Genomic DNA, 55838 nt, shown 5'->3' with positions numbered 1-55838 from the left:
GCGGCCGGCGGAACTGGAGTTCACCGTCGTGCTGGAGCGGGAGCCGGACAACGCGTACGCGCACTTCGCGCTCGGCCGCACCTATGAGCGACAGGGCCGCCCCGACCAGGCCAGACGGCACTTCCGGCTGGCCGCCGCGCTCGACCCCAACCCCGAGTACCTCAAGGCCGCCCACTTCGACTCCTGACCCCCGGGCTCAGGGATGGCGGTGCCGGGGCGGTCCGGGATACGGAGGGCCGCCGTCCGACGGCCGGTACGGCGGCACGTTCCGGCCCGGCTGGTAGTGCGGGCCCTGCCGGATGTGCCGGAGGATCACGGCCATGTCGGCGGTGACCAGCAGCAACAGCACGCCGCACGCGGCCGCCCAGCCGGGGCGCCCGGCGAGCGCGAACGCCGCCGTGCCGAAGACCGCCCAGGCCAGTCCCCACACGCTCAGCCAGAACCGCGCCCGCAGAGCACTGCGCGCGGTGACCGGCTCATTGCCTGTACGCATCGCGATCACCACTCCTCCTCGCACCGTACTCTTCGAACGGACATACACCAAGGGGGTCCCCACGTGCTGCCCGACGCCGACGAACTGGCCGAGGAACTGCTCGATCTCGCGGTACCGCACGAGGACATCAACGAACTCGTACGCATCGGGCGGCGCGTGTGCGACGACCCGGAACTGCTCGGGCTCCTCCAGGGGTCCGTCGCCGAGCTGGTGCGCGGGCTGGGGGAGATCAGCGGCGGGGCCGACCTGCCCCAGCTCGACTGGCCCTCCGGCGCCCTGCAGCGGTGCTTCCCCCTGTACGTACTCGTCGCGGCCCTGCCCCACGTCCGCGCCCACCACCGAGAGCGCGGGATCCCGGCCGACGTCTCCCGGCGCACCCTCGCCGACCTCGGGCGCAACATGGCCGCCCACCGCAGGTGCCACGGCCGGGCGGGCCTGCTGGTGCCGCGCTGGCTCACCCTCCACTTCCGGGGCGAGCTGTACCAGCTGGGGCGGCTGCAGTTCCAGCGGGCGTCCCTCGGGCCGCGCACGAGCGACGCGCTCAGGGCGGCCGGACTGGACGTGACCGCGGGCACGCCCTGCCTCAACCTCCACGTTCCCGACTTCCTCGGCCCGCTGACGCCGGCCGCATGCGACCGCTCGCTTGCCCTGGCCCGGGAGTTCTTCGCGCGCCACTACCCCGAGGAGGACCACCCGGTGGCGGTCTGCCACTCCTGGCTGCTGGACCCGCAGCTGCGGCGGTACCTGCCCGAGCGCTCCCACATCGTCGCCTTCCAGGAACGGTTCCGCGTCGCCCACGAGGACCCGGAACCGGCCGACACCGAGCCCGTCCGGTTCGTCTTCGGCGACCCGGACCTGCCGGTCGCTCGGCTGCCGCGGCGCACCTCCGTGGAGCGGGCCGTCGGCGACCATCTGCGGGCGGGGGGCCACTGGTACATCGGGCACGGGTGGTTCCCGTGGCGGACCGCGGGAGAGGTTCCCGCCGCGGGGACGGACGACTCGAAGGAGTGAACCGGGGCCGGGCGGGAACGGGCCTGCCCGGGCCGCCCGTTGTCCGGGCATGACGGTCGAGATGCGTGAGGGATACGAGGGAACGGGCCCCGGAGCGATCACCCCGGACGGCTGCGCGGTCGAGCTGTACGCACGGCTCCCGGTGGGCGACGAGCCGGACATCATCGCGGCTGCCGTGCCGGCCGGGGCGCACGTCCTGGAGCTCGGCAGTGGAGTGGGCCGGGTGACCCATGCCCTGCTGGAGCGGGGTTTCACGGTCACCGCGGTGGACGAGTCCGCCGAGATGCTGGCCCGCGTCCGCGGGGCACGCACGATATGCGCCCCGATCGAGCGCCTGGAGCTGGGCGAGCGGTTCGACGTGGTGATGCTCGCGTCGTTCCTCGTGCACGCCGGGGACGCCGAGGTGCGCCGGGGCCTGCTGCGTACCTGTGCCCGGCACGTGGCGGACGGCGGCTGCGTGCTCATCCAGCGCGAGGGCGCGGACTACCACGTGAACGTGCCGAGGGAGCGGGTGGACCCGAGCGGCTTCACGGTACGGATCGCATCGGCCGAGCCGGTCGGTGACGGAGTCGACGCGGTCCGCGCGGAGTACGTGTTCCCGGACGCCGTCTGGACCCAGACGTTCCTGAGCCGGCCCCTGACGAAGGAGCAGTTCGAGTCGGCCCTGGCGGAGGCGGGACTGAAGGTGGACGCGTATCTCACGGACGACGGGATGTGGGTGAGGGCGGTACGGGACTGAGGAAACCCGGGGGCGGCGATCCAGGCGGCGGCGATGAGTTCTCGCCGTGGGGCCGGTCTAACCAAGTGACAGCAGCCGGGACCGCTTCACCCAGGAGACCTCATGTCCGAGAGCACTGCCCCCGTCACCACTGCACCCTCCGCCGCCTCGGCCGCGCCGGCGGCCGGCGGCCGGCGTCTCGGCCGGATCGCGCTGCGTACCGTGCAGGTGCTGCTCGCCCTGTTCTACGCGATCGCGAGCGCGCTGCCCAAGCTGATCGCGCACCCGTCGGCCGTCGAGTCCTTCGACCGGATCGGCTGGGGCAGCGCAGGCATGTACACGATCGGCGCGCTGGAACTGGCCGGGGCGGTGGCGCTCGTGGTGCCGGTGCTGCAGTCCGTGGCGGCGATGGCGCTGAGCGCGCTGATGGTGGGCGCCTTCATCGTCCAGCTCACCGTCTTCGACGGCCAGTACGCCGCGACCCCGCTGATCCTCATCGTGCCGCTCGCCCTGATCGCCTGGGCCCTCCGCGCCCACAACGCGGAGCTGCTGCGACTGCTCTCGCCGGCAGGCCGACGGGCGTGAGCGTCCGGGACCGCACCGCGGTGGCGCCGGCCGGGGCGCGGGGGCCCGGTCGGCGTCAGCGGTGTGCGCCCGAGCGGCTCACCGGCCGCGCGGACCCTTGCCGGGTGCTCCGAACCCGCCGAGCCCACCGGGCCCCTGGGGCGCGCCCAGTCCGCCGAGGCTGCGAAGGCGCTCCATCTCGCGGCGGTCCCGCTTGGTGGGGCGGCCGGCGCCGCGGTCACGGAGGCCGGCCGGGGCGACGGCCTCGCGGGGCGGGGGAGGGGGAGAGTTGTCGATGTAGCACTGGGCGGCCACCGGGGCGCCGACGCGCTTGCGGATCAGGCGCTTGACGATCACGATCCGCTCCCGGCCCTCGTGCCGGAGGCGCACCTCGTCGCCGACGCGCACGGAGTAGGCGGGCTTCACACGCTCGCCGTTGACGTGGACGTGCCCGCCACGGCAGGCGGCGGCGCCCAGGGAACGGGTCTTGATCAGACGGACGGCCCAGATCCAGCTGTCGATCCGCACGGTCTCCCCGGCCCCGGGCCCCGCGGCCTCGGCGGCGGCCACCGCGGCGGCGATCCTGGGATCGAGGGGCTGGGCGCCCGACGAGGCGCCGGCGCCCGCGGACTCCTCGGCGACGCCGCCGGCCCCGGCGTCGCCGGAGTCCTCGGCACCCCGGGCGCGGTTCACTCCGCCCCGTTCGCCGGAGTCACGGGTCACCTTCTCGTCCGCATCCTCGGAAGCCATGTCCCGACCCTAACGCGCCGGCCCGGGTGAGCCGGAGGCGTTTTCGAGGGGCGGAGGGCGACACCCGCGTCCTGGCCGGCCGGTGCCCGGTCCCGGGCCGGGGCGGCGTCCGGGCAGGCGGGGCGTACGGCGCCGGTCCGGCCGGGCATACGGTGACGGTATGGACCACAGCAGCGCCCTCGCCCGGCTCGACCGGCGGGTCTCGGAGTGCCGGGCCTGTCCCCGGCTGGTCGAGTGGCGTGAGGAGGTGGCCCGGACCAAGCGGGCCGCGTTCGCCGACTGGACGTACTGGGGGCGCCCGGTGCCCGGCTTCGGACCGGCCGACGCCCGGCTGGCGATCATCGGGCTCGCCCCCGCGGCACACGGCGGCAACCGCACCGGCCGCATGTTCACCGGCGACCGCTCCGGAGACGTGCTGTACCAGGCGCTGTACGACGTGGGGCTCGCCTCGCAGCCCACGGCGGTCAGCGCCGCCGACGGTCTGGAGCTGTACGGCGTCCGCGTCACCGCGCCCGTGCACTGCGCGCCGCCCGCCAACAAGCCCACCCCCACGGAGCGGGACACCTGCCGTCCCTGGCTGGTCCAGGAGCTGCGGCTGCTGCGGCCGACGCTCAGGGCGGCCGTCGTGCTCGGCGCCTTCGGCTGGCAGGCGGCCCTGCCCGCGTTGGACGAGGCCGGCTGGCCCGTGCCCAGGCCGCGCCCCGCCTTCGGCCACGGCACCCGGGTCGCCCTCGACGGCCTGGACCTGTTCGGCTGCTTCCACGTCAGCCAGCGCAACACCTTCACCGGCCGGCTGACCCCCGCCATGCTGCGCGAGGTGCTGCGCACGGCGGCGGACGCGGCGGGGCTGCGGTAGCGGGGGCCGGTCAGGCGACGGTCACGGCCGCCACACGTACCGGACGTCCGGCTCCCGCTCCTCGTTGCCGCTGCCGTCCGTGTGCTCGACGGCGACGAACCCGTGGCGCTCGTAGAACCGGTGGGCGGGCTCGTTGACCCGGAAGGTCCACAGGGTGAGCCCGCCCGGGCTGCGTTCCTTGGCCAGCTCGACGAACCGGTCGCCCAGGCCCCGCCCCCGCCACCCGGGGTCCAGGTACAGCTGGGACAGCAGTTCGCCGTCCAGGACCATCACGCCGACGATCCCGCCGCGCCCGTCTCCGCCCCCGTGCCCGGCCGCCTCGGCGACCCAGGTCTCCCGCAGCGGCACCACCACGTCACGGAAGTAGCCGCGCACATCGTCGTCGGTGCGGGGCCTGACGACCGTCGGCAGGGCCGCGGCGAAGGACCGCAGCCAGACGTCGGCGGCGGCACCCGCGTCCGCCGCGTCCGCCCGCCGTAGGACCACGCCGGCCGTCATCGGGCCGCCTCCTCGGGCACCACGGCGGTCGCCGTGATCTCCACCAGCTGCCCGGTGTAGCCCAGGCAGGCCACTCCGAGCAGCGTGGAGGAGTGCGGCCCGGCGCTGAGCCCGGAGTCCTCGACCACCTCCCACACGGCCGAGAGCACCGACGGCTCACCGCTCACCACGTACACGTCCGTCGCCACGACATGGGCCAGGTCGCTTCCCACCGCCCGCAGCTGCTCGCCCAGGTTCGCGATGACCTGCCGGGCCTGCCGTACGGGATCGTCCGGGCCGACGACCTCCCCCTTCTCGTCCAGCGGCACGGCCCCGGCGAGGAACACCAGTCGGGCACCCGCCTCGACGACGGTGGCGTGCGAGTAGGTGGGCGGCGGGAAGAGACCGGGGGCGGTGACGCGCCGGATCATGGGCGGGACTCCTCGGATGGGATGCCGGGCAACCACCCGATCATCCGGACCACCGCCCCGCACCGCATCCCCTTTTCGCCCGCCCCCGCATCGAGCCCCCGAGCGCAGGGCCCGGCGGGTCAGTGCCGGGCGAACTGGACGCGGGTGGGCTGCACGGTGTCCGGGCGGATCGCGATGCCGTCGACGGTCAGCCGCTCGCCGTAGATGTCGGTGAGCCTGAGGGGGCCGCCGCAGCCGGTGCCGTCCTCGGAGAGGAAGTAGTCGTAGTCGGTGCGGGTGAGCGGACGCCAGCCGGTGCCGGTGCCGACCTCGAGCCGGGCCAGCGGGTTGCGGTGGCCGATCGCCTGGATGCCGCACCAGTTGCGGCTGGAGCCTGTCTTGTAGCGGATCGAGACCGTGCCGGACGTGCCGGGGCTGAGCAGGCTCCAGGAGACCGGGATCCGGCCGGCCGAGAGGGCGGCGAGTTTCGCGAACGCCTGCTCGCTGAGATCGAGCTGCCCGGGGGCGCACTCGGGGCACTCGTTGGTGACCCGTACCGTCACGGAGGCGCCGCCCGCCGCGCGGACGGAGAGGTACGCCCCGCACGCCTTGGACGCCTCGTAGTCGGTGTGGTTCATCGCCGCGATCATCAGGTCGGGGCTCGGCCCGTACAGGCAGGCGCCGTCGCCGTCTCCCGCGTCGTAGTGGGTGGCCACCGAGCTGTGGGTGACCCCGGGCGCGATCCGTCCCGCCAGCGGTGCCGCCCCGGAAGCAGCCCGCGGCGCGCCGGCCGCGGAAGCGCGCGGTGACGACGGCCGGGCCGACGCGGAAGGCGCCGCGGTGCGCTTCGGCACGGGCGCCGGCGCCGCGGAGGCCGTGGCCTGCCTCCGTGCCGGCGCCGTCGGCGGGACGCTCGGCCGGGCGCTCACGGAGGGCGTGGCCGCGGCTCCCGCGGCGTGGGACCCGCCGTCGGGGACGAACGCCACCACCAGGGCCGCGAGGAGCCCCACGGCTGCCGCGGCGACGGCGGACACGAGGACGGTGCGCCGCCCGCGAGCGGGGCGGCGGTGCGAGGAGGGGACCACTGGACGAGTCCTTACGAGGTGCGGACGAACACGCGTTTCCGACTCACAGTCGTCGCGGGCGCCGGAAAGGTTGCCGGGATCTCCACGGGGTTCCGCTCCCCGGCCCGACAGCACCTCGAGCACCTTTCGTTCATAATGAAAGCGCCCACCCCGGCACCTTTCACCTGCCCGCAACGTGATCGGCCCGTGTGCCGGGGGTACGCGCCCTACCGTGGGAAGCAGATCCCGCAAGCCCGGCCACCGTCGTCCGAAGGCCCAGCCTGCCCTCGTACGCACAGGAGCCCCGTGTCACGTCCCGCAGCCCGCGGCCGCCCCGGCCGCCGGACCGCCGCCGCCCCGCCCCCCTGGCTCGCCCACGCCTTCCGCTCCCAGCGCGGGCCCGTTCCGTGGAGCGCGATGACCCGGGGCGCGCTCGCCGCCGGACCCCTGCTGCTCACCGGCGTGCTCAGCGGCCTCCTCGGCTACGGCGTCCTCGCCGCCATCGCCGCGATGCTCGCCGGCATCAACGACCGCCCCGGCAGCCGGCGCGCCTCCGTCAAGCGGCTCGGCGTCCCCGCGCTCGCCGGCGCCCTCGGCCTGCTCGTGGGCATGTACGCCGGGCAGGAGCTGTCCGCCGTACCGCTGACCCTGCTGTTCACCGCGCTCGGGCTGGCCGCCGGATGCGTCAGCGCCGTCGGGCCCGTCGCCTCCGCCGCCGGAACCCAGCTGCTCGTCACCGCCGCCGTCGGCGCCGGGATGGCGCTCACCGGTAACGGCCTGCCGGCGGCCCTCGCCTTCCTCGCCGGCGCCGCCTGGCTGCTCCTGCTGCGGCTGGCCCTGCCCACGCCCGGTTCGCTCGCCGGTGACTTCCGCTTCGACGGCGAGCGCGAGGCGGTCGCCGACGTGTACGACGCCGTCGCCGCCCTCCTCGACGCCGTCGGCACCGACAGCGCGACCGCCCGCCGGGCCGCGCTCACCGCCGCCCTCGACCACGCCCAGGACGCCCTCGCCGGGCCCCGGCTGCGCCGGTACGCCAGCTCCGCCGCCGAGCGCCGGCTGCACGCCCGGTTCACCGCCGCGCTGCCCCTCGCCGAAGCCGCCACCGCCCTGTTCTGGGCGGGCGAACCCGTCCCCGCACGGGCGGCACGGGGGCCCCGGCTGCTCGCCGCCGCCGTCCGCGGCGACACCGGTACCGCCCCGCTGCCCGCCCCCAGCCGCTCCACCCCCGCCCTGCGCGCCCTCGACGAGGCCCTGCTGCGCGCCGCCGAGGCCTTCGACCGGGCCAGGGGCGGCGAACGCCGGCTGCTGACCCGGCGGCGCGACGCCGGAAGCGCCCTGCGGGCCGCACTCGGCGCCGGCGGCCGGGAGTACGGACTGCGCGTCGCCCTGTGCTTCGGGGCCAGCTCCGCCGTCGCCCAGGCCCTGCACCACACCCGCTGGTACGGGCACCACCAGCACTGGTACTGGCTGCCCGCCACCGCCGTGTTCCTCGTCAAGCCCGACCTCGGGCCGATGGCCTCCCGCGTGCTGAGCCGGGCCGCCGGGACGGTGCTCGGCGCCCTGGTGTTCGCCGGGTTCGCCGCGCTGCTGCCACGCCCCGAGGGGCTGATCGCCCTGGTGGCGGTGTGTGGGGCGCTCGTCCCCGTCGCCACCCGGAACTTCGGTGCCCTGACCGCCGTCATCACCGTTCTCGTGCTCGCCCTGGTGATGGTCGGAGGCGAACCGCAGGCGTCCGTCAGCCGGATCGGCGAGACCCTGCTGGCCTGCGCCATCGTGCTGATCGTCGGGCATCTGCCGATGCCGGGGGAGCGCGGCGGCGGGGTGCGGGGCCGGCTCGCCACCGCCGGGGCCGCCGCGCACGCCTACCTCGTGCACGTCCTCGGCGAGTCCGGGGACCGCGGCGAACGCTGGGCGCTGCGCCGCGAGGCCTACCGCACCCTCGCCGAGGCCCGCACCGCCATCGCCGTCGCCGCCGCCGAACTGCCCGCCCTCGCCCGGCACACCGAGGGCACGGACGCCGTCGCCGCCGTCCTCGAACGCCTCGTCGACACCACCACCGCCTGCGCCGTCCACCTCGACGACGCCGGCCACCTCACCCCGGAGCACACCCGCCGACTGCAGGAGCTGCTGAACGAGGTGGTGGAGTTCGAGAAGCGGGCGGGACTGCCGGCGGCCGCCCCACCGCCTGCGCGGGCGGCGGGGACGGCGAGGACGTCCGGAACCTCTTAGGCGCGGCCCGCAAGTCCCGCCCGCAGCAGCCGATCCGAACTGGGAAACACCCCCCTGACCTCCGCGTAGGCTGCCTGCCATGGATCTCGCGGACGGCCTCCTCGACCAGCCCTACGACGTCTACCGGCGGCTGCGCGACACCGCGCCCGTGCACCGCATCACCGGCCCCGACGGCACCCCCGCCTGGCTGGTCACCCGCTACGACGACGTCCGGGCCGCCCTCGCCGACCCCCGCCTGGCCCTCGGCAAGCGGCACGCCACGGCCGGCACGTACCAGGGCCTCGCCCTGCCGCCCGCCCTCGACGCCAACCTCCTCAACATGGACCCACCGGACCACACCCGGATCCGGCGTCTGGTCGGCCGTGCCTTCACCCCGCGCCGCGTCGAGCGGCTCCGCGAGCCGATCCGGCGCACCGCCGGCCGGCTCCTCGACGCCCTCGGCCCGCACGGCGCCACCGACCTCATCGCCTCCTACGCCGCCCCACTGCCGATCACCGTCATCTGCGACCTGCTCGGCATCCCGGAGGAGCACCGGCTGGACTTCCGCGTGTGGACCGACGGCCTCACGGCCCCGGACCCGGCCCGTCCCGACGCCTCCAGGGAGGCGATGGCCGCCATGCTGGGCTTCCTCACCCGGCTCCTCGCCGCGAAACGCGCGGACCCCGCCGACGACCTGCTGTCCGACCTGATCGCGGTCCGCGACGACGGCGACCGGCTCACCGAGGACGAGCTGATGTCCCTCGCCTTCCTCATCCTCTTCGCCGGGTACGAGAACACCGTGCAGCTCATCGGCAATGCCGTCCTCGCGCTGCTGCGTCATCCCGACCAGCTCACCGCGCTGCGTGAGGACCCGGCGCGCATCCCGGACGCCGTGGAGGAGTTCGCCCGCTACGACGGCCCCGCCCTGCTCGCCCTGCGCCGCTTCCCGGTCGAGGACGTCACGATCGCCGGGGTGACCGTCCCGGCGGGGGAGACGGTCTGGGTCTCCCTGGCCGCCGCCAACCGCGACCCCGCCCGCTTCCCCTACCCCGACCGTCTCGATCCGGGCCGCGACACCTCGGGCCACCTCGCCCTCGGCCACGGCATCCACTACTGCCTGGGCGCCCCGCTCGCCCGCGCCGAGACGGAGATCGCCCTCGCGGTCCTGCTGGAGCGGTTCCCCGAACTGACCCTCGCCGCCGACGACCTGAAACGGCGCCGGTCGCTGCGCGCCCGCGGGCTGGTGGAACTGCCGGTGCGCTACCGGCGGAGGGACTCGATCGCATGACGTTCGGTGACATGTCCGTCGCCGAATGCGCGGTTCGTGTCCCAAGGTGAACGGACTCTCACGGTCCGCGCTGAACGGGTGTCAAGAAGGTCTCAGTCGGGTCACTGAGCGAGCCGTTTCCCCTTTCCAGGGCGTTAACTCCTACAGGTACGACGCTTAATGGAGGTGCGAGATGGTGAACGGGCGAACCGTGCTCGAACGCTTTCCCGCAGGCGGCCCGCGGGGCTCCTGGCCCGCGGAGGAGTTCGCGCACGCGCGACGCCTCGAAGGCCTGCCGGCCGAGGTGGTCATGGACCTCGCCACGGACACGTTCCTGGTCATCCTGCGGGGCGGCGACGCCGCCCGGTGAGGCCGGCCGGTGAGGCCACCGCGCTGCGGCCGGGTCGGGCGGCTGCCCGGCACACGGTTCCGCGAAGGCGACGCGCGGCGTCACGCCGAGACGGCTCGGGACCAGTCCGGTGTCGTGCCCGTCACCCGGCACAGGGCCAGGTAGAGCGGAATCGGCGGGGTGTACGGGACCGTGCCCGCCGGTCGGTGGATCAGGCGGGCGGCGGCTGGCACCGGCGCGCCGAGGGCGTAGTGGGCCGGAGCCGGCCAGGGCAGGGCGTAGTCGGAGTCCGAGGGGACCACCCACCACCAGCGCGACCCGTCGGCGTACACGCATCCCACCCGCGGCAGCCGCGGCAGGATCAGCCGCCCGAGGTGATCGGGCACGGCCACGGCGTCACAGCCGAGCGGGGCCGTCATGCCCTCGGGGACCGGCGGCCGGCGGCCCGCGGCCGGGGCGGGAGCAGGCTGGCGGCGGCGTCCGAGATGGACGAGGGTGTCCAGACCGAGCGGCCGGCCGCAGTCGTCGCCCCCGGTCACGGCCGCTCCCAGGCCCGGCGCCGCGCCGGGGCCGGGCCGTGCTGCGGCGCGGGGAGCGGCCTGTGCTGCTGGGCCGGTACCGGCCCGTGCGGCGGCGCGGGGGCCGCGCCGTGCCGGGCCTCCGCTTCGTCCTCCTCGCCGGGGCCGGGCGGCGGGCCGCCCGGCTTGGGGCGGGCACCCCAGCCCAGGTCGTCGCGGGGCTCGGCCGTGTCGCGCGCCGCGTCGGTCCGACGGGCCAGCTCGGCCCAGACCAGCAGCCCCGGCCCGTGCTCCTGGGCACCCCAGGACCGGCACAACGCGTCGACGAGGAGCAACCCCCTCCCGTGCTCCTCCTCGGGACGCTGCGGGGAGGGGTGCGGCTCGCCGGGCGCGCAGCCCTCGTCGTGCACGGCGATGCGCAGCATGTCGTCGTGGTCGTGCAACTCGCACACCACGCGACTGCTCGCGGTGTGCACGATGGCATTCGTGACCAGCTCGGATATGACGAGAGCCGCGGTGTCGCAGGTGTCCGCGCACACCGACCAGCCGGTCAGCCGGGCCCGCGTCAGACGCCTCGCCTGTGCGGGGGAACCCGGGTGCGCGGCCAGCTCGAAGCGGAACCGGCGCTCTGCGGCGCTCCCACCGGGGGCTGCTTCCTCCCCGGAACCCGAACCTGCTCGGGCGGCGGGAACCCCGGCTGCACCGAGACCGGCACGGTCTGCGGCAGCGTCTGTTCCTAAGGGCGCGGACGGAATCACGCTTGCCACTATCTCCCCGGCGTGAACACTTGGCAAGTGTCACTATGAAAAATGCAGAGTGCGGTGTCCACTCGGTCGAGCACCGTGGCACACTGCTGGCAACAGCACTTCTAGCGGCGCCAATTGGGACCCTCGGCGATCCGGCGGATCGCCGGACGAGTCTCCGAACGGCGCCGCAGGGCTGTCGGGATTCTTTTTGTCCGGAGCGGACTTCGTGTCGGAGGTGGGAGCGTGAGCGAGCCGCGGTCCGCGCCTACCGTGGGCCAGGTGGTCCTCGGCAGGCGCCTGCTGGACCTGCGGGAAAGCGCCGGGCTGAAGCGGGAGGAGGCCGCCCGGGTGCTCCGTGTCGCCCCCGCCACCATCCGCCGCATGGAGACGGCCGAGGTCGCCCTCAAGATCCCGTACCTGCAACTGCTGCTGAGGGCCTACGGCGTTCCCGAGGACGAGGCCGAACTCTTCGTCCAGCTGGCCGAGGAGGCCAACCGCCCCGGCTGGTGGCAGCGGTTCCACGACATCCTGCCGGGCTGGTTCTCGATGTACGTCAGCCTGGAGGGCGCCGCCGGACTCATCCGCTCCTACGAGCCGCACTTCGTCCCCGGGCTGCTGCAGACGGAGGACTACGCGCGGGGCGTGCTGAAGTCGGGTGCCATCGGCCAGACCAGCCCCGACGAGATCGAGCGTCATGTCGCGCTGCGCATGCGGCGCCAGGAACTGCTCACCCGTCCCGACGCGCCCCGCTTCTGGGCGGTCATGGACGAGACCGTCCTGCGCCGGCCGATCGGCGGCCCCGACGTGATGCGCGCGCAGGCCGACGCGCTGCTCGAGGCCGCGGAGCTGCCGAACGTGACCCTCCAGGTGGCCCCGTTCGCGAGCGGCCCCCACCCGGGAACGTACGGGCCCTTCGTACTGTTCCGTTTCGCCATGCCCGAACTGCCGGACATGGTCTACAGCGAGTACCTGACCGGCGCCGTCTACCTGGACGCGCGCACCGAGGTGGCGACCCACCTCGAGGTCATGGACCGCATGGCGGCCCAGGCCGCCACTGCACAACGCACGAAGGAGATCCTCCGGGATCTCCGCAAGGAGCTGTAATGGATCGCATCACACCGCGCAGTCACGTCTACAACGGCATGCCCGCGCGGGAGTTGGGCAGCGAGGGCTGGCACAAGCCCTGGAGCGGCGGCAACGGCGGGAACTGCCTGGAGGCGATGAAGCTCGCCGACGGCCGGATCGCCCTGCGCCAGTCGACCGACCCGGACGGGCCGGCGCTGATCTACACCGCGGCCGAGATGACGGCCTTCATCCAGGGCGCCAAAGCGGGGGAGGCCGACTTCCTCCTCTCCTGAATCACCCTTGACTACTGTTGCTCGCTCAACTTCCCGTTTGTGACACCGACTTGACTCGCAATTTGATCACCCAACGCGTCAGACGCTTACGGAGTTCCCGATGACAGGGCAGGACCCGACGGCCGTCGAGATCGACACCAGCAGGCCGCACCCCGCGCGCATGTACGACTGGTACCTCGGCGGCAAGGACAACTACCCCGTCGACGAGGAGATGGGCCGGCAGATGCTGGCCCTCGACCCCAGGGTGCCGGTGATGGCCCGGGTCAACCGCGCCTTCATGCACCGCACCACGCGCTGGCTCGCCGAGCAGGGCATCCGCCAGTTCCTGGACATCGGCACCGGCATCCCGACCGAGCCCAACCTGCACCAGATCGCCCAGCGGATCGCGCCCGACGCCCGCGTCGTCTACTGCGACAACGACCCGATCGTGCTGGCCCACGCGGCCGCCCTGCTGCGCAGCACGCCCGAGGGCACGACGGAGTACCTGCAGGCCGACGTGCGCGACCCGGACGCCATCCTCGCGGGCGCCGAGCAGATCCTCGACCTCGACCGGCCGGTGGCGCTGTCCCTCGTCGCCCTACTGCACTTCATCCCCGACGAGGACGGCGCCCACGACCTGGTCGGCCGGCTGCTCGCCGAACTGCCCTCCGGCAGCCACCTGGTGATGACGCACGCCACGGCCGACTTCACCCCCGAGGAGTCGGCGGCCGCCACCGAGAAGCTCAAGGCGGCCGGTGTCACCCTCGCCCTGCGCTCCCGCGAGGAGTTCGCCCGCTTCTTCGACGGCCTGGAACTGATCGAGCCCGGCGTCGAGATCGTCCACAGGTGGCACCCCGAACTGGGCGAGCCGGTGCCCGGCCAGGACGACGGGGTGATCCCCGGGTACGGGGCCGTCGCCCGCAAGCGGTAGACCCCCGGCGGCGGCACCGGCTGTGGCGGCTACACGACCATCGGGCGGTCGTACGCCGATATCGGCGCCGGCAGCCGGGTACTCCCCGTCAGCCGGCGGTCGACGGCCGCCGCCACCGCCCGGCCCTCCGCGATCGCCCACACGATGAGCGACTGCCCGCGGGCCGCGTCCCCGGCGGCGAACACGCCGGGGACGTTCGTCGCGAAGCCGGCGTCCCGCGCGATGGTGCCGCGGGGCTCCAGTTCCAGCCCGAGCTGCTCGATGATCCCGTCCTCCTGGTCCGGCCCGGAGAAGCCGAGGGCGAGCAGGACGAGGTCGGCGGGCAGCGTCCGCCCGGTACCCGGCAGCGGCCGGCGCCGCGCGTCGACCTCGACGAGGTGCAGCGACCGCACGTGCCCCGCTTCGTCCCCGTCGAAGCGCAGCGTGGACGCCGCGAACAGCCGCGCGTCCGCGTCCGCCGCCGGAGCCGTCCGCAGGTCCCGCGCCTCTTCGTGCGCCGCGGACAGCCGGTAGATCTTCGGGTAGGTCGGCCACGGCTCGACGTCCTCGTCGCGCTCGGCGCCCGGCTGCGCGTAGATGTCCAGCTGGGACACCGACGCGGCCCCCTCCCGCACCGTTGTGCCCAGGCAGTCGGCCCCGGTGTCCCCGCCGCCCACGATGACCACGTGCTTGCCGGCCGCGGACAGCGGCGAGACCTCCAGATCCCCCTCGCTCACCCGGTTGGCCAGCGGCAGGTACTCCATCGCCTGGTGTATCCCCCGCAACTCCCGGCCCGGCACGGAGAGTTCCCGCCACGCCGTCGCCCCGGTGGCGATCACCACCGCGTCGTAGCGCGTGCGCAGATCGGCCGCCGACACGTCCCGCCCGACCACCGTCGAGGTACGGAACCTCGTCCCCTCGGCCCGCATCTGCTCGATCCGCCGCTCCAGGTGCCGCTTCTCCATCTTGAACGCGGGGATGCCGTACCGCATCAGCCCGCCGATCCGGTCGTCCCGCTCGTACACCGCGACCGTGTGCCCGGCCCGGGTCAGCTGCTGCGCCGCCGCGAGCCCGGCCGGCCCGGAACCGATCACGGCGACCGTCTTCCCCGACAGCCGCTCCGGAGGCCGCGGCGGGGTGAAACCCTCCTCCCAGGCCCGGTCCGCGATCGCGCACTCCACGTTCTTGATGGTCACGGCCGGCTGGTTGATCGCCAGGACGCAGCCCGCCTCGCACGGCGCCGGGCACAGCCTCCCGGTGTACTCGGGGAAGTTGTTCGTCGCGTGCAGCCGGTCGCTCGCCGCCCGCCAGTCCTCGCGGGCGACCAGGTCGTTCCACTCGGGGATCAGATTGCCCAGCGGGCAGGCCTGGTGGCAGAACGGGACGCCGCAGTCCATGCAGCGGTCCGCCTGCTTGCTGATGATGGGCAGCAGCGCCCCGGGGACGTACACCTCGTCCCAGTCCCGGACCCGTTCCTCGACGGGCCGCCGCGGCCACTCCTGGCGCGGCGTGGTCATGAACCCCTTGGGATCGGCCATGGTCGTCTTCCTTGCGAACGTCGACCGGGAGCACCGGGCCCTTGACGGCCGTGCGTCGCCGGGCGGCACTCCTCCGGCCACGATACGTCGCCTCCCGCACCCGCGCAGAGCGGCCGACAGCCGCTTCCGAGGGAGCCGCGGCTCGGGGCCGGCGTGCCGCCGCGCAGTCTCGGGCCGCGCGCGACCTGCGCCCCCCGCGCCCCTCCGGTCGGCCTCAGCCGACCCCTGTCATCTCCTCCCACTCCCGCAGCACGCCCGCCACGGCCGCCGCGATCCGCCGCCGCGCCTCATACCGGGGGACCCCGCTCATCAGCAGCCGGTCGTACGGCGTGTCCTCGTGCCGTACGGCGGCCACGACCGCCGAGATCACCGCCGACTCGGACAGTGCCCGCCCGGCCGCGCTGCGGCCGACCCGCCCGCTGCCTCGCGCGGAGGCGTGCGCCGCCATCCTCCGGGCCCGCTCGGCCGGGCACCCGGGATACAGCCGCACGATCTCCGCCGCGAACGCCGCGGCGAACCTCTCGTCCTCCACCGCCCTGCGCCGCGCGTCCCGGGCCCGCCGCCGGCGCCGTGCCTCCGCGTCCGCCAGGCAGCGTGCCTCGGCCCGGCCGAGCGCCTCCTGCTCCACCAGCAGTCCCTGCCGTTCGTACCGGCCCCTGCGCCGGTTGAAGCGCACCACCACCGCCGACAGCGCGCTCTCCTCCCGCGCCCTGCGGGTCAGTGCCGTGTCACCGCGCGGCAGGAACACCAGGTGACCGAGGTCGGCGCAGTCCAGGCAGCGCGGCACCCCGTCCTCCAGCACCAGCAGTGGCAGCGGCCCGCGCCGGCACCCGGCACAGCGCTTGCGCCGCAGCGGCTGGACGACGACAAGTCCACCGGGAGTCAAGGGAGTCGCAGAACCTGCCATACCCGGTTCCTTCCCCGTCTCCACCGGCCGCTCCCACACCGGCCCGCCTCACCCCCTCCTCTCACCGGAACATCCCTTCCCCCTGTCGCCCCGTGCCGCAGGCCCCGGCACCACCCGGCATCATGGGCCTGTGCGACTCGAAGCGATCACCTGGGACCGGCTCGCCGAACTGCTCGCCGACCGGCTGCTCGGGCTGGAGACGGCCGACGGCGGTGCCTGGCCGCGGGTCGGCTTCGACGGAGCGCCGGCCGCCCGCCCGGGGGACCTCGCCGACCGTGTCGCCCAGGCGCTGCGCGTGCGCGGCCGGGCCTCCGTCGTCGTCGGCACCGAGGGCTTCCTGCGGCCCGCCTCCCTCCGCCTGGAGCACGGACGCCAGGACGTGGAGTCGTACTACAGCGGCTGGTTCGACACGAGAGCCCTGTGGCGCGAGGTCTTCGGTCCGCTGGAACCCGGCGGAAGCGGCCGCATCCTGCCCGACCTGTGGGACCCGGTCAGCGACCGGGCCACCCGCACCCCGTACGTGCGACTTCCGCCCGGCGGCGTCCTGTTGCTGCACGGACCCCTCCTGCTGCGGCACTGGTTCCCCTTCGACCTGAGCGTCCACGTCCTCCTCTCCCAGGGCGCCCTGGGCCGCCGTACCCCGGAGGCCGACCACTGGACGCTCCCGGCCTTCGAGCGCTACGAGACCGAGACCGACCCGGCCGGCACCGCGGACGTCCTGGTGCGCGCCGACGACCCGCGGCACCCCGCCTGGAACGGCTGGTCCGGCCCTTCCGCCTGAGCGGTCAGAGCCAGCCGTTGCGTCGGAAGCCCCGGTACAGGACCAGGCAGGCCACCGCCATCACCCCCATGACGAGCGGATACCCGAACCGCCAGTGCAGCTCCGGCATGTGGTCGAAGTTCATGCCGTAGACCCCGCACACCATCGTCGGCACGGCGATCACCGCGGCCCAGGCCGTGATCTTCCGCATGTCCTCGTTCTGCGCGACCGTCACCTGGGCGAGGTGCGCCTGCAGGATGGAGTTGAGCAGTTCGTCGAACGCCGCTATCTGCTCCTTGGCCCGCAGCAGATGGTCGAGGACGTCCCGGAAGTACGCCTGTATCTCCGGGTCGACCACCCGTATCGGCCGGGTGGCCAGATCCTCGACCGGTCGGCTGAGCGGCACCACCGCCCGCTTCAGCTCCAGCAGTTCACGCTTCATCTGGTAGATCCGCCCCGGATCTGTCCGTGCCCCGTTCTCCGAGAACACGTCCGTCTCGACCTGGTCGATGTCGCCCTGCACCGCGTCCGTGACGCTCAGGTAGTCGTCCACGACATGGTCGGCGATCGCGTGCAGCACCGCCGCCGGCCCCTTGGCGAGCTGCCGCGGGTGCGCCTCCAGTTCCTCGCGCAGCGGTCCCAGAGAGCCGTGCCGCCCGTGCCGTACCGTGACGACGAAGTCCTCACCCAGGAACACCATGATCTCGCCGGTGTCGACCACCTCGCTCGTCGCCGTCAGCCGTTCGTGCTCCACGTAGCACACGGTCTTGAACACGGCGAAGAGCGTGTCCCCGTACCGCTCCAGCTTGGGGCGCTGGTGGGCCTCCACCGCGTCCTCCACGGCGAGCGGATGCAGGTCGAACAGCTCGGCAATGCCGGCGAACTCACCGACCGTCGGCTCGTGCAGCCCCAGCCACACGAAGCCCTCTCCGCTCCTGCGCACCTTCCGCACGGCGTCCACGACGTCGGCGCAGCCCGGCACCCGGACACCGTCCCGGTACGTCACGCAGTTGACCACGGAGGAACCCAGCGGCGACCGTGCGGGATGGTTCAGGTCCACGCGGGGCCGGCGCCGGGCCAGCCGCGCCACCTTGCGCAGGCCGCCGACCCCGCCCAGCCCTGTGACCTTCCGCAGACTCCCAGCCATCGACATCCGGATCTCCTCGCGTGGATCTCCCCGCGCCCCTCGCGCCTTGCCCGGCAAGTGTGCCAGTCGAGCGAGTATCGCGAGCGGGGCTGTGGGAGCAGCTCGTTCCGCCTTGTTCCCGCCTGTGGACGAAGCCCTCCGCCCCTCCGGGCGAGCCGGGCGACTGGGATGATCGGTGCATGACCTCCTCCGACGGATACCTCCTGGCCAACCGGCAGCGCGAGGCAGGACAGCGCTTCGACGCCTTCGCCTCCCTCTTCGACCCCACGACGTTCCGCCGTCTCGAGGAGCTCGGGATCGGACCGGGCCTGCGGTGCTGGGAGGTCGGGGCCGGCGGCACCTCCGTGGTGTCCTGGCTGGCCGACCGGGTCGGCCCCACGGGCAAGGTGGTGGCGACCGACATCGACACCTCACGGCTCGCCGCCGTGGCCCGTCCGCCGGTCGAGGTCCGCGTCCACGACGTCGGCGCCGAGGAGCCGCCGGGGGAGGGCTTCGACCTGGTGCACGCCCGGCTGGTCCTCGTCCACGTCCCGGACCGGCAGCGGGCGCTGCACCACATGATCAAGGCTCTGCGGCCCGGCGGGCGGCTGCTGATCGAGGACGCCGACCCGGCCCTGCAGCCGCTGGCCTGCCCCGACGAGCACGGCCCCGACCAGCGGCTCGCCAACCGCCTGCGGCGGGGTTTCCGCGGGCTGCTCGCCGAGCGCGGCGCCGACCTGTCGTACGGCCGCAAGCTCCCACGCCTGCTGCGCGAGGCCGGGCTGCACGAGGTGGAGGCCGACGTCCGCTTCCCCCTCACCTCACCCGCCTGCACCGCCCTGGAGTCCGCCACCGTCCGCCAGATCCGCGACCGCCTGGTCGCGGCGGGCCTCGCCACCGACGAGGACATCGACCGCCATCTGGCCAACGTGGAGGCGGGCGGCATGGACCTGGCGACGGCTCCGATGGTCTCGGCGTGGGGGCGCAAGGGCACCTCCTGACGCCGCGGGTCAGCCGCCGAGGCGCCGCCGCGGCGGTCTGCCGCCCACCCGCTCCACCGCGCACGCGCCCGCCTCGCACCCCCGGGCAGCCGCCCCGGCCAGGTCCGCGCCCCCGAGCAGGGCGGCGAGGAACGCGCCGGTGAAGGCGTCTCCGGCGCCCGTGGTGTCCCGCGGGACGGCCGGCACGGCCGGAACCCGGGCGATCACGGTCCCGGAACGGGCCACCAGCGCCCCGGCCCCGCCCGACTTGGCCACCACCACCGGGACGAGCCGGCTCAGCTTGGCGGCCGCGTCCGCCGCCTCCGGCAGCCCCGTCAGCAGGCACGCCTCGTCCCGGCTGGGCAGCAGCACGTCCAGCCCCTGCGCGAACGTCAGGAAGCGGTCGACCCCGAACTTCACGAGGAAGCCCGCCGACGCCGGATCCAGACTCACCGGCACCCCACGCGCGCGTGCCGCCGCCAGGGCGGCCTCGGCGAGCGACCGGCTCGGCTCCGAGAACAGCAGATAGCCGGACAGGTGCAGCCGGGCGACCCCGTCGAGCAACGCGTCCGACCAGTCGGCGGGCTCCAGCCGCAGGGACGCCCCGCTGTCCGTGAGGAACGTGCGCTCGGCCGACGCGCCCTCGTCGACCAGGCAGATCACCGTGCCGGTCGGCGCCTCCCGGTCGACGACCAGCCGGGGCCGCACCCCGGCCGCCACCAGTTCCCGCTCGTGCCACCCAGCCGCTTCCGCACCCACCCGCCCCAGCAGCCGTACCTCCGCATGGCCCGCGTGGGCCGCCCAGCACGCCACATTGGCGCCGGCGCCACCCGGCACGGTCCGGACGGCGGCCGCCGTGTCGGTGCCGGACGCGAGCGGCCCCCGGTGCCGGGCGACGACATCGGTGACGACGTCCCCGACCACCAGCAGCGCCCCGCCCCGGCTACCGGTCATCCCGTGGTCCACGCCGCGGCGATGTGCGCGGCCAGCCGCACGTTGCCGCGCACCGCCGCCAGGTTGGCGCTCAGCGAGGCCCCGTCGGTGTGCCGGACCAGGTGGTCGAGCAGGAAGGGCGTGACCGCCTGCCCGGTGATCCCCTCCTCCTCGCAGGCCCGCAGGGCGTCGGCGAGCACGCGCGCGTGGAGCCCGGGATCGAGTTGCTTCTCCCGCGGCACGGGGTTGGCGACGATCAGCGCCGACTCCGGCGCGGCGAGCGCGTCCTGCGCCCGCATCACGTCCGCGACCTGCTCCGGGCTGTGCAGCGTCCAGTCGACCGGATGCCCGGAATCACACAGGTAGAAGCCCGGGAAACGGTCGGTGCGGTATCCGGCGACGGTCACGCCCAGCGTCTCCAGGCGCTGCAGGGTCGCCGGCACGTCCAGGATCGACTTCACGCCCGCGCACACCACCGTGATCCGGGTCCGGGCCAGCAGGCCGAGGTCGGCCGACTCGTCCTGGGTCACCGTCCACTCCCGGTGCACCCCGCCCAGCCCGCCCGTGGCGAACACCCGGACGCCGGCCAGCGCCGCGAGCTGGGCCGTCGCCGACACCGTAGTCGCCCCGCTCACCCCCGCCGCCACGGCCGGCGGCAGGTCGCGGTGGCCGAGTTTGCGGATGCCCTCCTCGTTCGCGACCCGCTCCAGCTGCTCCTTGTCCAGGCCGACGTGCGGGCGGCCGTCCAGGACGGCGATGGTCGCGGGGACGGCGCCTTCGCGGCGCACCACGTCCTCCAGTTCCAGCGCCACCTGCAGGTTGCGCGGACGCGGCAACCCGTGCGCGATGATCGTGGACTCCAGGGCCACCACCGGCCGCCGCGCGTCGATCGCTTCCCGGACTTCTTCCGACACCACCAGCACCACGTGCCCGCCTCCTGTCCGTCGGTCCTTCCTCATCTCTGGCGGGCGGCGCACCCGGATAAACGCTTGCGGTCCGTGCGGGACATCACCAGCCTGGACCGTATGACCGATCCCACCACGCGCCTCGACCACGTCGTCCTCTGGGTGGCCGACCCTGTCGCGGCGGCCGGCTTCTACGAGAGCGCGGTCGGCCTGGAGCCGCTCCGGGTCGCCGAGTTCACCGAGGGCGAGGTGTCGTTCCCCTCGGTCCGGGTCAACGACGAGACCATTCTCGACCTCGCCCCGCACAGCCTCGCCGAGCGCATGGACATGCTGCCCGGCTCCGCCGCCGTCGCCGGCCGTCCCGTCAACCACGTGTGTCTCGCCCTGACGTCCGCGGGCTTCGACGCCCTGCGCGCCCGCCTCGACGAGCACGGAGTCCCGATGAGCGACATCGGCCACGCCTCCTTCGGGGCCCGGGGGACGGCCACGCGCAGCTTCTACTTCCAGGACCCCGACGGCAACGTGCTCGAAGTCCGGCACTACGGCTAGCGGCGCGCGGGACCGGTCAGAACAGCGGCTCGGGCAGCACGCCCTCCAGGGCCAGCAGTCTGCGCTTGGTCTCCAGGCCGCCGCCGAAGCCGCCGATGCCGCCGTCGCTCTCCACCACCCGGTGACAGGGCACCACGACCGGCAGCGGATTGGCACCCATGGCCGCGCCCACCGCCTGCGCACCGCCCGGCTGCCCGACCCGCCCCGCCAGATCGCCGTACCCCACCACCGTCCCGTACGGAACGCCGGAGGCGAGTTCGCGCAGCACCTGCCGGTTGAAGCCGGAGATCAGCGACCAGTCCAGGGGCAGGTCGAAGGTGCGGCGCCCGCCCGCGAGATACGCCTCGACCTGGCGTACCGCCTCGGCCAGCAGGGGAGCGTCCGGGTCCTCGACGGGCTCGGTGCCCAGCCTGGCCGCCAGCCGCTCCAGAGCCCGGTCGCGTACCGGGTCCGTGGCGTGGAAGACGACGTTGACCAGGCCCTCGCGGGTCGCCGCCAGCATCAGCGGGCCGATGCCGGTGTCCACGACGGTCCACACGACCCGCTGCTCGTCCTGCCCATGGCTGTCCATGCGTCCACCGTACGATCCGCCACTGACAACGCCCGCCGGGCAGCGCTCCCGGCTCAGTCCGCGACGAGCGCGGCCCGTACCACGTCCGGCTTGTTGCTGATCAGCCCGTCGGCCCCGTACCCCGCGAGCTTGCGGGCGGTCGCCGCGTCGTTCACCGTCCAGGCGAACACCCTGAGCGGCCTGCCGTGCGGCCCGTCCAGGTCGTGGACGGAGGCGACGTAGCCGGTGGAGACCGAGCCGTACGAGGGATTGACCAGGTCGGCGAACCGCGCGTACCGCTGCAGCTGGGTCACGGGCGGCTTGCCGAGGAAGGCGGTGGTCAGGGCCGGCTTCAGCTCGTGGACGGTGCGGACGCTCGCCGCGCTGAAGCTCTGCACGATCAGCCGTTCGAGGTGCCGCCGGTCCAGCCAGCCCTCGTTGCCCAGGAGCTTCAGGATCTGCTGCTCGATGCCGGGGTACAGCTCCGGGTTCTTGATCTCCAGGAGCAGCTTCTCGTGGTTGTGCTCGACCCGGCGCATGTACTGCTCCAGGGTGGGCACGCGCACGCCCGCGTAAGCGGGGGAGAACCAGCTGCCCGCGTCCAGCCGGGCGATCTCGGCGGCGGTGAAGTCCTTCACCTTCCAGGGCGCCCGGTCCGGGAACACCTTCTCCACGTTCGTGGTCCGCCGCAGGCTGTCGTCGTGCAGGACGACCAGCCGGCCGTCCTTGGTCCGCTGGACGTCGTTCTCGACCCAGGAGAAGCCGAGCTTCGCTGCCTTGTCGATGGCGGCCAGGGTGTTCTCGGGCGCGTAGGCCGAGGCGCCGCGGTGGGCGATCACCAAGGGTTTTCCCACCTCGCCCGCCCGGGCGTCGGAGGTGGGACTGAACAGGGTGGCCGTCCCCAGTGCGGCGGCGGCCGCTGTGGCAACTACGCGCGCGTGCATACGTACTCCCTCGCGTCGAGCGAACACCGACAGCAACAGCTTGACAGCAGAGAGTCAACGGCACGCGGGCGCAGGACGGCCACACGATGAACAGAATCGTCAAACCGTGCTCACCAATGCCGCACAACTGCGGCAGGGCCGTGTTTCTTTGCCGGAAAATCGTTCGACCATTCCGGTGGGGGTCATACTCTCTGCGTCAACCCTGACCGCCGCCGCGGTCCTGGGACGGGGGCACACTTCGGGTATTCCGGGACGGCAAGAAGGCGGAAGGGCAGGCGTACATGCAGGGCACGGTCGATGGATTCAGCTATGGCGCCGTCACCCCGCTGGTGGCCTATCTGATGGCCTGCCTCGGCGGTGCCCTCGGCCTGCGCTGCACCACGCGGTCGCTGCTGGTCACCCACTCCCGGCGCCCGGCCTGGCTGGCGCTCGGATCGGCCGCGATCGGCTCCGGCATCTGGACCATGCACTTCGTCGCCATGATGGGTTTCACCATCGAGGGCACGCCGATCCACTACGACAAGGCGATCACCTTCGCGAGCCTCGGTCTCGCCATCGTCATGGTGGGAGTCGGGATCTTCATCGTCGGCTACCGGGGCGCCACCGGCACCGCCCTGTTCACCGGCGGCACGATCACCGGTCTGGGTGTCGCCTCGATGCACTACCTGGGCATGGCCGGCATGCACTTCGCCGGGCGGTTCACGTACAACACGCTCACCGTCGCCGCCTCCGTCGTCATAGCCGTCGTGGCCGCCACGGCCGCCCTGTGGGCGGCCGGACGCGTCCGCGGCCTCCTGTGGAGCGTCGGCGCGAGCCTGGTGATGGGCCTGGCCGTCAGCGGCATGCACTACACCGGCATGGCGGCCCTCGACGTCCACCTCCGGGGCGTTCCCGACCCCGCCGCCAGTGGTCCGTCGGGCTCGGTGCTCGCTCTGATGCTGATCGGTCCGCTCGCCTTCCTCCTCCTCGCCGGCGTCGTGGTGGTGCTCGACCCGCTGATGGTCATGGGCCGGCCCGCGGGGGCCACCGTCGAGGACAAGCCGGGCGTCCCCGCCGCGGCGTCCCACCAGGGCCGTCACCACCCGGCCCACCCCGGGCGCCGGCCGGTCCACCACTCCGGCCACCACCGCTCCCGGGCCCCGCAGAACCGCTGACCGGAGCCCGTTGTCAGTGGGGGGTCGTACGGTTGATGGCATGCGGCCCGTTTCCCACATCGAACGCACGGTGGCGCCCTTCGAGGTCGTCAGCCCCTACCAGCCCAGCGGCGACCAGCCGGCGGCCATCGCCGACCTGGCCAGGCGCATCGAGGCCGGTGAGAAGGACGTCGTCCTGCTCGGCGCGACCGGTACCGGCAAGTCGGCCACCACGGCGTGGATGATCGAAAAGCTCCAGCGCCCCACGCTCGTGATGGCGCCGAACAAGACGCTGGCCGCCCAGCTGGCCAACGAGTTCCGCGAGCTCCTGCCGAACAACGCGGTCGAGTACTTCGTCTCGTACTACGACTACTACCAGCCCGAGGCCTACATCCCGCAGTCGGACACCTACATCGAGAAGGACTCCTCGATCAACGAGGAGGTCGAGCGCCTGCGCCACTCGGCGACGAACTCGCTGCTCACCCGCCGCGACGTGATCGTGGTCGCCTCGGTGTCCTGCATCTACGGCCTGGGCACGCCGCAGGAGTACGTGGACCGCATGGTCCCCCTCCGGGTCGGCGACGAGATCGACCGCGACGAGCTGCTGCGCCGCTTCGTGGACATCCAGTACACGCGCAACGACCTGGCCTTCACCCGGGGCACCTTCCGGGTCCGCGGGGACACCATCGAGATCTTCCCCGTCTACGAGGAGCTGGCCGTCCGCATCGAGATGTTCGGCGACGAGATCGAGGCGCTGTCCACGCTGCACCCGCTCACCGGTGAGATCATCAGCGACGACCGGCAGCTGTACGTCTTCCCGGCCTCCCACTACGTCGCCGGCCCCGAGCGCATGGAGCGGGCCGTCAACGACATCGAGAAGGAACTGGGCGAACGCCTCGGCGAGCTGGAGAAGCAGGGCAAGCTCCTGGAGGCCCAGCGCCTGAGGATGCGCACCACCTACGACCTGGAGATGCTCCGCCAGATCGGCACCTGCTCGGGCGTGGAGAACTACTCGATGCACTTCGACGGCCGCCTGCCCGGCTCCCCGCCCAACACCCTCCTGGACTACTTCCCGGACGACTTCCTGCTCGTCATCGACGAGTCGCATGTGACGGTCCCCCAGATCGGCGCGATGTACGAGGGCGACGCCTCCCGCAAGCGCAGCCTGGTCGAGCACGGCTTCCGGCTGCCCTCCGCGCTGGACAACCGTCCCCTGAAGTGGGAGGAGTTCCAGGAGCGCATCGGGCAGACGGTCTACCTGTCCGCGACCCCCGGTACCTACGAGCTGTCCCGCGGGGACGGAGTCGTCGAGCAGATCATCCGCCCCACCGGCCTGGTCGACCCGGAGGTCGTGGTCAAGCCGACCGAGGGCCAGATCGACGACCTCGTGCACGAGATCCGCGAGCGCACCGAGAAGGACGAGCGCGTCCTCGTCACCACGCTCACCAAGAAGATGGCCGAGGACCTCACCGACTACTTCCTCGAACTCGGCATCCAGGTCCGCTACCTGCACAGCGACGTCGACACCCTGCGCCGTATCGAGCTGCTGCGCGAGCTGCGCTCCGGCGAGTTCGACGTACTGGTCGGCATCAACCTGCTGCGTGAGGGCCTCGACCTGCCCGAGGTGTCCCTGGTCGCCATCCTCGACGCCGACAAGGAGGGCTTCCTGCGCTCCGGGACGTCGCTCATCCAGACCATCGGCCGCGCGGCGCGCAATGTGTCCGGCCAGGTCCACATGTACGCCGACAAGATCACCCCGGCGATGGAGAAGGCCATCGAGGAGACCAACCGCCGCCGGGAGAAGCAGATCGCCTACAACAAGGCCAACGGCATCGACCCGCAGCCGCTGCGCAAGAAGATCAACGACATCGTCGCGCAGATCGCCCGCGAGCAGGTCGACACCGAGCAGCTGCTCGGCTCCGGCTACCGCAACCTGCAGGACGGCAAGGGCGCCAAGGCACCCGTACCCGCACTCGGTGACAAGGCGTCCAAGGGCGCGAAGGCGGGCAAGGCCGCCAGGCCGGCCAAGGGCAAGACCGCGACCGCGGTGATCACGGACCGCCCGGCGGCCCAGCTCGCCGAGCAGATCGAGGAGATGACCGAGCGGATGCGGGCCGCCGCCGCCGAGCTCCAGTTCGAGGTCGCCGCCCGGCTGCGCGACGAGGTCTCCGAGATGAAGAAGGAACTGCGCCAGATGCGCGAGGCGGGCCTCGCCTGACCTCCGCACCCTGCCGGACCCGGCACCCGCGCCCTGTGTCTCAACACCGCCACAAAGCGCGGGCGGGGGTCCGGCAGGTCAGTGCCCCTGCGTAGGGTTCTCGGCAACCGCGCGGTGCGCGGCAACAGGGGAACACCGAGAGGGGAAGCAGCCGTGACCGTCAACTTGTCCAAGGGACAGGCCATCAGCCTGGAGAAGAAGGACGGGGCCGGCCTGAGTGCGGTCCGCATGGGTCTCGGCTGGCAGGCGGCGAAGCGACGCGGCCTGTTCGGCTCGCGCACCAGGGAGATCGACCTGGACGCCTCGGCGGTGCTCTTCGCCGACAAGGAGCCGGTCGACGTGGTCTTCTTCCGGCACCTGGTGAGCGACGACGGCTCCGTGCGCCACACGGGCGACAACCTCGTCGGCGGTGCCGGCCAGGGCGGCGACGACGAGTCGATCCTCGTCGACCTGCAGCGCGTCCCGGTCCACGTCGACCAGATCGTCTTCACCGTGAACTCCTTCACGGGCCAGACCTTCCAGGAGGTGCAGAACGCTTTCTGCCGCCTCGTCGACGAGACCAACGGCCAGGAGCTCGCCCGGTACACGCTGGCGGGCGGCGGCGACTACACCGCCCAGATCATGGCGAAGGTGCACCGCGTGGGCTCCGGCTGGACGATGACCGCACTGGGCGAGCCCGCCAGGGGCCGCACCTTCCAGGACCTGATGCCGGAGATCCGGCGGTACCTGTAGGACCGCCACGCGCGGCGCGGCGCGCACGGCATCACCACACGGGGGGCGACGGCGATGACGGCCGAGCTGGTGCGGGGGCAGAACCACCCGCTGTCCCGGGTCCGGCTGGAGATCCGGATCTCGGCGCAGACACCGGTCCTGGCGGGCGCCACGCTCGGAGACGAGCACGGCACCGTGCCCGGGGCACAGTGGGTGGCCCACCCCGGCGTCCCGGTGCTGCCCGGCGTCGAGGTTTCCCGGCAGGCCGCCGAGAATCACCGGCTCGCCGTCGACCTGGCCGCCCTGCCCGAGTCGGTCCACCGCCTCAGCGTGCTGCTCGCCCTGCCCACGCCGCAGGGCGGCGGCCCGCCGCGGTTCGGTGCGGTCGCCGCTCCGCGGGCGGCGGTCACCGGTCCCGACGGCACCGAGATCGCCCGCTTCACCCTCACCGGCCTCGACGCCGAGTCGGCCGTCGTCGCCCTTGAGGTGTACCGCCGGCAGGACGCGTGGAAGGTGCGCGCGGTGGGGCAGGGCTACGCCGGCGGCCTCGCCGCGCTCTTCGCCGACCAGGGCCTGCCCGAGGCCGGTGAGCTCGCGACCCGTGTCGAACAGGCGGCCGGCCGCGGCGACGCGACACCGGCGCCCCACCCTCGGGACACCCCCGCCATCGCCGCACCGCAGGAGGCCTCAAAGGCCCCGGAGGCGCAGCCCGCGCAGCCCGTCGCCGGCGACGCGGCGGGCTGGTCGATGGAGGAGCGGCTGTACAACCAGGTCTGGGGCATGTTCGAGGACCTGGCCCGCTGCACGGCCGCGTACCGCGGCGCCGTGGACTTCGCCGGCTCCCGCCTGGAGAAGGAACTCGACCAGGTCCTCGCCGACCCGCGCGCCCGGCTCGGTACGGCAGGCGACGCGGCGCGCGAGGCGGCCCGGTCCCGGCACACCGAGTTGGTCGGACGGGCACGGGCCGCCCTGGACCGCGACCTCGCCCAGCTCACCGCGGAGGCGGAGGTCGTCGAGCCCGCGCTGCCGCAGGCCTGCGCCCGCTGGGAGAGCCCGGTCTGGCACGCCTACCGTGTCCCGGACGAGCCGCCGATGGCGTTGCGGCTCGGTGATCTGCACCTGCCCGAGAGCGCCTCGCTGCGCATTCCGATGCTGGTCAGGCTGCCGCTGGAACGGCCGCTGTGGATCGACAGCGGGCCGGTGGCGGAACCCGGCGGCACCGTTCTGGACTCCGCCACGTCCCGCCGGCTCGCCCTGGAGACGGCGGTCTCGCTCGCGGTGCGGCTGCTAGCGGTGCACCCGGCCGGGCAGTTCTCCGTGCGGGTGATCGATCCGGCCGGTGCCGGTGCCGAGGCGCTTGCGCCGCTGACACGGGCCGGGGCACTGGAGGGCCGGCCGGCGACCGCCGCGGCGGACGCGGCCGAGGTACTGGGACGGCTCGCCCACCGCGTCGACCTGACGCGGATGGCAGTGCGCGGCGGCGCGGCCGGGGCGCTGCCGCACGATGCCGGCAGCGGCCGGCAGCTGCTGATCGTCAACGACTTCCCGTACGGTTTCGACGACCGGGCCGTGACCCGGCTGCGGTATCTCGCCGACGAAGGGCCGGCCGTCGGCGTCCATCTGCTGCTGGTCGCGGACCGTGCGGACGCCGAAGCCCACGGCCCGCTGCTCGACCCGCTGTGGCGTTCGCTCATGCGACTGACGCCCGTGCCCGACGACCATCTGACCGACCCCTGGGTCGGCCACGCCTGGACGTACGAGCCCGTGCTCGCGCCGCCCGGCAGCGGGATCCTCCAGCGGGTGCTCACTGAGGTGGCAGACGCCCGCACCAAGCGTGAGTAAAGCGCTCTGAACTGGCACTTTGGGGCTTTCTTTGCCAGCCACTTTACCTTTTCTTGGTGATCGGGGTACAGTCTTCCGTACGGAGGGGAGTACTCCCTGACTGCGGCGCACCCGTCAGTACGGATCGACGAAGATCCCGGGGCGCCGGCCCGTTCTCGGGTGGAGGAGACCTCCGGCAGCGACAACGCTGATGTGTTTGCCGTGACGTCATGCCGGAGGCTCGAGTGGAAGTCACCATGACCCTGTGGGTCCTCACCGTCGTGGGCCTCGCCGCCCTGATAGCGGCCGACTTCGTCATCGGGCGCAAGCCCCACGACGTGTCGATCAAGGAGGCCGGCATCTGGACGGTCGTCTGGATCACCCTGGCGTGTCTCTTCGGCCTCGGACTGCTCGTGTTCGGCGGCGGTGCGCCGGCCGGTGAGTTCTTCGCGGGCTTCATCACCGAGAAGTCGCTGAGCGTCGACAACCTCTTCGTCTTCGTCCTGATCATGGCGAAGTTCTCGGTGCCCACCCAGTACCAGCAGCGCGTCCTGCTGGTCGGTGTCCTCATAGCCCTGGTCCTGCGGGCCGTGTTCATCGCGGCCGGAGCGGCGATCATCGCCAGCTTCTCCTGGGTGTTCTTCCTGTTCGGCGCTTTCCTCATCTGGACCGCCTGGAAGCTCGTGCAGGAGGCCCGGGCCGACGAGGAGGAAGCCGAGTACGAGGAGAACAAGCTGCTGAAGGCCGTGGAACGCCGGTGCGGCGTGGCCGACCGTTACCACGGCACCAAGCTGTGGATCCAGCAGAACGGCAAGCGGGTCATGACCCCGATGCTGGTCGTGATGCTCGCCATCGGCACCACGGACGTGCTGTTCGCGCTGGACTCCATACCCGCGATCTTCGGCCTGACCCAGGACCCCTACATCGTCTTCACCGCCAACGCGTTCGCCCTGATGGGGTTGCGCCAGCTGTACTTCCTCATCGGCGGCCTGCTGAAGAAGCTGGTCCACCTGTCGTACGGCCTGTCGATCATCCTCGGCTTCATCGGCGTCAAGCTGGTGCTGCACGCGCTGCACGAGTCCGGGGTCCACGTCCCCGAGATCAGCATTCCGGTCTCGCTCGGCGTGATCTGCGCGGTCCTGGCCGTGACCACGATCACCAGCCTGATGGCCTCCAGGAAGCAGGAGGCACTCGAGCCGGCGCCCACCGCGAGCGAGGACGCGGCGAAGGACGGCGTCGACGCTTGACGGCCGAGCAGTCAACGGAAAGACCACCGTGCAGGCAACGGAAAGGAGGAGAAGGGATCCGGGACGAGCGGAATGCGAACCCCCTGCACCTCTGCGACCATCGCAGCATGATCACCCGGCTCAGGTCGCTCACCACCCAGTGGACGTTCCTGATGCCGGTCATCGCGGCCGTCCTGCTGATCTTCACCTGGGGCCGTGACCTGCCCGGCCCCGTAGTGGGACTGGTGGCGCTGGTCCTCGCCGGATCCGTTCTGGCGGCGGTGCACCACGCCGAGGTCATCGCCCACCGCGTCGGGGAGCCGTTCGGCTCCCTGGTGCTGGCCATCGCCGTCACGGTCATCGAGGTTGCCCTGATCGTCACCCTCATGGCCGACGGCGGTGACAAGAGCGCCACCCTGGCCCGGGACACCGTCTTCGCCGCCGTGATGATCACTTGCAACGGCATCGTCGGGCTCTGCCTCCTCGTGGCCTCCCTGCGTCACGGCACCGCGGTGTTCAACCCCGAGGGCACCGGTGCCGCCCTGGCGACCGTGGCGACCCTGGCCACGCTCAGCCTGGTGCTGCCGACCTTCACCACCAGCAAGCCCGGCCCCGAGTTCTCCACCGTGCAACTGACGTTCGCCGCGCTGTCCTCACTGATCCTCTACGGACTGTTCGTGACCACGCAGACCGCGCGGCACCGCGACTACTTCCTGCCGATCACCCGGCAGGGCGAGGTCATCACCGCGGACGGGCACGCGCCACCCCCCTCCGTACGCACCGCCTGGACCAGCCTCGGCCTGCTCGGCCTCGCCCTGGTCGGCGTGGTCGGCCTGGCCAAGGGGGTGTCGCCCACCATCGAGTCCGGCGTCGCGGCGGCCGGCCTGAACCAGGCGGTGGTCGGTGTGATCATCGCGCTGCTCGTGCTGCTGCCCGAGACCATCGCCGCAGTGCGCGCCGCCCGCCGCGACCGGGTGCAGACCAGCCTCAACCTCGCACTCGGCTCGGCCATGGCCAGCATCGGCCTGACCATCCCCGCCGTCGCCCTGGCCTCCGTCTGGATGTCCGGTCCGCTCATCCTCGGCCTGGGCCCGACGCACATGCTGCTGCTCGCCCTCACCGTGGTGGTCAGCTCCCTGACCGTGGTGCCCGGCCGGGCCACACCCCTGCAGGGCGGCGTCCACCTGGTCCTGTTCGCGGCCTATCTCGAACTGGCCGTCAACCCGTAGCACCACTTGGTCAGCCCGCGGCCGGCTCCACCGCCGGCACGGGAACGGGCCGCGTCTCCGGCAGCAGCGCGAAGCAGACCAGGCTCAGCAGCGCGATCCCCGTGAGGTACGCGCCCACGGCCCACGGGACGCGCCCGCCCTGCTCCGCCAGTGCGGTCGCCACGATCGGAGTGAGCGCGCCCCCCAGCACCCCGCCGAGGTTGTAGCCGACCGAAGCCCCCGTGCACCGCACCCGTGCCTCGTACAGTTCCGGCAGATACGCGGCGATCACCGCGAACATGGTGATGAAGGCGATCAGCGCGCCCAGGATGCCCAGGAACATCAGCAAGGGCTCGCCGGTCGCCAGCAGCGCGACCAGCGGAAACATCCACAGGGCACAGGCCGTGCACCCCGCCAGGCACAGCGGACGGCGCCCGTAGCGGTCCCCGAGCAGCGCCATCAGGGGCGTGAGGGCGCCCTTGACCACCACCGCGGCCATCACACAGGTGAGCATGACGGTGCGGCTCACCCCGAGCCGTTCCGTCGCGTACGCCAGCGACCACGTCGTCACGGCGTAGAACACCGCGTACCCGACGGCCAGCGCCCCGGCCGTCAGCAGCACCAGTCGCCCGTGGTGCCGGACGACCTCCACGAGTGGCACGCGCGCGTGGTCGTCGATCTCCAGGAACCGGGGACTCTCCTCGAGGGACGCGCGCAGCCACAACCCGGCGACGGCGGGCACGGCGGCGGCCCAGAACGGCACCCGCCACCCCCACCGCGCGAAGTCCGCGTCGGACAGGACCGCAGAGAGAACGAGCATCACCCCGTTGGCGAGCACGAAGCCGAACGCGGGCCCCACCTGAGGAAAGCTCGACCACAGGGCCCGTCGGCCCGCGGGAGCGTGTTCGGCGGTCAGCAGCACCGCACCGCCCCACTCCCCGCCGAGCCCCAGACCCTGCAGGAAGCGCAGGACTAGCAGCAGCACCGGAGCGGCCACCCCGATCGACCCGTACGTCGGCACGCACCCCACCGCGACCGTCGAGGCCCCGGTCAGCAGCAGGGACGCGACCAGCACCGGCCGCCGCCCGCGCCGATCGCCGAGGTGCCCGAACAGCACGGAGCCCAGCGGCCGGGCCACGAACCCCACCCCGAAGGTGCCGAACGCCGCCAGCGTCCCCGCCAACGGCGAGAACGTCGGGAAGAACAACGGCCCCAGCACCAGGGCCGCCGCGGTGCCGTAGACGAAGAAGTCGTAGAACTCGATCGCGGTCCCGGCGAGCGAGGCGGCGGCCAGCCGCCGCATGGAAGGGGCCCTCACAGTGCGTACATCGCGCATGCCGGGTCAACTACCCGCCGTGATCACGGGTTACGGGGGGCGTACGGAGGTGATCAGCGAGCGGCGGCGCGCGCCGACGTCACCGGAGCACGCCACTCCTCGTACGCTCCGCGTGCCGTGGTAGACCGGGTCCGAGAAGGTGGTCGCGAACGCGCCGCCCCGAACGGACCGGAGGAACCGTGCCCCGCACCCTGGCCAACGCCCCGATCATGATCCTCAACGGGCCCAACCTGAACCTCCTCGGCCGGCGCCAGCCCGAGATCTACGGCAAGGACACGCTCGCCGACGTCGAGGCGATGTGCGCCAAGGCCGCGGCCGCGCACGGCGGCACGGTGGACTGCCGGCAGTCCAACCACGAGGGCGAGCTCGTGGACTGGATCCACGAGGCACGGCTGAACCACTGCGGGATCGTCATCAACCCGGGCGCCTACTCCCACACGTCGGTCGCGATCCTGGACGCACTCCACGCCTGCGACGGCATGCCGGTGGTGGAAGTGCACATCTCCAACATCCACCGCCGCGAGTCCTTCCGGCACCACTCGTACGTCTCGCTGCGGGCCGACGGAGTGATCGCCGGCTGCGGGGTGCAGGGCTACGTGTTCGCCGTGGAGCGGATCGCCGCCCTGGTGGGGGCGGCACAGGCGGACGCCTGAAGCACCGCGGCGGCGGGACACGGCCACCGCCGCCTGGGCCGCCGGCCGAGGGCGGGGTTGGAAGACCGGCGGCCCCTGCCGCGCAGGAGCCGTCGTCCTGTGCGGGCTGCCACCAGTTGACCGCCTGACAGCGATCCTCGGGAGCGCGCACACGCATCGGCCCTGTGCGAAACGTTCACACGGGGCGCGCGAAGCCGCATCGACGCCACCCGCACGAGCGGGCGCACGCCCGGCATGCACGATCGCCCACCTGGCGCGCCGCCGGCGCGGGGCGGCTCACCAACCGCGCGCGTGCCACTCCGGCAGATGCGGCCGCTCCGTGCCCAGCGTGGTGTCGTTGCCGTGCCCGGGGTACACCCACGTCTCGTCCGGCAGCACGTCGAAGATCTTCGTCTCCACGTCGTGGATCAGGCTGGCGAACGCCTTCGGGTCCTTGTGCGTGTTGCCGACACCGCCCGGGAAGAGGCAGTCACCGGTGAAGACGTGCGGATGCCCGTGCGGGTCGTCGTAGACGAGGGCGATGGAGCCCGGAGTGTGGCCGACGAGGTGGCGCGCGGTGAGCTCCACGCGGCCGACCCTGATCACGTCGCCGTCGTCGACCAGGACGTCGGTGGGCACCGGGATACCGGGCGCGTCCTCCCGGCCGGCGTACGTCCGCGCGCCCGTCGCGGAGACGACCTCGGCGAGCGCCTGCCAGTGGTCGCCGTGCCGGTGCGTGGTGACGACGGACGCGATGCCGTCGTCACCGATCATGGCGAGCAGCGTGTGCGCCTCGTTGGCGGCGTCGATCAGGAGTTGCTCGTCGGTGGCCCGGCAGCGCAGCAGATAGGCGTTGTTGTCCATCGGGCCGACCGCGACCTTGGTGATCATCAGGTCTTTCAGCTCGTGCACGTGCGCCGGTCCGCCGACCTTGACCTCTCCGCTGTACGTCATGGCGGCAGCCTATAGCGGGGAGCGTCCGGCGGACCGCCGTCGCGCTACAGCGGGGGCAGCTTCGGCAGCGCGCCGCCCGTGACCTCCAGCGCGGCACCCTCTCGGCGGCCGGCGAGCCAGCCCAGCAGCTCGGCCGCGGGGCCGCTGACCGTGACCTCGGGTCCGGACGCCTCGCGTCCCGTGCTCCACGCGCGCGTGCCGTCCGTGACACGGGTCGCCGGAACGTCCGGGTGCTCCGAGAACCGCTGGGCCAGGAAGTCGATCTCCCGCTCGGCGAACTCCGCCGGGACGTCCTCCAGCTCGTAGCCGATCCCGAGGTCCACGTGGTGCAGCTCCACCTCGGCCCACCGCCGGAACGGCAGCCGGGCGGCGGAGTCGGTGACGCCGTTGCGCAGCTCGACCGTGCGCGACCAGTCCGCCGGCACGGCCCCCGCCTGCTGGAAGCGGGCGGCGCTCTCCCGCACGTCGGTGAGCTGGACATCGACGGGCCGCGGCGCGTCCCGCTCGATGTCGGCGTCCCGCGCCGCGGCGCTCTCGTACATGGGACGGCCCTCGAGGACGTTCACGAGCGCGTCCGCGTTGCGGGCGAGGTGGGCGAGGACATGCCCGCGGGTCCAGCCGGGCAGCCGTGACGGCTGGGCGAGTGAGGCGTTGTCCAGAGCGGCGGCAGCGGTGAGGAGCCGTTCCGTCGCCTCGCGTACACAGGCCAGGTCATGAGCGTGATCAATCATGGGCCTGACCCTAGCCGGGCCACACCTTCGGGTGAAGGCGGTGAACCTCGCCCGCAAATCGAAAGCACGTGCTATATCGTCGAGTGCGGCGTCGGGCATGCTGGAGGGCCGGGGGTTGTTATGCAACCGGGAATCCGACCGGCGTTGTCAGTGGCTCCCCCTAGTCTCGAAGAAGCACGGGGGCCTCGCCCCTGTCACTTCTCTGAAGAAAGGTGCGGACCGGCGTGGCCGACCGTCTCATCGTCCGTGGAGCGCGCGAGCACAACCTGAGGAATGTCTCGCTCGACCTCCCGCGCGACTCGCTCATCGTCTTCACGGGCCTGTCGGGGTCGGGCAAGTCCTCGCTGGCCTTCGACACGATCTTCGCCGAGGGCCAGCGGCGCTACGTGGAGTCGCTGTCCTCGTACGCCCGGCAGTTCCTCGGCCAGATGGACAAGCCGGACGTGGACTTCATCGAAGGCCTCTCCCCGGCGGTCTCCATCGACCAGAAGTCGACCTCGCGCAACCCCCGCTCGACGGTCGGCACCATCACCGAGGTGTACGACTACCTGCGTCTGCTCTTCGCGCGCATCGGCAAGCCGCACTGCCCCGAGTGCGGCCGCCCGATCTCGCGGCAGTCGCCGCAGGCCATCGTCGACAAGGTCCTGGAGCTGCCGGAGGGGAGCCGCTTCCAGGTGCTGTCGCCGCTGGTGCGCGAGCGCAAGGGCGAGTTCGTCGACCTCTTCGCCGACCTGCAGACCAAGGGCTACTCCCGCGCGCGGGTGGACGGGCAGACCATCCAGCTCTCCGAGCCGCCCACGCTGAAGAAGCAGGAGAAGCACACCATCGAGGTGGTCGTGGACCGCCTCACGGTGAAGGAGTCCGCCAAGCGCCGCCTCACCGACTCCGTGGAGACCGCCCTCGGCCTGTCCGGCGGCATGGTCGTGCTCGACTTCGTCGACCTGCCGGAGGGCGACCCCGAGCGCGAGCGCATGTACTCGGAGCACCTCTACTGCGCGTACGACGACCTGTCCTTCGAGGAGCTGGAGCCCCGCTCCTTCTCCTTCAACTCGCCCTTCGGCGCCTGTCCCGAGTGCACCGGCATCGGCACGCGCATGGAGGTCGACCCCGAGCTGATCGTCCCGGACGAGGACAAGTCCCTGGACGAGGGCGCCATCCACCCCTGGTCGCACGGGCACACCAAGGACTACTTCGGCCGGCTGATCGGCGCCCTCGCGGACGCGCTCGGCTTCCGCACCGACATCCCCTTCGCGGGCCTGCCGCAGCGCGCGAAGAAGGCCCTCCTGTACGGCCACCGGACCCAGATCGAGGTCCGGTACCGCAACCGGTACGGCCGCGAGCGCGTGTACACCACGCCCTTCGAGGGCGCGGTCCCCTTCGTCAAGCGCCGGCACAGCGAGGCCGAGAGCGACGCCAGCCGCGAGCGCTTCGAGGGCTACATGCGCGAGGTGCCCTGCCCCACCTGCGAGGGCACGCGCCTGAAGCCGATCGTGCTCGCGGTCACGATCATGGGGAAGTCCATCGCCGAGGTCTCCGCGATGTCGATCAGCGACTGCGCGGACTTCCTGGGCGAGCTGGAGCTGAACGCCCGCGACAAGAAGATCGCCGAGCGGGTCCTGAAGGAGGTCAACGAGCGGCTGCGGTTCCTGGTCGACGTCGGCCTGGACTACCTCTCCCTCAACCGCGCGGCCGGCACGCTGTCCGGCGGTGAGGCCCAGCGCATCCGCCTGGCCACCCAGATCGGCTCCGGCCTCGTCGGCGTCCTGTACGTCCTGGACGAGCCGTCCATCGGCCTGCACCAGCGCGACAACCACCGGCTGATCGAGACCCTGGTCCGGCTGCGCGACATGGGCAACACGCTCATCGTCGTCGAGCACGACGAGGACACCATCAAGGTCGCCGACTGGATCGTGGACATCGGCCCCGGTGCCGGCGAGCACGGCGGCAAGGTCGTGCACAGCGGCTCCCTGAAGGAACTGCTCGCCAACACCGAGTCGCAGACCGGTCAGTACCTCTCCGGCCGCAAGTCGATCCCGCTCCCGGACGTACGCCGCCCGCACGACCCGTCCCGCCTGCTCACCGTGCACGGCGCCCGCGAGAACAACCTGCAGGACATCGACGTCTCGTTCCCCCTGGGCGTGTTCACGGCCGTCACGGGTGTGTCCGGGTCCGGTAAGTCCACGCTGGTCAACGACATCCTCTACACACACCTGGCCCGCGAGCTGAACGGCGCGCGCAACGTCCCCGGCCGGCACACGCGCGTGGCCGGCGACGACCTGGTCGACAAGGTCGTGCACGTCGACCAGTCGCCCATCGGCCGTACCCCGCGGTCGAACCCGGCGACCTACACCGGCGTGTTCGACCACATCCGCAAGCTGTTCGCGGAGACCACGGAGGCGAAGGTCCGCGGCTACCTGCCCGGCCGCTTCTCCTTCAACGTCAAGGGCGGCCGCTGCGAGAACTGCGCGGGCGACGGCACGATCAAGATCGAGATGAACTTCCTCCCGGACGTCTACGTCCCGTGCGAGGTCTGCCACGGCGCCCGGTACAACCGGGAGACCCTGGAGGTCCACTACAAGGGCAAGTCCATCGCCGACGTGCTGAACATGCCGATCGAGGAGGCGACCGACTTCTTCGACGCGGTCCCGGCCATCTCCCGGCACCTGCGGACCCTGAAGGACGTCGGCCTCGGCTACGTCCGGCTCGGCCAGTCCGCGACCACCTTGTCCGGTGGCGAGGCGCAGCGGGTGAAGCTCGCCAGCGAACTGCAGAAGCGCTCCACCGGCCGCACGGTCTACGTCCTGGACGAGCCGACCACCGGTCTGCACTTCGAGGACATCAGCAAGCTGCTGAAGGTTCTCTCCGGCCTGGTCGACAAGGGCAACACGGTCATCGTCATCGAGCACAACCTCGACGTGATCAAGACGGCCGACTGGGTCGTGGACATGGGCCCCGAGGGCGGCGCCGGCGGTGGCCTGGTGGTGGCCGAGGGCACGCCCGAGGAGGTCGCCGGGGTTCCGGCCAGCCACACCGGCAAGTTCCTGCGCGAGATCCTCGGTGCCGACCGCATCAGCGACGCGGAACCGGTGAAGGCGCCGCGCGGAGCGGCGGCCAGGAAGACCGCCGCGGCCGGTTCGGCGGCGAGGAAGACGGTGACGGCCAAGGCCGACGGCAAGGCGGTGGCCAAGAAGGCCGCCGCGGCGAAGAAGACGGCACCGGCGAAGAAGACGACGCGGGCCCGCAAGGCCTGAGGCGGATCAGGCGATGTCCTGATACCTCGTCAAAAAAGCGGCGCCCCGCGGGAACTCCCCGCGGGGCGCCGCTCGTTCCACCATCGAGAACCGCGGCGCGGACGCACCTTGACAACAGCACAGAGAAAGCAGGGGAGGGAACCCGGGGGAGGATCAGCTCAGAGCTCGCCCAGCTCCGCCGCGTACGGCGGCTCCGCTCCGCCCCGGGAGCAGGTGATCGCCGCGGCGCGCGCCGCGAACCGCAGCAGGCGCTGCCAGCCGTCCGGTCCCAGGACGGCGAGTGCCTGCGGCGACAGCGCGTCCTGCGCGGACAGACCGTGCAGCAGGGCCGCGTTCACCGTGTCACCGGCGCCGATGGTGTCCACGACCTCGACCTCCTCACCGGGTACGGAGTACTGCGCGCCGTCCCGGGTGTGGACGGTGAGGCCGGCGCCGCCCCGGGTCACCACCACGGCCGAGGGCCCAGCGGCCAGCCACTCGTCCGGTGTGCCGCCCAGCCACTCGGCGTCCTCCGCGGACAGCTTCAGCAGCGTCACCGAGGGCAGCCAGCTCTTGAAACGTGCGCGGTAGGCGTCCGCGTCCGGGATCAGGCCGGCCCGGACATTGGGATCGAGGGCGGTGAACAGCCCCTGTCCGGCCGCGGCCCGCATCAGCTCCTCGTAGGCGCTCGCCCCCGGTTCCAGGACGAGCGAGCAGGTGCCGAAGGACACCGCGCGCGTGCCCGCGGGAAGGGCGGCGGGAGCGGTGAAGAGGCGGTCGGCGGTGCCGTCGACGTAGAAGGAGTAGGCGGCCGAGCCGGAGGCGTCGACGGTCGCGACCGCGAGAGTGGTGGGCTCGGGGCCCCGCTGCACACCCGACACGTCCACTCCGGCCCGCCGCAGCCCGTCGAGCAGGGCCTCGCCGAAGGCGTCGGACGACGTGCGGGAGTAGAAGGCGGTCGGGGAGCCGAGGCGGCCGAGGGCCACGGCTGTGTTGTAGGGGCCGCCGCCGAGCGCCGGCTTCAGGTCCGCCAGGGCGCCGGGGCCCTGCGGTACCAGGTCGATCAGTGCCTCACCGGCGACGACGATCACGAGACGGTTCCCTTCTCGGACAGCGGGGTGGGTGCGGTCTGCCCGCCGGACTCGGCCGACAGGGGCCCGTGGGCCCCGTCACGGTCCTCGGGGCAGCCGCAGGAGGTGCGGTGGACGAACGCGCACGGCAGCCGCACGGTCCGGGCGGGCCGGTCCGGGGCGGCCAGCCGGTCCAGCAGCACCTGGACGGCCCGGGCGCCGATCTCCCTGCTGGGCTGGGCGATGGCCGTGAGCCGGGGGGAGAAGAGGTCGGCCCAGGCGAAGTCGTCGAAGCAGCCCAGGGCGAGGTCGTCCGGCACCGACAGGGCGAGCCCGCGCAGGGCGCGCAGAGCGCCGATGGTCATGGCGTTGTTGGCGGTGACCAGCGCCGTGGGCGGAGAGGGAAGGGAGAGCAGGGCGGCCGTGGCCCGCTCGGCGCCGGCCGACTCGGAGTTGCCGGACACCACCAGGTCCTCGTCGTGGGGGAGCCCGGCGGCGGTGAGGGCCTGCCGGTAGCCCGCGATCCGCTCGCTGGTGGTGCTCAGCCCGGGCAGGCCCGCGACCAGGCCGATCCGGCGGTGGCCGAGCTCGGCCAGGTGACCGACGAGGCGGGCCGTCGGACCGGCGTTCTCGGCGCAGACCTGATCGAAGAGGGCCGGTTCGCCGGTCACCAGGTCGCTCGCCCGTTCCGGAGCCTCGGTCTCGGCCTGGACCACGCGGTCCAGGAACACCGCCGGTACGGCGTGGCGGTTGAGATAGGCGATGAGGCCATGCGGGTCCGCGGAAGGGGCCACGATCATGCCGTCCACCCGGCGCTCGTGAAGGAGTTGCACGACCTTCCGTTCGTGGGCGGGATCGTCGTGCGGGTCGGCGATGAGCAGGCTGTACCCCGCCGCCAGGGCGGCGGCCTCGACACCCTGGAGGATCTCGGTGAAGTAGGGGTTGCTGATCGCCGACACCGCCAGCCCGATGGACCGGGTACGGGAGGTCACCAGGGAGCGCGCCAGTGTGTTGGGTGTGTAGCCGAGGGCGTCGACGGCGTCCAGCACCGCCTGGCGGGTGTGGGGCAGTACCGGGCGCGTGGCGTTGAGCACGTGGGACACGGTCGCCACGGAGACCCCGGCAGCCCGGGCGACGTCCGCCATCGTGGTCATCGCGATCTCCCTCCAGGGGCGGCTGCCGGCTTGGTTCCCGGCCGGAAGCTACCCCATCTTCGGGGTCCGCGTAAACGCTTGCGCAAACGTTTACGACCCGGTCTCACCGGCTGCGGCCGCTCACACGCCCCTCGTCGGCCACCCCCGCCCCCGGTCGTCCCCTTCTGCCCGGGTATCGTCGCCCTGCCCGTTCCCCGACCTGCTGGAGGTTCCGATGCCCGCCCGATCCTCAGCGAGCCGTCGAACCGTCCTTCGAGGGGCGGCCGTGGCCCCCGTCGCCGGGCTCGGGCTGGCCGCCTGCTCGGCGCCCGACGGCGGCGGTGCGGCCGACGCGACGCCGACCGCCCCGGTCGACCTCGGTGCCGAGAACGAGGTCGCCCAGGGCGGCGCCAAGCTCTACCGCGACCGGAACGTGGTGGTCGGCCGGGACGCGAGTGGCGCCCTGAAGGCGTACAGCACGATCTGCACGCACGCCGGCTGCCCCATCAACAATCTCCGCGGGACGACCCTGGTCTGCCCCTGCCACGGCAGCCAGTTCGACGCCCTGACGGGCAAGGTGGTCCAGGCGCCGGCCACCGAGCCGTTGACCGAGCTGCCGGTGAAGACGGCGAACGGCAGGATCATCGTCGGCCCGGGCGCCTGAGGGACCGGCGGCCCCCCGGCACCGCCGCCCTCGGGCCCCGGGGTCCCGTCACTCCCAGTCCCAGGCGATGCCGACGACACCCGGCCGGATCCGGGGCTCGACCAGATGGACGCTGTGGTGCGGCCCACTGACCGCCAGCTCCTGCCGGCCACCGCGCGGGGCCGCCGGCGAGTGCTGGGTGAAGCGGTGACAGCGGGCCGGGAGCGCGGCCGCGTCGAAGCTCACCTGGAGCGCGTACTGTCCGCCCGGAAAGCCGAACCGGTCGGCGTACTCGCGGCAGACCCCTGCCGTGCCGTCCTCGATGCCGTACCGGAAGAGGAAGGTCTCGCCCGCGCGCAGCCGGGTGCCGAAGAGCAGCTCGGCCACCAGGACGCCGGTGTCCTGGTCCCGGCGGACCCGCCCGGTGCGGCAGTTCTCCAGCGCGAGCACCGCCATCTCACCCGGGCTGGAGCCAGGATCGCCGTGGTGGACGGCGACGAAGCGGTCGGCGCCGTCACGGTGCGCGCGCACGATGTGGTGGGACTCGCGGCCCGCCAGCTCCCGGCGGGCGCCGATCCGGACGCGTTCGTGGTGCCCGAGGGTCTGCAGGCCGCCGTCGAGGAACCAGCCCAGCTCGGTCTGGAGGCGGCTCAGGACGTCGGAGGCCTCGACCAGGGAGCGGTAGGAGCGGGCCGAGGGGCGGCCGGCGCTTGCCTGCCGGCCGGGGTCGGCGAGCAGGCGGATGAGGGACTCGTCCGGCAGCTGGAGTATCTCCTCCAGGGCCCGCACGGCGCGCAGCGATTCGGGCCGCTGGGGGCGCCGGGCGCCCTGCTGCCAGTAACTCAGACTCGTGACCCCGACCTTGACCCCGTGCCGGGACAGGTGGTGCTGCACGCGCTGCAGCGGCAGCCCGCGGGCGGCGATCGCGGCGCGCAGCGCCACGTGGAAGGGGCCGCCCCGCAGGGCCGTGTCCAGTTCCGCGGTGGGGACGTCCGCGTGCTCCGTGGCGTGCCGCATGCACAGCAGCCTTTCTGTGAGATGCCACGACGGCTGGTCAGGCCGCCCGTGTGCGGGGCCGCCCCCGTGGGCGCAAGGAACGCCCTTCTGCGCGCGCCGCGTCCGTACGCCGGCGTGCACGGCCCCGAGTTCACCCGCATTGAAGCGTGTTGACCAGACCCCGACAACACCTCGGACCGGTCAGGGCCCGCTCCTGGCCGAGCCGCGACCCTCGCGCGCGCGGGTTCCGGCCGGTGAGCCGGGCCGGTGAGCGTTGTCCACAGGCCCGACGCGGTGTCGGTGCTCGCCAGTAGGGTGTGAGACATGGCCGACCCCTCCAGCTACCGCCCCAGGCCGGGAGACATCCCGGAGTCCCCCGGGGTGTACAGGTTCCGTGACGAGCACCGCCGGGTGATCTACGTCGGAAAGGCGAAGAGCCTGCGCCAGCGCCTGGCGAACTACTTCCAGGACCTGGCGAACCTGCACCCGCGCACCCGGACGATGGTGACCACCGCCGCGTCCGTGGAGTGGACCGTGGTGTCCACCGAGGTCGAGGCGCTGCAGCTGGAGTACTCCTGGATCAAGGAGTTCGACCCCCGGTTCAACGTCAAGTACCGCGACGACAAGAGCTACCCGTACCTCGCGGTGACGATGAACGAGGAGTTCCCGCGCGTGCAGGTGATGCGCGGTCACAAGAAGAAGGGCGTGCGCTACTTCGGGCCCTACGCGCACGCGTGGGCCATCCGGGACACCGTCGACCTGCTGCTGCGCGTCTTCCCGGTGCGCACGTGCTCGGCCGGTGTGTTCAGGAACGCCGCCCGCACCGGCCGGCCCTGCCTGCTCGGCTACATCGGCAAGTGCTCGGCCCCCTGCGTCGGCCGGATCACCCCCGAGGACCACCGCGACCTGGCCGAGGACTTCTCCGACTTCATGGCCGGCCGCACCGGCACCTACCTGCGCCGTCTGGAGAACCAGATGACGCAGGCGGCCGAGGAGATGGAGTACGAGCGTGCGGCCCGCCTGCGCGACGACATCGAGGCCCTGAAGAAGGCCATGGAGAAGAACGCGGTCGTGCTCGCCGACGCGACCGACGCCGACCTGATCGCCGTCGCCGAGGACGAGCTCGAGGCGGCCGTGCAGATCTTCCACGTGCGCGGCGGGCGCGTGCGCGGCCAGCGCGGCTGGGTGACCGACAAGGTCGAGGAGATCACCACCAGCGCCCTCGTCGAGCACGCCCTGCAGCAGCTGTACGGCGAGGAGACCGGGGACGCCGTGCCCAAGGAGGTGCTGGTCCCGGCCCTGCCCGACCCGGTGGAGCCCGTCCAGGAGTGGCTCGCGGAGCGGCGCGGGGCGGGTGTCTCCCTGCGCGTCCCGCAGCGCGGCGACAAGAAGGCGCTCATGGAGACCGTGCAGCGCAACGCCCAGCAGGCGCTCGTCCTGCACAAGACCCGGCGCGCCTCCGACCTGACCACACGCTCGCGCGCCCTGGAGGAGATCGCCGAGGCGCTCGACCTCGACAGCGCCCCCCTGCGCATCGAGTGCTACGACATCTCGCACCTGCAGGGGGACGACGTGGTCGCCTCGATGGTCGTCTTCGAGGACGGGCTGCAGCGCAAGAACGAGTACCGGCGGTTCCAGATCAAGGGCTTCGCGGGCCAGGACGACGTCCGCTCCATGCACGAGGTCATCACCCGGCGCTTCCGGCGGTACCTCGCCGAGAAGGAGCGGACGGGGGAGTGGGCCGACGGCGTGACGGTCACCGGCGACGGCGAGAGCGCCCTGCCCGACGGCGAGCCGCTCGCCCGCTCGCTCAAGGACGAGGACGGCCGCCCCAGGAAGTTCGCCTACCCGCCCCAGCTCGTCGTCGTCGACGGCGGCCGGCCCCAGGTCGCGGCGGCCCGGCGCGCGCTGGACGAGCTGGGCATCGACGACATCGCCGTCTGCGGTCTCGCCAAGCGCCTCGAGGAGGTCTGGGTGCCCGGCGAGGACGACCCGGTGGTCCTGCCCCGCACCAGCGAGGGCCTGTACCTGCTGCAGCGCGTCCGCGACGAGGCCCACCGCTTCGCGATCACCTACCAGCGCACCAAGCGCGCCAAGCGCTTCCGCGCCGGCCCCCTGGACGACGTGCCCGGCCTGGGCGAGACCCGCAAGCAGGCGCTCATCAAGCACTTCGGCTCGGTGAAGAAGCTGCGGTCCGCCACCCTCGAGCAGATCCAGGAGGTGCCCGGCATAGGCCGCAAGACGGCCGAGACCATCGCCGTGGCCCTCGCCCGGGCGGCCCCGGCCGCACCCGCCGTGAACACGGCGACCGGAGAGATCATGGAGGACGAGGAACCCGCGACGACGGGGGGTTCTTCAGGGGAGCCCGTGACAGCGGGCGTCCCGGACGAACGACGGGGGCAGGAGAGATGACCGAGCACGACGCACAGCCCGCCGCGGACCGAGAACCGACGGCCGCGGGGAAGCCGCAGGACGCGGCACACGACAACGGAGCACAGGTGAGTACGGACGTCACACCGCCCGGGGCCCCCGAAGCGGCCATCCCCGAGCTGGTGATCATCTCCGGCATGTCCGGAGCGGGCCGCTCGACCGCGGCGAAGTGCCTGGAGGACCTCGGCTGGTTCGTCGTGGACAACCTGCCGCCCGCCCTGATCCCCACCATGGTGGAGCTGGGCGCCCGCTCGCAGGGCAACGTGGCGCGGATCGCGGTCGTCGTCGACGTGCGCGGCCGCCGCTTCTTCGACAACCTCCGCGAGTCGCTGGCCGACCTGGAGGCCAAGCACGTCACCCGGCGGATCGTCTTCCTGGAGTCCTCCGACGAGGCCCTGGTGCGCCGCTTCGAGTCGGTGCGCCGCCCGCACCCCCTCCAGGGCGACGGCCGCATCGTCGACGGCATCGCCGCCGAGCGGGAGCTGCTGCGCGAGCTGCGCGGCGACGCCGACCTGGTGATCGACACCTCCAGCCTCAACGTGCACGAGCTGCGCGCGAAGATGGACGCCCAGTTCGCCGGCGAGGAGGAGCCCGAGCTGCGGGCCACCGTGATGTCCTTCGGGTTCAAGTACGGCCTGCCGGTCGACGCCGACCTGGTCGCGGACATGCGGTTCCTGCCCAACCCGCACTGGGTCCCGGAGCTGCGCCCCTTCACGGGCCTCAACGAGGAGGTCGCCGCCTACGTCTTCAACCAGCCCGGCGCCAAGGAGTTCCTCGACCGGTACGCCGAGCTGCTGCGGCTCATCGCGGCCGGCTACCGCCGTGAGGGCAAGCGGTACGTGACCATCGCCATCGGCTGCACCGGCGGCAAGCACCGCTCGGTCGCGATGTCGGAGAAGCTCGCCGCGCGCCTCGCGGCCGAGGGCGTGGAGACGGTGGTCGTGCACCGGGACATGGGACGGGAATGACGCAACGTTCACCGCGGCTGAGCAGGCTCCGCCGGGTCACGCCGGAGAGCCGCTCGAGCCGCACGGCGGCGCGCCCGGCCGAGGCGCGCGGCGCCCGGCCCCGCCGGCGCGGCGCCCAGCCCAAGGTCGTCGCCCTCGGCGGCGGCATGGGCCTGTCCGCCTCGCTCGCCGCGCTGCGCCGGATCACCGGCGACCTCACCGCCGTCGTCACGGTGGCAGACGACGGCGGTTCCAGCGGGCGCCTGCGCGACGAGCTGGGCGTACTGCCGCCCGGCGACCTGCGCAAGGCGCTGGCCGCGCTGTGCGGCGACGACGACTGGGGCCAGACCTGGGCCAGGGTCATCCAGCACCGCTTCCACTCCCAGGGCGACCTGCACGACCACGCGGTCGGCAACCTGCTGATCGTCGCCCTCTGGGAGCAGCTCGGCGACCACGTGCAGGCCTTGGACCTGGTCGGCAGGCTGCTCGGCGCGCAGGGGCGCGTGCTGCCCATGTCCGCCGTGCCGCTGGAGCTGCAGGCCCTGGTCAAGGGGCACGACCCGGAGCGGCCCGAGGACGTCGACACGGTGCGCGGTCAGGCGACCGTGGCGCTCACCCCGGGCGAGGTGCAGTCCGTGCACGTCGTGCCGCACGACCCGCCGGCCGTCCCCGAGGCGGTCGCGGCCGTCCTGGACGCGGACTGGGTGGTGCTCGGCCCGGGCTCCTGGTTCTCCTCGGTGATCCCGCACCTGCTGGTCCCCGAGCTGCTGGACGCCCTCACCGGGACCAAGGCGCGCAAGGTCCTCTCCCTGAACCTCGCCCCGCAGCCCGGAGAAACCGAGGGCTTCTCCCCGCAGCGTCATTTGGAGGTTTTGGGGCGACACGCCCCTAAACTCGCCCTGGACGTGGTGCTGGCCGACGAGGCCGCGGTGCCCGACCGCGACTCGCTCACCGAGGCCGCCAAGCGGCTGGGAGCCGCGGTCGAGCTGGCGCCGGTGGCCCGGACCGACGGCAGCCCCCGGCACGACCCGGAGCTGCTGGCTGCCGCGTACGACCGTATTTTTCGGATGCATGGAAGGATCGGCCCATGGCGATGACGGCAGCGGTGAAGGACGAGATCTCCCGGCTCCCCGTCACCCGGACCTGCTGCAGGAAGGCGGAGGTCTCCGCCATTCTGCGGTTCGCCGGCGGCCTTCACCTGGTGAGCGGGCGCATCGTGATCGAGGCGGAGCTGGACACGGCGATGGCGGCCCGCCGCCTCAAGCGGGACATCCTGGAGATCTTCGGCCACAGTTCCGAGCTGATCGTGATGGCACCCGGCGGGCTGCGCCGCGGCTCGCGCTACGTCGTGCGCGTCGTCGCGGGCGGCGACCAGCTGGCGCGCCAGACGGGGCTCGTCGACGGCCGGGGCCGCCCGATCCGCGGTCTGCCCCCGCAGGTGGTCTCCGGGGCCACCTGTGACGCGGAGGCGGCCTGGCGCGGGGCCTTCCTGGCGCACGGCTCGCTCACCGAGCCCGGCCGCTCCTCCTCGCTGGAGGTGACCTGCCCGGGCCCGGAGGCCGCGCTCGCGCTGGTCGGCGCCGCCCGCAGGCTCTCCATCGCCGCCAAGGCGCGCGAGGTGCGCGGGGTGGACCGGGTGGTCGTGCGCGACGGGGACGCGATCGGCGCCCTGCTGACCCGGCTCGGCGCCCACGAGTCGGTGCTCGCCTGGGAGGAGCGGCGGATGCGCCGCGAGGTGCGGGCCACGGCGAACCGCCTCGCCAACTTCGACGACGCCAACCTGCGCCGCTCGGCCCGCGCCGCCGTGGCCGCCGGCGCCCGCGTCCAGCGGGCCCTGGAGATCCTCGGCGAGGAGGTCCCCGAGCACCTGGCCGCCGCCGGGCGCCTGCGCATGGAGCACAAGCAGGCCTCCCTGGAGGAGCTGGGCGCACTCGCCGACCCGCCGCTCACCAAGGACGCGGTCGCGGGCCGTATCCGCCGCCTGCTGGCCATGGCCGACAAGCGCGCCTCCGACCTGGGCATCCCGGGCACCGAGGCCAACCTCAGCGAGGAGCTCGCGGACAACCTCGCCGGCTGACCGACGCGGCGTCAGGACGCCGGTGCCCGCGCCCGTTCGGGTGGTCGGCACCGGCGTTCGCGTGTCCATGCGGCGCCCTTGACTCGATCATCGAGTGACATGAGCCTGGCAACCTGTTCGTCGCTGTGGCGGACCACCACTTGGGGGGTTCATGAGACACGGAGCGAGAACGATCCTCGCTGTCGGCGCGCTTCTCCTCGCGGGAGCGGGCCTCGCACCCGTCGCCCAGGCACAGAGCGGACGTCCGGCCCCGTCCGGCCCGGACCAGATCAGGGTCTTCCGCGCCCAGGTCACCCGGGAGCAGTTACCGCTGCTCCTCGAGGCCGGCCAGGACGGCCGGGAACTCGGCGAGCAGATGGCCGGCAGCCGGAAGGCGACCGTCGAGGTCTACCTCACCGGCCGGCAGGCCGCGAAGCTCGAGAAACAGGGCGTCCACCTCACCGAGCACACCCTCGGCCCCAGGGCCGCGGCGCGCGTCGAGGGCGCCTCCGAGGGCGTGTTCCGGCCGTACAGCGGCAGCGGCGGCCTCAAGGAGGAGATCCTCCGCACCGCGCGCGACCACCCCGGCCTCACCAAGGTCGAGTCGATCGGCCGGACCCTGGACGGCCAGGACATCCTCGCGCTCAGACTGACCAGGGACGCGGGGAAGTCGAAGGACGGCTCCAAGCCCGCCGTGCTGTACATGTCCAACCAGCACGCGCGCGAGTGGATCACGCCGGAGATGACCCGCCGCCTGATGCACTACTACCTGGACCACTACCGGACGGACCGGCGCGTCCGGAAGATCGTCGACTCGACCGAGCTGTGGTTCGTCCTCTCCGCCAACCCCGACGGCTACGACTACACGTTCAAGAGCGCGGACACCCGCCTGTGGCGCAAGAACCTGCGGGACGTCAACGGCGACGGCGTCATCGGCACGGGCGACGGCGTCGACCTCAACCGCAACTTCCCCTACAAGTGGGGCTACGACGACGAGGGTTCGTCCCCCGACCCCACCAGCGAGACCTACCGCGGCGCACGCCCGGAGTCCGAGCCCGAGACGAAGGCGCTCGACTCCTTCGAGAAGCGCGTCCGGTTCCGGTACGCCGTCAACTACCACTCGGCCGCCGAACTCCTCCTCTACGGCGTCGGCTGGCAGGTCGCCACGCCCACCCCGGACGACGTCCTGTACAAGGCGCTCGCCGGCACCCCGGAGAAGCCCGCGATCCCCGGCTACCGTTCGCAGGTCTCCTCGGAGCTGTACACCACCAACGGCGAGGCGGACGGCCACGCCTCGAACGTCAACGGCACGGCGATGTTCACCCCCGAGATGTCGACCTGCGAGACCGCGTCGAACGTCGACCCGAACGACGCCTGGAAACCCGAGGACTGCCCGTCGGTCTTCAACTTCCCCGACGACGAGAAGCTCGTCCAGGGGGAGTTCGAGAAGAACGTGCCCTTCGCGCTCTCCGTCGCCGAGACCGCCGTCCACCCCGACCGGCCGGCCTCCGCGGTCGGGATGAGCGCCGCCGACTTCACCCCGGCCGCGTTCGGCACGTCGTACGCGCGCGGGGCGGACCAGGAGGTCTCGGTCGTGGTCCGCAAGGCCGTCCGGGACAAGCGGCTCGCCTACCGCGTCGACGGCGGCCGCACGCACGAACGGGCGCTGAAGCGCTGGAAGGGCGGCCGGACCTACGGCGGCGACGACGACCTGTACTTCGACGAGTACCGGGCCGCGGTGCACGGCGGCGAGCCGGGCGACCGGGTCGAGGTGTGGTTCACCGGCAGGACGAGGAGCGGCAAGAAGGTCGCCGGCGAGCACTTCACCTACACCGTCGCCGAGCGGCCCAGGGCGGACACGCTCGTCGTCGCCGAGGAGGGCGCGGCCGCCGGCCAGGCGCGGACGTACGCGGACGCGGTCCGGGCGGCCGGGCACCGGGCGCTCGTGTGGGACGTGGCCACCCAGGGCGTTCCCGACGCGCTCGGCGTGCTGAAGCACTTCAGGACGGTCGTGCACTACTCCGGCGCCGCGGGCCCCGGCAACGCCACCCAGCTCCAGTTGCGCGCCTACCTCAACGAGGGCGGCAGGCTGATCGAGGCCGGCGAGCTGGCCGGCGGCAGCGTCGACCTCGGCGACGGCACCCTCTCCAACGACTTCAGCCAGTACTATCTGGGCGCCTACGGCCGCACCTCCCTCAAGGGGGCCACCGGCTTCACCGGCTCCGGAGCCCTGGCCGGTTACACCGGCGCCCTCGGGGACGCGCCCGGCAACCCGCTGGACAAGGCCGGCACCTACCGCGTGACCTCCGAGGAACTGCCTGCCGCCGCCTACCCGCAGTTCAGCAGCGCCGGAGCGGGCCGGTACGCCGGCACCGTGAACCCGTACGGGCCGTACAGCGGCGCGTACATGGCGGCGGCCGTGCACACCGACGACGCGTACAAGCGTCTCACCCGCACCATCGACCTCACCGGTGTCTCCGCCGCCGACCGGCCCGCCCTCGCCGCCCGCCTGCTGTGGGACACCGAGCCGGGCTACGACCACGTGCTCGTCGAGGCGCACACCGCGGGCGCCGACGACTGGACGACCCTGCCGGAGGCGGGCGGCGCCACCCGGTCCGCCGTACCGTCCGAGTGCGGGGCCGGGTTCCTCGTCCGCGAGCACCCCTGGCTCCGGCACTACCTCACACCGGCGGACAACGCCTGCACCGCGTCCGGCACCACCGGCTCGTGGAACAGCCTCACCGGCAGCTCCGGTGGCTGGCAGCCGGTGAGTTTCGACCTGAGCGCGTACGCGGGCAAGCGGGTCGAGGTGTCGATCAGCTACGTCACCGACCCCGGCAGCGGCGGCCACGGTGTCCTCGCCGACGACGCCTCGCTCGTCGTCGGCGGCACGGCGAAGGACACCGAGGGCTTCGAGTCCTCCCTGGGTCCCTGGAGCGTGGCCGGACCGCCCGCGGGCAGCCCGCCGGTCCGCAAGGACTGGGCGCGCACCGGAGCGCTGTTCCAGACCTACGCGGCGGTCACCACGCACGACACCGTGCTGCTCGGTTTCGGGCTCGAACAGGTGCCGTCGGCGGCCGGCCGGGCGGCCCTGCTGAGGAAGGCGTACGCCTCGCTCGACGGGTGACCGCGGGCCCTGCTCGACAGGTGAGCGGACCCCTCTCTCAGGGGTGCATGGAGAGGGGGGTCATCAGGTGAGCCGACCCGCTCACGAACGAGTGAAAACAGCGCCAGTGGGCACCGGCATTCCATAACAAAGGGCAGTGAAACGAACGCCGTTCCGGGACGGTCCGTACCCTACTGGCCGGTACGGACCGCCTGCCCGTGTATGCGGCATCTCGATGTCACCCCGGGGGCCCCGGAGAGGTAGGGTCGGTGGTGGTCGGGGACATCCCAAATACAGCTCGCCGGCACCGCATGGCCGGCGTACCAACGAGGAGATCGGTTCGTGACGATCCGCGTAGGCATCAACGGCTTCGGCCGCATCGGGCGTAACTACTTCCGCGCACTGCTCGAGCAGGGCGCGGACATCAAGGTTGTGGCCGTCAACGACCTGGGTGACACCGCGACCACCGCTCACCTGCTCAAGTACGACACGATCCTGGGCCGCCTCAAGCAGGAGGTCTCCCACACCGCCGACACCATCACCGTCGACGGCCACACCATCAAGGTGCTCTCCGAGCGCAACCCGGCCGACATCCCCTGGGGCGAGCTGGGCGTCGACATCGTCATCGAGTCGACCGGCATCTTCACCAAGAAGGAAGACGCCGCCAAGCACATCGCCGGCGGCGCCAAGAAGGTCCTCATCTCGGCTCCGGCCAAGGACGAGGACATCACCATCGTGATGGGCGTCAACCAGGACAAGTACGACGCCGCCAACCACCACGTCATCTCCAACGCCTCCTGCACCACCAACTGCGTGGCGCCGATGGCGAAGGTCCTCGACGAGAACTTCGGCATCGTCAAGGGCCTGATGACGACGGTGCACGCGTACACGAACGACCAGCGCATCCTGGACTTCCCGCACAAGGACCTGCGCCGCGCCCGTGCCGCCGCCGAGAACATCATCCCGACCACCACGGGTGCCGCGAAGGCCACCGCCCTGGTCCTGCCCCAGCTCAAGGGCAAGCTGGACGGCATCGCCATGCGCGTCCCGGTCCCGACCGGCTCGGTCACCGACCTCGTCGTCGAGCTCGGCCGCGAGGTCACCAAGGACGAGGTCAACGCCGCCTTCCAGAAGGCCGCCGAGGGCGAGCTCAAGGGCCTGCTCGACTACACCGAGGACCCGATCGTCTCCTCGGACATCGTCAACGCCCCGGCGTCCTGCACCTTCGACTCCTCCCTGACCATGGTTCAGGACGGCAAGAGCGTGAAGGTCATCGGCTGGTACGACAACGAGTGGGGCTACTCCAACCGCCTCGTGGACCTGACGGTCTTCGTCGGCAACCAGCTCTGATCGCCGCACACCGCAACAGCAGGACCTTGAAGTGAGAGCAGGGCTCGGGCAGCGCACCGCCGCGCTGTCCGGGCCCTGTCTCGCGCACGGACCACGCCCTCATACGATCAGGGGCATCACGAGCCCTCCTGTAGGAGTCCACTCCATGAAGACGATCGACGAACTTCTCGCCGCCGGCGTGAGCGGCAAGCGGGTCTTCGTCCGCGCCGACCTCAACGTGCCGCTGGCGAGCGGCACCATCACCGACGACGGCCGCATCCGCGCCGTGCTGCCCACCGTGAAGGCCCTCGCGGACGCGGGCGCCAAGGTGGTCGTCGCCTCCCACCTGGGCCGCCCCAAGGGTGCCCCGGACCCCGCCTTCTCCCTCGCCCCGGCCGCCTCCCGCCTGGGTGAACTCCTCGGCTCCGCCGTGGCCTTCGCGACCGACACCGTCGGGCAGTCCGCCCGGGAGACCGTCGCGGGCCTCACCGACGGGCACGTCGCCGTCCTGGAGAATCTCCGCTTCAACCCCGGCGAGACCTCCAAGGACGACGCCGAGCGCGGCGCCTTCGCCGACCTGCTCGCCGAGCTGGCCGACGTCTACGTGGGCGACGGCTTCGGCGCGGTGCACCGCAAGCACGCCTCGGTGTTCGACCTGCCGGCCCGGCTGCCGCACTATGCCGGCTACCTGATCGCCACCGAGGTCGGCGTCCTGAAGAAGCTCACCGACGACGTCGAGCGCCCCTACGTCGTCGCGCTCGGCGGCGCCAAGGTCTCCGACAAGCTCGCCGTCATCGACGAACTGATCGGCAAGGCCGACCGCCTCCTCATCGGCGGCGGCATGGCCTACACCTTCCTCAAGGCCCAGGGCCACGAGGTCGGCATCTCCCTCCTCCAGGAGGACCAGGTGCCGGTCGTCACCGAGTACCTGGAGCGCGCCGAGAAGCAGGGCGTGGAACTGGTCCTGCCCGTCGACGTCGTGGTCGCCCGGGAGTTCCCGGACCTGAAGGCCCAGGCGCCCACCGAGCACGCCGTGGTCGACGCGGACATGATCCCCGCCGACCAGGAGGGCCTGGACATCGGCCCGAGGACCCGGGAGCTGTACGCCTCGAAGCTCGCCGACGCCCGGACCGTCTTCTGGAACGGCCCCATGGGCGTCTTCGAGCACCCCGACTACGCCGAGGGCACCAAGGCGGTCGCCCAGGCCCTCGTCGACTCGAACGGATTCACCGTCGTGGGCGGCGGTGACTCGGCCGCCGCCGTGCGTACGCTCGGCTTCGACGAGAACGCATTCGGCCACATCTCGACCGGTGGCGGCGCCTCCCTCGAATATCTCGAGGGCAAGACGCTCCCCGGCCTCGCCGCACTGGAGGACTGACCTTTGAGCACCCGCACGCCGCTGATGGCGGGCAACTGGAAGATGAACCTCAACCACCTCGAGGCCATCGCGCACGTCCAGAAGCTCGCCTTCGCCCTGGCCGACAAGGACTACGAGGCCGTCGAGGTCGCCGTCCTGCCGCCCTTCACCGACCTGCGCTCCGTGCAGACCCTGGTCGACGGCGACAAGCTCAAGATCAAGTACGGCGCCCAGGACATCTCGCAGCACGACTCCGGCGCCTACACGGGCGAGATCTCCGGCCCGATGCTGGCCAAGCTGAAGTGCAGCTTCGTGGCCATCGGCCACTCCGAGCGGCGCCAGTACCACAACGAGACCGACGAGCTGGTGAATGCCAAGGTCAAGGCCGCCTACAAGCACGGCATCACCCCGATCCTGTGCGTCGGCGAGGAGCTCGAGGTCCGCGACGCGGGCAACCACGTCTCCCACACCCTCGCCCAGGTCGAGGGCGGTCTGAAGGACCTCCCGGCCGAGCAGGCCGAGTCCGTCGTGATCGCCTACGAGCCGGTGTGGGCCATCGGCACAGGCAAGGTCTGCGGTGCCGAGGACGCCCAGGAGGTCTGCGCCGCGATCCGGGGCAAGATCGCCGAGCTGTACTCGCAGGAGCTGGCCGACAAGGTCCGCATCCAGTACGGCGGCTCCGTGAAGTCGGGCAACGTCGCCGAGATCATGGCGCAGGCCGACATCGACGGAGCCCTGGTCGGCGGCGCTTCGCTGGACGCCGACGAGTTCGTCAAGATCGTGCGCTTCCGCGATCAGTAGGTCCGGCGATGAGTAGGCGGTAGCGGCGATACGTCGTACCCTTGCGGGGGCGCAGCAGGAGTGCTGTGCCCCCGTCGTCCATCCGAATCCGAGGAAGTTGGTCCAGCCGTGGTTTTGGGGTTCTCGATCGCCCTGATCGTCTTCAGCCTGCTGCTGATGCTGCTGGTGCTGATGCACAAGGGGAAGGGCGGCGGCCTCTCCGACATGTTCGGTGGTGGCATGGCGTCCTCCGTCGGCGGCTCCTCGGTCGCCGAGCGCAACCTCGACCGCATCACCGTCGTGATCGGTCTGCTGTGGTTCGCGTGCATCGTGGTCCTCGGCCTCCTGATGAAGTCGAACAGCTGAGCGCGCGCGAATCGCGATCGGCGCCCGACAAGCACATACATTCCGTACGCAAGGCCCCATGTTCGGTACGCGCTCCTGTGCGCGGCCTATCATGGGGCTTGCGTCTGGGAGCGGGGCCCTTGTAACTCCAATCACTGGACGCGCGTTGGGCCTTACGTAGACTGAGGCGCTCGCGGCGAAGCGGAACGCCGACTCGCTTCGCGGCACCATCACGCAGGGAGTTACGACCGTGGCAAGTGGCAACGCGATCCGAGGAAGCCGGGTCGGGGCGGGGCCGATGGGCGAGGCCGAGCGCGGCGAGTCCGCGCCGCGTCTGCGCATCTCCTTCTGGTGCTCCAACGGGCATGAGACGCAGCCGAGCTTCGCCAGCGACGCACAGGTTCCCGAGACCTGGGACTGCCCGCGCTGCGGCTTCCCGGCCGGCCAGGACCAGGACAATCCGCCGGACCCGCCCCGCACCGAGCCGTACAAGACGCACCTCGCGTACGTACGGGAGCGGCGCAGCGACGCGGACGGCGAGGCGATCCTCGCGGAGGCGCTCGCCAAACTGCGCGGAGAGATCTAAGAGTTGACGCCGGCCGGGTACCCCAGGGGTGCTTGGCCGGAGCCGTCTTCTCCCCTTCTCCGTTCTCCCTTCTCCCTCCTCCGTGGCTCTCCACGGCACCGCGCTGACACCTGCGCGTCAGCCGGACGTACCTGTTGTCGCCCGCGCGGACGGCGCCGGGACCGCCCGGCCACCTGCTGATCAACTAGGTTGGGACCGGCAGCGGGGCAAGGTACGCAGCAGGACAGACGCAGGAGAGAAGGCTGAAGTCGGATATGAACGCAGACGGCCGTACCAGGCTCAACCAGACGCCCGAGTGGACCGCGCTCGCCAAGCACCGGGAGGAGCTGGCCGGCACCCGTCTGCGGGAGCTGTTCGCCGCCGATCCGCGGCGCGGCGCCGGGTACACCCTCCAGGTCGGCGACCTGTACATCGACTACTCGAAGCACCTGGTCACCGACGAGACGCTGCGGCTGCTGCGGGAGCTCGCCGCCGCGACCGGCGTCTTCGGTCTGCGGGACGCGATGTTCCGCGGTGAGCGGATCAACGTCACCGAGGACCGGGCGGTCCTGCACAGCGCGCTGCGCGCGCTGCGGGACGCGGTGGTCGAGGTCGACGGGGAGAACGTCGTTCCGAAGGTGCACGCGGTCCTGGACAGGATGGCCGGCTTCGCCGAGCGGGTCCGCTCCGGCGAGTGGACCGGTCACACCGGCCGGCGCGTCAAGAACGTGGTCAACATCGGCATCGGCGGCTCCGACCTCGGCCCGGCGATGGCGTACGAGGTGCTGCGCGGTTTCACCGACCGCGACCTCACCGTCCGCTTCGTCTCCAACGTGGACGGTGCCGACCTGCACGAGGCCACCCGGGACCTGGACCCGGCGGAGACGCTGTTCATCGTCGCCTCCAAGACGTTCACCACCATCGAGACCATCACCAACGCCACCTCGGCCCGCAAGTGGGTGCTGGACGCCCTCGGTGACGACGCCGCCGTCGCGAAGCACTTCGTCGCTC

Annotated in this window: 54 protein-coding genes (1 of these 54 running past the window's edge); 34 read left to right on the top strand and 20 right to left on the bottom strand. The window is 72.4% G+C overall.

What is annotated here, in order from left to right:
* A protein-coding gene (locus AQJ66_RS10485) for a tetratricopeptide repeat protein (RefSeq protein ID WP_061919521.1) crosses the window boundary here: on the top strand, window positions 1–187 show its 3' end. It extends 194 nt beyond the left edge of the window; 187 of the gene's 381 nt are visible here — the last part of the coding sequence; the start codon falls outside the window, past its left edge; it ends in the stop codon at window positions 185–187.
* 9 nt (window positions 188–196) lie between these two features.
* On the opposite strand, the gene AQJ66_RS10480 is transcribed toward AQJ66_RS10485, so the two are convergent.
* A complete protein-coding gene (locus AQJ66_RS10480) occupies window positions 197–493 on the bottom strand; it encodes a DUF6343 family protein (RefSeq protein ID WP_208611334.1) in 297 nt (98 codons plus the stop codon).
* 63 nt (window positions 494–556) lie between these two features.
* Here AQJ66_RS10480 and AQJ66_RS10475 point away from each other — a divergent pair, with 63 nt between their 5' ends.
* The 3 genes from AQJ66_RS10475 to AQJ66_RS10465 all read left to right on the top strand — a co-directional run bounded on the left by AQJ66_RS10475 (window position 557) and on the right by AQJ66_RS10465 (window position 2807).
* Window positions 557–1504, top strand: a complete 948-nt coding sequence (locus AQJ66_RS10475; protein WP_061919518.1) for an acyltransferase domain-containing protein — start codon at window positions 557–559, stop codon at window positions 1502–1504.
* A gap of 61 nt (window positions 1505–1565) precedes the next feature.
* A complete protein-coding gene (locus AQJ66_RS10470; RefSeq protein WP_061920174.1) occupies window positions 1566–2243 on the top strand; it encodes a class I SAM-dependent methyltransferase in 678 nt (225 codons plus the stop codon).
* Between the two features lie 102 nt (window positions 2244–2345).
* Window positions 2346–2807 carry a DoxX family protein gene (locus AQJ66_RS10465; RefSeq protein WP_061919516.1) on the top strand — a complete coding sequence of 154 codons (462 nt, stop codon included), beginning with the start codon at window positions 2346–2348 and terminating at the stop codon, window positions 2805–2807.
* 78 nt (window positions 2808–2885) lie between these two features.
* Here AQJ66_RS10465 and AQJ66_RS10460 read toward each other — a convergent pair whose 3' ends face one another.
* Window positions 2886–3536 (bottom strand): RNA-binding S4 domain-containing protein, encoded by a 651-nt coding sequence (locus AQJ66_RS10460; RefSeq protein ID WP_079060172.1) that lies wholly within the window; start codon window positions 3534–3536, stop codon window positions 2886–2888.
* 160 nt (window positions 3537–3696) lie between these two features.
* On the opposite strand from AQJ66_RS10460, the gene AQJ66_RS10455 reads away from it, so the two are divergent.
* Window positions 3697–4392, top strand: a complete 696-nt coding sequence (locus AQJ66_RS10455; protein ID WP_061919514.1) for a uracil-DNA glycosylase — start codon at window positions 3697–3699, stop codon at window positions 4390–4392.
* A 21-nt stretch (window positions 4393–4413) separates the two neighbouring features.
* Here AQJ66_RS10455 and AQJ66_RS10450 read toward each other — a convergent pair whose 3' ends face one another.
* The 3 genes from AQJ66_RS10450 to AQJ66_RS10440 all read right to left on the bottom strand — a co-directional run bounded on the left by AQJ66_RS10450 (window position 4414) and on the right by AQJ66_RS10440 (window position 6364).
* Complete coding sequence (locus AQJ66_RS10450; protein WP_061919512.1) at window positions 4414–4890, bottom strand: GNAT family N-acetyltransferase; 477 nt, start codon at window positions 4888–4890, stop codon at window positions 4414–4416.
* Window positions 4887–5300, bottom strand: coding sequence for a RidA family protein (locus tag AQJ66_RS10445; protein ID WP_061919510.1), 414 nt, complete (start codon window positions 5298–5300; stop codon window positions 4887–4889). The genes AQJ66_RS10450 and AQJ66_RS10445 overlap by 4 nt, the downstream gene beginning before the upstream one ends.
* 119 nt (window positions 5301–5419) lie before the next feature.
* Window positions 5420–6364, bottom strand: coding sequence for an expansin EXLX1 family cellulose-binding protein (locus AQJ66_RS10440; RefSeq protein ID WP_061919509.1), 945 nt, complete (start codon window positions 6362–6364; stop codon window positions 5420–5422).
* Window positions 6365–6760: 396 nt separating this feature from the next.
* Here AQJ66_RS10440 and AQJ66_RS10435 point away from each other — a divergent pair, with 396 nt between their 5' ends.
* The 3 genes from AQJ66_RS10435 (at window position 6761) to AQJ66_RS39340 (ending at window position 10188) form a co-directional block, all read left to right on the top strand.
* Window positions 6761–8572 carry an FUSC family protein gene (locus tag AQJ66_RS10435; RefSeq protein WP_061919507.1) on the top strand — a complete coding sequence of 604 codons (1812 nt, stop codon included), beginning with the start codon at window positions 6761–6763 and terminating at the stop codon, window positions 8570–8572.
* Between the two features lie 79 nt (window positions 8573–8651).
* Window positions 8652–9839 carry a cytochrome P450 family protein gene (locus AQJ66_RS10430; protein ID WP_061919505.1) on the top strand — a complete coding sequence of 396 codons (1188 nt, stop codon included), beginning with the start codon at window positions 8652–8654 and terminating at the stop codon, window positions 9837–9839.
* A gap of 172 nt (window positions 9840–10011) precedes the next feature.
* Window positions 10012–10188 (top strand): hypothetical protein, encoded by a 177-nt coding sequence (locus AQJ66_RS39340; protein WP_167359157.1) that lies wholly within the window; start codon window positions 10012–10014, stop codon window positions 10186–10188.
* Between the two features lie 80 nt (window positions 10189–10268).
* Here AQJ66_RS39340 and AQJ66_RS10425 read toward each other — a convergent pair whose 3' ends face one another.
* Both AQJ66_RS10425 and AQJ66_RS10420 read right to left on the bottom strand, forming a co-directional pair.
* Window positions 10269–10706 carry a hypothetical protein gene (locus AQJ66_RS10425; RefSeq protein ID WP_061919503.1) on the bottom strand — a complete coding sequence of 146 codons (438 nt, stop codon included), beginning with the start codon at window positions 10704–10706 and terminating at the stop codon, window positions 10269–10271.
* The gene (locus AQJ66_RS10420) at window positions 10703–11479 is read right to left on the bottom strand and encodes an ATP-binding protein (RefSeq protein ID WP_425264273.1); all 777 of its coding nucleotides are present in this window, start codon (window positions 11477–11479) and stop codon (window positions 10703–10705) included. The genes AQJ66_RS10425 and AQJ66_RS10420 overlap by 4 nt, the downstream gene beginning before the upstream one ends.
* Window positions 11480–11674: 195 nt before the next feature.
* On the opposite strand from AQJ66_RS10420, the gene AQJ66_RS10415 reads away from it, so the two are divergent.
* From AQJ66_RS10415 to AQJ66_RS10405, 3 genes are all read left to right on the top strand, one after another.
* Window positions 11675–12535 (top strand): helix-turn-helix domain-containing protein, encoded by an 861-nt coding sequence (locus AQJ66_RS10415; RefSeq protein ID WP_061919501.1) that lies wholly within the window; start codon window positions 11675–11677, stop codon window positions 12533–12535.
* The gene (locus AQJ66_RS10410; RefSeq protein WP_061919499.1) at window positions 12535–12789 is read left to right on the top strand and encodes a DUF397 domain-containing protein; all 255 of its coding nucleotides are present in this window, start codon (window positions 12535–12537) and stop codon (window positions 12787–12789) included. The genes AQJ66_RS10415 and AQJ66_RS10410 overlap by 1 nt, the downstream gene beginning before the upstream one ends.
* 100 nt (window positions 12790–12889) lie before the next feature.
* Entirely contained in the window at window positions 12890–13699 is an 810-nt protein-coding gene (locus AQJ66_RS10405) for an SAM-dependent methyltransferase (RefSeq protein WP_061919497.1), read from the top strand.
* 29 nt (window positions 13700–13728) lie between these two features.
* Here the strand turns inward: AQJ66_RS10405 and AQJ66_RS10400 are convergent, their stop codons facing one another.
* Both AQJ66_RS10400 and AQJ66_RS10395 read right to left on the bottom strand, forming a co-directional pair.
* The gene (locus AQJ66_RS10400; RefSeq protein ID WP_061919495.1) at window positions 13729–15216 is read right to left on the bottom strand and encodes a glutamate synthase subunit beta; all 1488 of its coding nucleotides are present in this window, start codon (window positions 15214–15216) and stop codon (window positions 13729–13731) included.
* A 214-nt stretch (window positions 15217–15430) separates the two neighbouring features.
* Complete coding sequence (locus AQJ66_RS10395; RefSeq protein ID WP_061919493.1) at window positions 15431–16123, bottom strand: DUF2293 domain-containing protein; 693 nt, start codon at window positions 16121–16123, stop codon at window positions 15431–15433.
* 130 nt (window positions 16124–16253) lie between these two features.
* On the opposite strand from AQJ66_RS10395, the gene AQJ66_RS10390 reads away from it, so the two are divergent.
* Window positions 16254–16904, top strand: a complete 651-nt coding sequence (locus tag AQJ66_RS10390; RefSeq protein ID WP_061919491.1) for a nucleoside/nucleotide kinase family protein — start codon at window positions 16254–16256, stop codon at window positions 16902–16904.
* 4 nt (window positions 16905–16908) lie between these two features.
* On the opposite strand, the gene corA is transcribed toward AQJ66_RS10390, so the two are convergent.
* Window positions 16909–18036, bottom strand: a complete 1128-nt coding sequence (gene corA, locus AQJ66_RS10385; protein ID WP_061919489.1) for a magnesium/cobalt transporter CorA — start codon at window positions 18034–18036, stop codon at window positions 16909–16911.
* A gap of 173 nt (window positions 18037–18209) precedes the next feature.
* Between corA and AQJ66_RS10380 the strand changes: the two genes are divergently transcribed.
* A complete protein-coding gene (locus tag AQJ66_RS10380; RefSeq protein WP_061919487.1) occupies window positions 18210–19010 on the top strand; it encodes a methyltransferase in 801 nt (266 codons plus the stop codon).
* A 9-nt stretch (window positions 19011–19019) separates the two neighbouring features.
* Here AQJ66_RS10380 and AQJ66_RS10375 read toward each other — a convergent pair whose 3' ends face one another.
* A complete protein-coding gene (locus tag AQJ66_RS10375) occupies window positions 19020–19943 on the bottom strand; it encodes a carbohydrate kinase family protein (RefSeq protein WP_061919485.1) in 924 nt (307 codons plus the stop codon).
* Complete coding sequence (locus AQJ66_RS10370) at window positions 19940–20848, bottom strand: pseudouridine-5'-phosphate glycosidase (protein WP_061919484.1); 909 nt, start codon at window positions 20846–20848, stop codon at window positions 19940–19942. Before AQJ66_RS10370 ends, AQJ66_RS10375 begins: the two co-directional genes overlap by 4 nt.
* A gap of 99 nt (window positions 20849–20947) precedes the next feature.
* On the opposite strand from AQJ66_RS10370, the gene AQJ66_RS10365 reads away from it, so the two are divergent.
* Window positions 20948–21376 carry a VOC family protein gene (locus AQJ66_RS10365; protein ID WP_061920171.1) on the top strand — a complete coding sequence of 143 codons (429 nt, stop codon included), beginning with the start codon at window positions 20948–20950 and terminating at the stop codon, window positions 21374–21376.
* A 16-nt stretch (window positions 21377–21392) separates the two neighbouring features.
* Here AQJ66_RS10365 and AQJ66_RS10360 read toward each other — a convergent pair whose 3' ends face one another.
* Both AQJ66_RS10360 and AQJ66_RS10355 read right to left on the bottom strand, forming a co-directional pair.
* Window positions 21393–21947 (bottom strand): methylated-DNA--[protein]-cysteine S-methyltransferase, encoded by a 555-nt coding sequence (locus AQJ66_RS10360; protein WP_061919482.1) that lies wholly within the window; start codon window positions 21945–21947, stop codon window positions 21393–21395.
* 53 nt (window positions 21948–22000) lie between these two features.
* Window positions 22001–22870, bottom strand: coding sequence for a glycerophosphodiester phosphodiesterase (locus AQJ66_RS10355; RefSeq protein WP_061919480.1), 870 nt, complete (start codon window positions 22868–22870; stop codon window positions 22001–22003).
* A 281-nt stretch (window positions 22871–23151) separates the two neighbouring features.
* Here AQJ66_RS10355 and AQJ66_RS10350 point away from each other — a divergent pair, with 281 nt between their 5' ends.
* The 6 genes from AQJ66_RS10350 to AQJ66_RS10325 all read left to right on the top strand — a co-directional run bounded on the left by AQJ66_RS10350 (window position 23152) and on the right by AQJ66_RS10325 (window position 31208).
* Window positions 23152–24024 (top strand): MHYT domain-containing protein, encoded by an 873-nt coding sequence (locus AQJ66_RS10350; RefSeq protein WP_061919478.1) that lies wholly within the window; start codon window positions 23152–23154, stop codon window positions 24022–24024.
* Between the two features lie 40 nt (window positions 24025–24064).
* Window positions 24065–26221, top strand: coding sequence for an excinuclease ABC subunit UvrB (gene uvrB, locus AQJ66_RS10345; protein WP_061919476.1), 2157 nt, complete (start codon window positions 24065–24067; stop codon window positions 26219–26221).
* Window positions 26222–26374: 153 nt separating this feature from the next.
* On the top strand, window positions 26375–26953 hold the full coding sequence (locus AQJ66_RS10340; protein WP_061919474.1) for a TerD family protein: 579 nt from the start codon (window positions 26375–26377) through the stop codon (window positions 26951–26953).
* A gap of 54 nt (window positions 26954–27007) precedes the next feature.
* On the top strand, window positions 27008–28774 hold the full coding sequence (locus AQJ66_RS10335) for a TerD family protein (protein ID WP_061919472.1): 1767 nt from the start codon (window positions 27008–27010) through the stop codon (window positions 28772–28774).
* Between the two features lie 236 nt (window positions 28775–29010).
* Entirely contained in the window at window positions 29011–30000 is a 990-nt protein-coding gene (locus AQJ66_RS10330) for a TerC/Alx family metal homeostasis membrane protein (RefSeq protein ID WP_061919471.1), read from the top strand.
* A 107-nt stretch (window positions 30001–30107) separates the two neighbouring features.
* Entirely contained in the window at window positions 30108–31208 is a 1101-nt protein-coding gene (locus AQJ66_RS10325) for a calcium:cation antiporter (RefSeq protein WP_061919469.1), read from the top strand.
* Between the two features lie 10 nt (window positions 31209–31218).
* Here AQJ66_RS10325 and AQJ66_RS10320 read toward each other — a convergent pair whose 3' ends face one another.
* Window positions 31219–32490, bottom strand: a complete 1272-nt coding sequence (locus AQJ66_RS10320; protein ID WP_061919467.1) for an MFS transporter — start codon at window positions 32488–32490, stop codon at window positions 31219–31221.
* Between the two features lie 212 nt (window positions 32491–32702).
* Between AQJ66_RS10320 and aroQ the strand changes: the two genes are divergently transcribed.
* Window positions 32703–33176 carry a type II 3-dehydroquinate dehydratase gene (gene aroQ, locus AQJ66_RS10315; RefSeq protein ID WP_061919465.1) on the top strand — a complete coding sequence of 158 codons (474 nt, stop codon included), beginning with the start codon at window positions 32703–32705 and terminating at the stop codon, window positions 33174–33176.
* 276 nt (window positions 33177–33452) lie between these two features.
* Here aroQ and AQJ66_RS10310 read toward each other — a convergent pair whose 3' ends face one another.
* Both AQJ66_RS10310 and AQJ66_RS10305 read right to left on the bottom strand, forming a co-directional pair.
* Complete coding sequence (locus AQJ66_RS10310; RefSeq protein ID WP_061919463.1) at window positions 33453–34109, bottom strand: MBL fold metallo-hydrolase; 657 nt, start codon at window positions 34107–34109, stop codon at window positions 33453–33455.
* Window positions 34110–34153: 44 nt separating this feature from the next.
* A complete protein-coding gene (locus AQJ66_RS10305) occupies window positions 34154–34840 on the bottom strand; it encodes a maleylpyruvate isomerase family mycothiol-dependent enzyme (protein WP_061919461.1) in 687 nt (228 codons plus the stop codon).
* Window positions 34841–35064: 224 nt separating this feature from the next.
* Here AQJ66_RS10305 and uvrA point away from each other — a divergent pair, with 224 nt between their 5' ends.
* The gene (gene uvrA, locus AQJ66_RS10300) at window positions 35065–38091 is read left to right on the top strand and encodes an excinuclease ABC subunit UvrA (protein WP_061919459.1); all 3027 of its coding nucleotides are present in this window, start codon (window positions 35065–35067) and stop codon (window positions 38089–38091) included.
* 158 nt (window positions 38092–38249) lie between these two features.
* On the opposite strand, the gene AQJ66_RS10295 is transcribed toward uvrA, so the two are convergent.
* Window positions 38250–39161: a carbohydrate kinase family protein gene (locus AQJ66_RS10295; protein ID WP_061919457.1), complete on the bottom strand. Its 912-nt coding sequence runs from the start codon at window positions 39159–39161 to the stop codon at window positions 38250–38252.
* A complete protein-coding gene (locus AQJ66_RS10290; protein WP_061919455.1) occupies window positions 39158–40294 on the bottom strand; it encodes a LacI family DNA-binding transcriptional regulator in 1137 nt (378 codons plus the stop codon). Before AQJ66_RS10290 ends, AQJ66_RS10295 begins: the two co-directional genes overlap by 4 nt.
* Window positions 40295–40508: 214 nt before the next feature.
* On the opposite strand from AQJ66_RS10290, the gene AQJ66_RS10285 reads away from it, so the two are divergent.
* Window positions 40509–40937 carry a QcrA and Rieske domain-containing protein gene (locus tag AQJ66_RS10285; RefSeq protein WP_061919453.1) on the top strand — a complete coding sequence of 143 codons (429 nt, stop codon included), beginning with the start codon at window positions 40509–40511 and terminating at the stop codon, window positions 40935–40937.
* Between the two features lie 48 nt (window positions 40938–40985).
* Here AQJ66_RS10285 and AQJ66_RS10280 read toward each other — a convergent pair whose 3' ends face one another.
* Window positions 40986–41933 carry a hypothetical protein gene (locus AQJ66_RS10280; protein ID WP_061919451.1) on the bottom strand — a complete coding sequence of 316 codons (948 nt, stop codon included), beginning with the start codon at window positions 41931–41933 and terminating at the stop codon, window positions 40986–40988.
* 303 nt (window positions 41934–42236) lie between these two features.
* Here AQJ66_RS10280 and uvrC point away from each other — a divergent pair, with 303 nt between their 5' ends.
* The 11 genes from uvrC to AQJ66_RS10225 form a co-directional block, all read left to right on the top strand.
* Window positions 42237–44324: an excinuclease ABC subunit UvrC gene (gene uvrC, locus AQJ66_RS10275; protein WP_061919449.1), complete on the top strand. Its 2088-nt coding sequence runs from the start codon at window positions 42237–42239 to the stop codon at window positions 44322–44324.
* Window positions 44321–45310: an RNase adapter RapZ gene (gene rapZ, locus AQJ66_RS10270; protein WP_061919447.1), complete on the top strand. Its 990-nt coding sequence runs from the start codon at window positions 44321–44323 to the stop codon at window positions 45308–45310. Before uvrC ends, rapZ begins: the two co-directional genes overlap by 4 nt.
* Complete coding sequence (locus AQJ66_RS10265; protein WP_061919444.1) at window positions 45307–46386, top strand: gluconeogenesis factor YvcK family protein; 1080 nt, start codon at window positions 45307–45309, stop codon at window positions 46384–46386. The genes rapZ and AQJ66_RS10265 overlap by 4 nt, the downstream gene beginning before the upstream one ends.
* Window positions 46377–47366 (top strand): DNA-binding protein WhiA, encoded by a 990-nt coding sequence (gene whiA, locus AQJ66_RS10260; protein ID WP_061919442.1) that lies wholly within the window; start codon window positions 46377–46379, stop codon window positions 47364–47366. The genes AQJ66_RS10265 and whiA overlap by 10 nt, the downstream gene beginning before the upstream one ends.
* Before the next feature lie 151 nt (window positions 47367–47517).
* Complete coding sequence (locus tag AQJ66_RS10255; protein WP_208611332.1) at window positions 47518–50472, top strand: M14 family metallopeptidase; 2955 nt, start codon at window positions 47518–47520, stop codon at window positions 50470–50472.
* Window positions 50473–50793: 321 nt separating this feature from the next.
* Window positions 50794–51801 carry a type I glyceraldehyde-3-phosphate dehydrogenase gene (gene gap / locus AQJ66_RS10250; RefSeq protein ID WP_061919440.1) on the top strand — a complete coding sequence of 336 codons (1008 nt, stop codon included), beginning with the start codon at window positions 50794–50796 and terminating at the stop codon, window positions 51799–51801.
* Window positions 51802–51946: 145 nt separating this feature from the next.
* Window positions 51947–53158 carry a phosphoglycerate kinase gene (locus AQJ66_RS10245; protein ID WP_061919438.1) on the top strand — a complete coding sequence of 404 codons (1212 nt, stop codon included), beginning with the start codon at window positions 51947–51949 and terminating at the stop codon, window positions 53156–53158.
* Window positions 53159–53161: 3 nt separating this feature from the next.
* Window positions 53162–53938, top strand: a complete 777-nt coding sequence (gene tpiA, locus AQJ66_RS10240) for a triose-phosphate isomerase (protein ID WP_061919436.1) — start codon at window positions 53162–53164, stop codon at window positions 53936–53938.
* Between the two features lie 108 nt (window positions 53939–54046).
* Window positions 54047–54283: a preprotein translocase subunit SecG gene (gene secG / locus AQJ66_RS10235; protein WP_079060170.1), complete on the top strand. Its 237-nt coding sequence runs from the start codon at window positions 54047–54049 to the stop codon at window positions 54281–54283.
* A 229-nt stretch (window positions 54284–54512) separates the two neighbouring features.
* Window positions 54513–54848 (top strand): RNA polymerase-binding protein RbpA, encoded by a 336-nt coding sequence (locus AQJ66_RS10230; RefSeq protein WP_079060169.1) that lies wholly within the window; start codon window positions 54513–54515, stop codon window positions 54846–54848.
* A 254-nt stretch (window positions 54849–55102) separates the two neighbouring features.
* On the top strand, window positions 55103–55838 hold a 736-nt coding region (locus AQJ66_RS10225; RefSeq protein ID WP_482255546.1), incomplete at its 3' end, for a glucose-6-phosphate isomerase.

This window comes from Streptomyces bungoensis (assembly GCF_001514215.1).
Classification (GTDB): Bacteria; Actinomycetota; Actinomycetes; order Streptomycetales; family Streptomycetaceae; genus Streptomyces; species Streptomyces bungoensis.
The sequence above is the reverse complement of the archived record's forward strand: the minus strand, read 5'-3'. Positions and strand labels throughout refer to the sequence as shown.

What these genes read in the sequence shown, in the direction of transcription:
- AQJ66_RS10480 (WP_208611334.1), bottom strand. Translation starts at nt 493, where the DNA reads ATGCGTACAGGCAATGAGCCGGTCACCGCGCGCAGTGCTCTGCGGGCG.
- AQJ66_RS10470 (WP_061920174.1), top strand. Translation starts at nt 1,566, where the DNA reads ATGCGTGAGGGATACGAGGGAACGGGCCCCGGAGCGATCACCCCGGAC.
- AQJ66_RS10465 (WP_061919516.1), top strand. Translation starts at nt 2,346, where the DNA reads ATGTCCGAGAGCACTGCCCCCGTCACCACTGCACCCTCCGCCGCCTCG.
- AQJ66_RS10460 (WP_079060172.1), bottom strand. Translation starts at nt 3,536, where the DNA reads ATGGCTTCCGAGGATGCGGACGAGAAGGTGACCCGTGACTCCGGCGAA.
- AQJ66_RS10455 (WP_061919514.1), top strand. Translation starts at nt 3,697, where the DNA reads ATGGACCACAGCAGCGCCCTCGCCCGGCTCGACCGGCGGGTCTCGGAG.
- AQJ66_RS10450 (WP_061919512.1), bottom strand. Translation starts at nt 4,890, where the DNA reads ATGACGGCCGGCGTGGTCCTACGGCGGGCGGACGCGGCGGACGCGGGT.
- AQJ66_RS10445 (WP_061919510.1), bottom strand. Translation starts at nt 5,300, where the DNA reads ATGATCCGGCGCGTCACCGCCCCCGGTCTCTTCCCGCCGCCCACCTAC.
- AQJ66_RS10435 (WP_061919507.1), top strand. Translation starts at nt 6,761, where the DNA reads ATGACCCGGGGCGCGCTCGCCGCCGGACCCCTGCTGCTCACCGGCGTG.
- AQJ66_RS10430 (WP_061919505.1), top strand. Translation starts at nt 8,652, where the DNA reads ATGGATCTCGCGGACGGCCTCCTCGACCAGCCCTACGACGTCTACCGG.
- AQJ66_RS39340 (WP_167359157.1), top strand. Translation starts at nt 10,012, where the DNA reads ATGGTGAACGGGCGAACCGTGCTCGAACGCTTTCCCGCAGGCGGCCCG.
- AQJ66_RS10410 (WP_061919499.1), top strand. Translation starts at nt 12,535, where the DNA reads ATGGATCGCATCACACCGCGCAGTCACGTCTACAACGGCATGCCCGCG.
- AQJ66_RS10405 (WP_061919497.1), top strand. Translation starts at nt 12,890, where the DNA reads ATGACAGGGCAGGACCCGACGGCCGTCGAGATCGACACCAGCAGGCCG.
- AQJ66_RS10400 (WP_061919495.1), bottom strand. Translation starts at nt 15,216, where the DNA reads ATGGCCGATCCCAAGGGGTTCATGACCACGCCGCGCCAGGAGTGGCCG.
- AQJ66_RS10395 (WP_061919493.1), bottom strand. Translation starts at nt 16,123, where the DNA reads ATGGCAGGTTCTGCGACTCCCTTGACTCCCGGTGGACTTGTCGTCGTC.
- corA (WP_061919489.1), bottom strand. Translation starts at nt 18,036, where the DNA reads ATGTCGATGGCTGGGAGTCTGCGGAAGGTCACAGGGCTGGGCGGGGTC.
- AQJ66_RS10380 (WP_061919487.1), top strand. Translation starts at nt 18,210, where the DNA reads ATGACCTCCTCCGACGGATACCTCCTGGCCAACCGGCAGCGCGAGGCA.
- AQJ66_RS10375 (WP_061919485.1), bottom strand. Translation starts at nt 19,943, where the DNA reads ATGACCGGTAGCCGGGGCGGGGCGCTGCTGGTGGTCGGGGACGTCGTC.
- AQJ66_RS10365 (WP_061920171.1), top strand. Translation starts at nt 20,948, where the DNA reads ATGACCGATCCCACCACGCGCCTCGACCACGTCGTCCTCTGGGTGGCC.
- AQJ66_RS10360 (WP_061919482.1), bottom strand. Translation starts at nt 21,947, where the DNA reads ATGGACAGCCATGGGCAGGACGAGCAGCGGGTCGTGTGGACCGTCGTG.
- AQJ66_RS10355 (WP_061919480.1), bottom strand. Translation starts at nt 22,870, where the DNA reads ATGCACGCGCGCGTAGTTGCCACAGCGGCCGCCGCCGCACTGGGGACG.
- AQJ66_RS10350 (WP_061919478.1), top strand. Translation starts at nt 23,152, where the DNA reads ATGCAGGGCACGGTCGATGGATTCAGCTATGGCGCCGTCACCCCGCTG.
- uvrB (WP_061919476.1), top strand. Translation starts at nt 24,065, where the DNA reads ATGCGGCCCGTTTCCCACATCGAACGCACGGTGGCGCCCTTCGAGGTC.
- AQJ66_RS10335 (WP_061919472.1), top strand. Translation starts at nt 27,008, where the DNA reads ATGACGGCCGAGCTGGTGCGGGGGCAGAACCACCCGCTGTCCCGGGTC.
- AQJ66_RS10330 (WP_061919471.1), top strand. Translation starts at nt 29,011, where the DNA reads ATGACCCTGTGGGTCCTCACCGTCGTGGGCCTCGCCGCCCTGATAGCG.
- AQJ66_RS10325 (WP_061919469.1), top strand. Translation starts at nt 30,108, where the DNA reads ATGATCACCCGGCTCAGGTCGCTCACCACCCAGTGGACGTTCCTGATG.
- AQJ66_RS10320 (WP_061919467.1), bottom strand. Translation starts at nt 32,490, where the DNA reads ATGCGGCGGCTGGCCGCCGCCTCGCTCGCCGGGACCGCGATCGAGTTC.
- AQJ66_RS10310 (WP_061919463.1), bottom strand. Translation starts at nt 34,109, where the DNA reads ATGACGTACAGCGGAGAGGTCAAGGTCGGCGGACCGGCGCACGTGCAC.
- AQJ66_RS10305 (WP_061919461.1), bottom strand. Translation starts at nt 34,840, where the DNA reads ATGATTGATCACGCTCATGACCTGGCCTGTGTACGCGAGGCGACGGAA.
- AQJ66_RS10290 (WP_061919455.1), bottom strand. Translation starts at nt 40,294, where the DNA reads ATGACCACGATGGCGGACGTCGCCCGGGCTGCCGGGGTCTCCGTGGCG.
- AQJ66_RS10285 (WP_061919453.1), top strand. Translation starts at nt 40,509, where the DNA reads ATGCCCGCCCGATCCTCAGCGAGCCGTCGAACCGTCCTTCGAGGGGCG.
- AQJ66_RS10280 (WP_061919451.1), bottom strand. Translation starts at nt 41,933, where the DNA reads ATGCGGCACGCCACGGAGCACGCGGACGTCCCCACCGCGGAACTGGAC.
- uvrC (WP_061919449.1), top strand. Translation starts at nt 42,237, where the DNA reads ATGGCCGACCCCTCCAGCTACCGCCCCAGGCCGGGAGACATCCCGGAG.
- rapZ (WP_061919447.1), top strand. Translation starts at nt 44,321, where the DNA reads ATGACCGAGCACGACGCACAGCCCGCCGCGGACCGAGAACCGACGGCC.
- AQJ66_RS10265 (WP_061919444.1), top strand. Translation starts at nt 45,307, where the DNA reads ATGACGCAACGTTCACCGCGGCTGAGCAGGCTCCGCCGGGTCACGCCG.
- whiA (WP_061919442.1), top strand. Translation starts at nt 46,377, where the DNA reads ATGGCGATGACGGCAGCGGTGAAGGACGAGATCTCCCGGCTCCCCGTC.
- AQJ66_RS10255 (WP_208611332.1), top strand. Translation starts at nt 47,518, where the DNA reads ATGAGACACGGAGCGAGAACGATCCTCGCTGTCGGCGCGCTTCTCCTC.
- AQJ66_RS10245 (WP_061919438.1), top strand. Translation starts at nt 51,947, where the DNA reads ATGAAGACGATCGACGAACTTCTCGCCGCCGGCGTGAGCGGCAAGCGG.